The following is a 57,671-nucleotide window of genomic DNA, read 5'->3' on the forward strand; positions in this document are numbered from 1 at the left end:
TACGTGTTTATCTGATAGCTTTTGCAGGATTTTAAAATACCAGTTTGAAATACTGTCTGGTGGAGTAGTTTATTGAAAGTAAAAAATTAATAAACCAAATTTCTTTTTTCTAGAATAAGTCTCATTATTGCAGCATTTAAAGACTTGTTAAATAACAAAAAGGGCCTTTTGGTGGTTTGACAACTATTGATTTATAGGATTATAGTCGAGGCGTGATCACAGAGAAAAATGGAAATAAGACAAAAAAGAATGTCTTTTCAACTCGTACACTTTCGTTGAATGATACACGACATTCGAATCAAACAAGGAGGTACAACGATGGAAAAGCCACTATTTACACCAACTCAGATCTTTTCGCTTAAACGCAAAACAATTGAAAAGCGAATGGATCGCTACTTTAACGACACCCATGACGCAAAACAAACGATCCAAATTTTGGTAGCGCTTCAGGTACGAGATGAACTGGCAGAAGAAGATTTTTCTTTCTGCATGATGGAACTAGTTCGGAGAATCCTGATGAAAAGCAAAACCTCGCGTACGCTGCGCCGCTATTATATTTATTTCAAGAATTATTTTTCTTCGAAGGAATGGAAAGTTGTCAGCTTGCGTTTATTTGCGGCCAAATCATTTATCAAAGAAAAAATCGAAAAAGTCATCAGCCAGTTTATTACAGAACCGTTGCAAGGTTTGGTGGGTTCGTGAACAGAACCAAAAAATTTAATGGATAAGGAGGGGAGATCATGGCAGATTTAGTCGCAAAATTTGAGAATAGTTTAGGCAGAAAACATAAACTACGGGTCAAAAAAGCCAATACCAATATTGAACCGGAAAAAATTAGAGCCTCACTGGAAAAACTAACAACGGTCGATCTTTTTCGAAATAAGAAAGACGCCCGATTATTTGATAAAGTCATCACCGCCAGCTTTTTCGAAGATTTCGACCATATAATCTTTGATAATAGCAGTGATGAAGTGATTGAAGTGACCGTGGGAGAAGCTGCGCCTGTGAACACGCAGGTAATGGACGAGCACGTAGTCGTTAGTGAACAGCCAAAACCATCGTTTGAAGAGATCAAGTTAACTGTTGTTGAAGAGAAAATGGTTGAACCGACTGTATTGAAACAGGTGCTAGAATTACCATTGGGCTTTAGGATGAATCATTTATTCCAGGAACAAAAACGCGCATTAATCGTCTCTAAAGTGCCGGAGGGCGGCAAGCCGCTAGAGGCGAATATCCACAACGAGGAGAATCCTGTCCGTATCGAGCTGCTAGTGGAGCTCAAAGAGGAAATAGAGGAGAAAGCCAATGCCTCACCGCGACAGGATCAGCGAGAAAAACAGAGCCTCTGGGACCGTTTGAAAAGCGAAGGTGGCTAGAATAAATCTATGAAAACCCGAGGTCCAGAGCAGCCGATAACCGCGGATTGGCTGCAAGGACTACGGTGTATTAAAGCTGCCCTTTTGGTTGACTCAACAGACTCAACAGAGCGATCTAGGCGATAAGAACCTTTAATTCTTGTGAAGAACATCGAAGTGAATCCTCCAAAAAGAAATCAGAGGAGTGCGCGCTAATCTGGTTCCTGAGTAGAGGATCACGTTGATTAAACTCACAAAGAGTTTGCGGCGATCATTCAAAAAGCGAGTATTCGCCTTGAGGATGCTCTCTCTTACGATTGTTAAAGTCTCGCTGTACGAGCACTGAATAGGCAGCAGGTTTATTTGTTATGGGTTCAGCTTAGTCGGATTAAGTACATATAATTATTTCGTAGATATGCTGAAAGGCATATCTCTTTGTGCTGAGAAAATTTGAACATTTAAATAACGTAATGCAAAAAAACTGTGGAAACATCACTACTCTAGTAAGTAGGGGATTATTTTCATAGTTTTTCTATTTTTAAAATGAGAAAAATTCAAAGTTCCAGTAGTTGGTTTTCCGACATTCTTTACAAAGACTAAAATAAAAGATTCGAATAACTATAAGACCTTATTATTGATTGTAGAAATTAAATTGTATAGTTGATTAAAGGATGTGTGTAAGTGATGAGGGATGTTTTTAAATAATCAGCGTCGTTTTGAAAGTAAGAGGAGAATGGGAATAGTCAAGTCAATCTTTATTGAGTTAACTCTGTTTTTGATTAATCATTGCACCATATTTATGTTAAAATTTTAGTAATAAAACTTTTTCAAAACTGAAATGTGAAATTCCAAATTTAGTCAATTGGACTTAATCATATTTGTGAACAGTTATACAATAGAGGCGTTTAAAGTGACATCAACTAATATAGAATAATGCTTGATTTTCATTATCGAACTGAAAACAAAATCGAATAAGAAAAGGGGAAATTATGGAAAAGAAAAAAATTGGAATTACTGAGACGGTACTAAGGGACGCTCATCAGTGTTTAATGGCGACACGGATGAGACTTGAGGATATGCTGCCGATATTATCGACACTCGATGCAATCGGCTTTGATTCTGTTGAGTGTTGGGGCGGAGCGACGTTTGATGCTTGTGTTCGTTTTTTAGGTGAAGATCCTTGGGAAAGATTAAGAGCAATCAAAAAGAGTATGCCGAATACGCCGTTGCAGATGCTTCTACGTGGTCAAAATATATTAGGATATCGGCATTACGCAGATGATGTGGTCGAAAAATTTGTCGAATTATCTGCTGCAAATGGGATAGATATTTTTCGGATTTTTGACGCGTTAAATGATGTGCGGAATTTACAGACCTCTTTGAAAGCTGTAAAAAAAGCAGGAAAAGAAGCACAACTGGTATTGGCTTATACGATCAGCGATGTCCATACGATTGATTATTATGTCAGACTTGCCCAAACCATGGAGGGGATGGGCGCAGATTCGATTTGTATCAAGGACATGGCTGGGATATTGACGCCTGCTCATGGCTATGAGCTGGTGAGTCGCTTAAAGGAAGCGATCCATTTGCCAGTGATTGTGCATACACATTCGACTAGCGGCGTCTCCTATATGACTTATGAATCAGCGGTTAGAGCTGGGGCCGATCGAATCGATACGGCGATCTCTCCCTTTAGTGAGGGAACGAGTCAGCCGGCAACGGAGTCGATTGTGATCGCTTTGAAAGAAGAAGGTTATGAAATACCTTTGGATATGGATAGCCTACAAGAAGCTGCGAATCATTTTCGTAAAATTAAAGATAAATATCTGGATGATGGACTATTGAACCCTAAGATGCTGACACCAGATCCGAGAGCGTTAATCTATCAGGTGCCGGGTGGGATGTTGTCAAATATGACCTCGCAATTACAACAAGCAAATGCGCTGGACAGATATGAGGATGTGCTGACAGAAGTTCCAAAGGTTCGCGCAGAATTAGGGTTTCCGCCGTTAGTTACCCCATTGAGCCAAATGGTCGGGACTCAAGCAACTATGAATGTCATTACAGGTGAACGTTACAAAGTAGTTTCAAATGAGATCAAGAGTTATCTGGCTGGTGAGTATGGGAAATCTCCGGTAGAAATCGACGAAGATTTTCGTCGTTCGATCATTGGTGACACAAAAGTCATTTCTGATCGTCCAGCCGATCATTTATCGTCAGAATTTACTTCTTTACAAGAAGAGATTGGTTCACTGGCGAAAAATGAAGAAGACGTATTGATATATGCCTTATTCCCAGAAGTCGGTAAGGAATTTTTAGAGAATCGAGCAAAGAAAAATGACGAGTTAGTAAAAGTTTCTGGATATTTGTAAAGGTGGGAGGTAATTATGCAGTATTCGATAGTAGAAATATTACGCTTAACAATCTTTTCGATGGCGGTCGTTTTTCTGATTCTGACATGTATCATGTTGCTGATCATGGGGATCGCAAAGATTTTTGCGACAACAGAAGATACCTCAAAACCAATCCTTCAACCAGAAAAGGAATTAGACACGAAGGAATTATTTGAACAGGATCCATTAGCAAAAGTCGCTGCGATCACCGCTTTAGCGGAAGCCAGTGAAGATGAATCGGGAAAAAAATTCAAAATTTCGACGATTAAACGTGTGAAATAAGTGAGGGATGGATAATGAAAAAATATGAAGTGACAATTAATGGACAAGTTTATTTAGTTGAATTGAAAGAAATTACCGATGAAGAAATCGTCCAGCAGGAGGCAACAACAAAAAATGCTGAACCTACAAAACGTACCGTGACGAATAATGATGAAACACCGGTGCCTGCGCCAATGGCAGGTAAGGTGCTGTCTATCGCAGTCAAGGTTGGTGAAAAGATCAAAAAAGGGGATACTCTCTGTGTATTGGAAGCGATGAAGATGGAGACAGCAGTTGTCGCGCCAAAAGACAGCGTCGTTATCAGTATTGATGTTTCAAAAAATCAGAATGTGGAGTCCAATCAACTGCTTATGGTGATTTAGGAGGAGAATTATGAGTGAAATAATCAATCAAATGATCGAAACTTCCGGCATCGCTAATCTAACTTTTAACAATCTATTTATGATCGCTTTGGCTTGTTTGTTCTTATATCTAGGTATTAAAAAGCAGTATGAACCCTATTTAATGATCCCAATTTCCTTTGGAATTCTCTTGGTGAACCTGCCGCTTGCAGGATTGATGACCCAAGGTGGAGATGGTAGTCCAGGTGGCTTGTTATATTATCTGTATCAAGGAACCAATCTAGGCATCTATCCCCCATTGATATTCCTTTGTTTAGGTGCGGCGACTGATTTTGGACCACTTTTAGCAAATCCGAAAACGATTTTGCTGGGTGGAGCCGCTCAGTTTGGTATTTTCGCTGCTTTTTTCTTGGCTGTACTGTTGGGGATGACTCCGCAGGAAGCCGCGTCGATCGGCATTATCGGTGGAGCAGATGGTCCAACGGCGATTTTCTTAACGACCCGTTTAGCACCTGAGTTATTATCCGCGATTGCATTGGCTGCATATTCGTATATGGCACTTGTTCCGATTATTCAACCGCCAATCATTCGCCTATTGACGACTGAAAAAGAGCGTAAAGTAAAGATGCAGGAATCACGTAAGGTGAACCAAAAAGAAAAGATTATTTTTCCGATCATGGTCACGATTTTTGTCAGTTTACTGGTACCGAGCGCGACGACCTTGATTGGGATGCTGATGCTGGGAAACCTAATTCGGGAATGCAAGCTGGTACCGAACCTTTCAAACACGCTGCAAAATTCCTTGATGTACATCGTGACGATCTTGTTGGGAGTGACGGTCGGTGCTAAGGCGGATGGCGATTTATTCTTATCGGTAACAACACTGAAAATCATTTTCTTAGGATTACTCGCCTTTGCGATCGGCACAGCAGCCGGCGTTTTGTTAGGAAAACTGATGTACCGTATGAGTGGAGGGAAAGTGAATCCAATGATCGGTGCTGCTGGAGTTTCCGCTGTTCCGATGGCAGCCCGTGTCGTGCATAATGAAGGGCAAAAAGAAGATCCAAGCAACTATTTGCTGATGCACGCGATGGGACCGAATGTGGCAGGGGTAATAGGTTCTGCGGTGGCTGCAGGAGTACTCTTAGCATTTTTCAGTTAGCCAGAAAAAAATTTCTTAATTATCAGGATTTTTTGTGTTGCGGTATTAATAAGGATTATCAAACTATCTAAGAAAAAGCCTGTCAGATGATGGGCTTTTTACATTTTTCGGTGAATTCATCGAATCAAATGCTGATGTGTTTAGATCCCGTAGCAGTGGGCTATTGATTGATCAAAAGGGTCATTGTAGAACTGTGTTGTTTTACATCTCATTTTATTCTGATTGAATTATCAGTGACCCTTTTAAAGCAAGAAATCAGATAATATAAAATCAATAACTGGAAACCATCTCCAAATTACAAAAAGACTGAAGTCGCCATCCAAAATTGGATTTTGTCTTCAGTCTTTTGATCAATTATTTTAGATTATTCATATTTATTAGACTGTTTCAACCATTTTATCTAAGGGGAAATCCTTATCTTTAGTCAGCTCCAGTGTGTTTCGGCGAAAGCGTTCATAACGCATCTCGCAATAATCAGCAAAATTCTCGCCTGAATAATGACGAATGATCGCCCAGACTGTCCACAGCAAGTCTTGGATGAGGATGTAGGATTTAATTTTCTGGATTGCATCTTCAGGAATTGTTTCTCCATAGTAATTATGAAGCAGCTCATTGATCTCTGTTCGATTCAAGCGAGTTTCCACGATGAAGGCAGCCAAATCAAAGTTCAAGTCGTTCAACCCCGAATACTCCCAGTCGATCAAATAATAATCATCATTTTCCCCTAATAAGAAATTCTCAGGAACGGTATCATTATGGCAGGGTACAAGCTCCACATTCCGAATATTTTCTTCGCAAAATGCAAAAGCTTTCTTTTTCAAAGAAGCGTAGTCAAAGAAGAAAACACCGTTGACCATTTTTACCACTTCCTCGTATTTTTCCAATTCCGCCCTCCAGCAGAAAATATTACGAAATGAGCGAGGCATCGTATGCACTTTCTTCATTAAGTCTGAAACGGCTTTAAGATTATTGGAAGAAGTAGGATTGACCTGCGCTAGATTATGACTGTTTGGAATGAAACGGCTGATCTTGATTCCTGTTTCAGCGTTGATGTAGACACATTCAGAATTAATCGAAAAATCTGCCACGATTGCTGTATTGAACTCTTCAATTTTTCGATCAATCATTACCTCAGTCAAAGGACCAGGTTGACGCACGATATATTCTTCACCGTGAATCTCCATTACGTAATTGTAATTTGTTAGTCCACCGGCAAAGCGTGAACGATCAAATACTAATGTCTCATCATTAAAAAAAGAGCGTAAGGTTTCAGTAAGTACCTTTGAGGTCTCTAATTGATACTGCTCGTATACATTATCCGTCACTTTTGGCACATCCATTTCTTCAACCGTCTTTCTGCAGCACAAAACCCTATAGCTGCAATATTTATGGAATATTATACTTCATAGAATTTGAAAAAAAAAGAGAATGACAAGTATCTGCAAAAACTAGCCAAAATAATTCTATTTTTATTATCAGCTAATAATTGTACAAGAATCTATCAATTGTACAATCTGTCGAAAAGTAATCGGTTGCAAAAATGCAAAAATCATCTATTAAATCTGCGATTTTCTCTTTCGTCTGCGTGATAGCATTGACTCATCGAACAAGAAAAAAAACGCACGCACCAAAAAGTAAGCAAGTAAGGAGAGGATCAATCGATGGAATATCGTGGAGATGAAGCGTTGGGATTAGTAGAAACGATTGGAATGGTTCCGGCGATTCAAGCGGCTGATACGATGCTGAAGGCAGCGGATGTCGTCTTAGTTTCCTATGAAAATGTAGGTTCTACTTTGGTAACAGTCATGGTAAAGGGCGATGTTGCGGCAGTGAAATCTGCTGTTGAGGCCGGCGCTGAGGTGGCTTCGAAGATCGGAAAAGTTACCGCATTTAATACTATGCCGCGACCGATTCGACCTATAGGTCATATCGTAATGGCACATGATATTGATTCAAACTAAAGAGGAGGCATAGAACCGGATGAATAATGCTTTAGGATTTATTGAAACGTTTGGCCTAGTTTTTGTCATGGAAGCAGCAGATGCAATGTGCAAGGCAGCGGATGTTGAATTGATCGGATATGAGAATGTTGCCTCTGGCTATATCTCTGTTCTGGTAAAAGGCGATGTAGGTGCAGTGCAGGCTGCAGTAGAAACAGGAGTTGAAGCGGTAGAAAGTATGGGCGGAGAAGTCTATTCCAAAAATGTGATCGCTCATCCGCATAACGATATTGAAAAAATCATTACTCGCTATTCCTTTGATGTATAAGAAAAGATAGGAAGTGAGACGAGCATGAAGTATCGAGTGGATAATGATCTGCTATCTATTCAAGAAGCACGGATAAACATCGAGCTTGCACGGGATGCGGCAAAGGAACTAAAGAGCTTTTCACAAGATCAGCTGGATGTCGTTGTCGAGCAAATGAGTCAAGCACTGCGTCCACATATCGAAAAATTGGCGAAGATGGCCGTGGAAGAGACTGACTATGGCACGTTTCACGACAAGGTGATCAAGAATCGTTTTGTATCAGAATACCTGCCGCAGCGGCTAAAGAACCAGCGATTTGTCGGCATTCTTGAAGAGGACAATGAACAAAAGCTGTTGAAGATCGGGGTTCCAGTCGGTGTGATCGTCAGCATGATACCCGCAACCAGCCCTATCTCCACGACGATCCATAATGTGTTGATCGCTGTGAAGGCGGGAAATGCGATCGTTGTCTCACCACATCCACGATCGAAGGAAACGGTTCGCGGTGTGATCAAGTTATTAGCCAAGACAGCGGAAGAGGCGGGCTATCCACCAGGAGCAATCAGTTGTATGCAGCTGATCTCAAAAAAGGGAACGCAGGAATTGATGGAGCATCCAGATGTTTCCTTATTAATGGCAACGGGCATTCCTAAGATTATCGACAAGCTGAAGCATTCAACGAAGCCGTATATCTATGGAGGCAGCGGAAATGGCCCAGTCTTTATCGAAAGAACTTGTGATACTAGGCAAGCTGTTAAGGATATTATCGATAGTAGAACTTTCGATTTTGGCATGGTTTCTTCCGCAGAGCAGTCAATCGTGGTGGATCAGCCGATCAATCAGGAAATAAAAAATGAATTCAAACGTCAAGGAGCTTACTTCATGACGGAGGATGAAAAGCAGAAACTGTTAAATCTTTTATGTAAAAAGGATGGGTCACTGAATCCAGCTTATGTCGGCAAATCGGCTGCATATTTAGCTTCTCAAGCGCAATTGACCGTTCCGCCTGATACGAAGCTGTTGATTTACGAACAGCCATATGTCGATGAAAGCAATCCATTTGCACAGGAGTTTCTCAGCCCAGTCTTGGCCTATTATGTAGAAAATGATTGGCAGCACGCATGCGAACGGTGTATCGAGTTATTAATGGAAACATTGAAGAGCCATACATTAGTTATTCATTCGCGAGATGAAGATGTGATTCGGATGTTTGCCATGAAGAAGCCAGTCTCTCGCATGTTGGTGAATACCCCTTCGACTTTCGGCAGTATGGGGGCAACGACGAACCTGTTTCCTTCTATGACCCTTGGTAGTAACGCTTTTGGCATCATGGCTTCCAGTGATAATATCTCGCCGGAGCATTTAACAACGATCCGCAATATCGGGTATGGCGTCAGGGGGATTGAAGAATGTTTTGATAAAAAAAAGAATGACGAAGCAGAAGAAACACTTGAAGCTGTAATTAAGCAATTATTGGAAAAAATAATGAAGCGAGGTGATGAAAATTAATCAAACGTTTTCACTTAATACAAAAATCATTTTCAATCCAGGTTCGCTAAACGAGTTATCAAAGCTGCAGGGTGAAACAGCCTTGATCATCTCAGACAAAATTCTCGAGGAGATTGGATACGTCAAGACAATCAAGGGTTACCTAGCAGAAGCTGGACTGACGAGTCATGTCTTCACAGATGTGCGACCAGATCCAGACACCAAGATTTTAGCAGATGGTTTAAAGATTATTCAGGAGATCAAACCTGATGTTTTGGTAGCGATGGGTGGCGGCTCAGCGATTGATGCGGCAAAAGGGATTTTCTACAGCGCCCATCAAATGCTGGGAGATGCTTTTCAACGGCCGTATTTTGTGGCAATTCCGACAACCAGCGGAACGGGTTCAGAGGTAACGGACTTTTCTGTAATCACGGCAGAAGGGGACAAGATTGTACTCGTCAATGATTACATGGCACCTGATTTAGCCATTTTAGATTCAGATTGTGTTGCTAGCGCACCAAGAAAAGTCGTTATTGATACTGGGATGGATGTTCTAACGCATGCGACTGAAGCCTATGTTGCTAATGATGCGACAGATTTTACTGATGCTTTAGCAGAAAAAGCTATCCGTCTGTTATTCGAAAATCTGCTGTTAATCGCCGAGGACATCAATAACGAAGTTGCCAGAGACCATGTTCACAATGCATCTTGCATGGCAGGGATCGCCTTCAATCAAGCAGGCTTGGGGATCAATCACAGCTTAGCCCATGCGATTGGCGGAACGCTGCATCTAGCACATGGACGCTGCAATGCTCTGTTATTAGAAGAAGTGATTGCATTCAACGGGGAGTTAGAAAAATCTGCAAATAATCATGCAGCGAAGCGATATGCGAAGCTGGCTGAATTATTGGGACTGCCAGCGAGAACGGTTCGTGAAGGATTAGTCAGCTATATTGATGCGATAAAGAAATTGAAGAAACAATTAGGGATTGAGTCAGGATTTGCTGACTTGGGAATCGAGGCCGATACCTATCAAGCTGCGATTGAAAAAATGGCAGAGGCCGCTATGATGGATCGTTGTACACCAGTTAATCCCATCAAGCCGGCAAAAGAGGAGTTAATTAAGATCTATAAAAAAGTATATTAAGGAATGTGAGGTTTGTTCATGAATATTAATGAAATTTCCGAAAAATTTGCGGATGTTACAGCGAATATGTCACCAGAAGAACGCGCCGCAATGCTGAAGCTTTTCCAAGGAATCTCAAAAGAGCTGAACGCGCAAGAAGGTTCAGTATCTGCCTGCCGACCAGGAACAACTGAGTCGATCGCTGTCCAGGTGGCCGATGGAGCTGAAACCTATCCGGAAGGTATGACACAGCGCTTAAAGGATTTAAAAGACAATTACTTGAAGGCAGTACCGTCAATTACCACACATCGGGCTAGAGCTTTTACAAAAATGATGAAAGAAAATCCTGGTATGCCTAGGATCATGCTACGGGCAAAGGCCTTTCGCTTAGCCTGTGAACAAGCACCATTATTGATTCAAGACAATGAATTGATCGTCGGACATCCATGTGGGGCACCAAGAGCGGGAGGCTTTTCTCCAGATATTGCCTGGCGTTGGATGCGGGATGAGATTGATACGATCCATGAACGTCCGCAGGATCCTTTCTACATTTCTGATGAAGACAAACGGATCATGAAGGAAGAATTATTCCCATTCTGGGAAACTCGTTCATTGGATGAAATCTGTGAAGACCAATATCGCGAAGCGGGATTATGGGAGTTTTCTTCTGAAGCATTCGTAAGCGATTTGTCTTACCACCAAATTAACGGCGGTGGAGATTCCAATCCTGGCTACGATGTTATCTTGATGAAAAAGGGCATGAAGGATATCCAAAAAGAAGCGTTAGATCATTTAGAAGGTCTTTCAATGGAAAATCCAGAAGATATCGACAAAATCTACTATTACAAATCAGTCATCGATACAACAGAAGGCGTAATGGCATATGCGAAACGCTTATCTGATTATGCATATGAGTTAGCAGAAAAAGAGAATGATCCAAAACGTAAAGAAGAGCTGAAACGTATCGGAGAAGTCAATGCTCATGTGCCAGCGAATAAACCAAGAACATTCCATGAAGCTCTGCAAACGGTCTGGACTGTTGAATCATTATTCATGGTAGAAGAAAATCAAACCGGTCTATCGGTTGGCCGTGTCGATCAATATATGTATCCATTTTATGAAGCAGACAAAAAAGCCGGCCGTTTGAATGACTTGATGGCATTTGATTTAGCTGGCAGCTTCTTAATTAAATGTTCAGAAATGATGTGGATATCAAGCGAAGGTGGGTCGAAATTCTTTGCTGGCTACCAACCATTCGTCAATATGTGTGTTGGCGGGGTGAAACGAGAAGGTGGAGACGCGACCAATGATTTGACTTACTTATTGATGGATGCCGTTCGTCATGTTGGTGTGTATCAGCCATCATTAGCTTGCCGAATTCATAATCAATCACCGCAGAAATATCTAGAAAAAATCGTAGACGTTGTTCGTGCGGGACTAGGCTTCCCAGCTTGTCACTTTGACGATTCTCATATCAAGATGATGCTGGCAAAAGGCTTCAACATGGAAGATGCGAGAGATTACTGCTTGATGGGCTGTGTAGAACCACAAAAGGCTGGACGTCTGTATCAATGGACTTCGACTGGGTATACACAATGGCCAGTGGCGATCGAATTCGTATTGAATCGTGGAACGATGCTGTGGTGTGATTTGAAACCTGGATTGGATCTAGGCGGCTTGGAACAGTTTGATACTTATGAAAAATTTGAGGCAGCTGTGAAGGAACAAATCGCCTATATTACCAAACTTTCAGCGGTCGGCACAGTTATCAGTCAGCGTGTCCATCGCGATGTTGCGCCTAAGCCGCTGATGTCCTTGATGATGGAAGGCTGTATGGAAAGTGGCCGTGATGTTTCGGCAGGCGGCTGTGTTCATAACTGGGGACCAGGCTTGATTTGGTCTGGCTTAGGAACTTACGCAGATTCAATGGCAGCGATCAAGAAGCTCGTCTTTGATGAGAAGAAATATACTTTGGAGGAAATGCGTGATGCAACGAAAGCAGACTTTGTCGGCTATGAAAGACTTCATGCTGATTGCTTAAACGCGCCAAAATACGGGAATGATGATGACTACGCGGATTTGATTGCGGCAGATATCGTGAACTGGACAGAAAATATCCATAGCCAATACAAGACTCTCTATTCAACATTCAGTCATGGTACATTGTCGATCTCAAACAATACACCATTTGGTGAAATGACCGGTGCAACTGCCAATGGACGCCGTGCTTGGACACCATTATCCGATGGTATCAGCCCAACACAAGGTGCTGATAAAAAAGGACCGACTGCGATTATCAAATCCGTTTCTAAAATGGATGTGGCAGCGATGAATATCGGCATGGTTCACAACTTCAAATTATTACGAGGCTTGTTAGAAACACCAGAAGGTCGTCAAGGACTAATCACCTTATTAAGAACGGCATCTGTTTTAGGTAATGGTCAAATGCAGTTCAGCTACGTCGATAACGAAGTATTGAAAGCTGCACAAAAAGATCCAGACAACTATCGTGATTTGATCATCCGGGTAGCCGGCTACAGTGCGTATTTCACTGAGTTATGTAAAGAAGTTCAGGATGAAATCATGAGCCGCACGATGCTAGAGCACTTTTAAAAATGATTAAGGAGAACAAAGGGGATTATGACGATGGAAACAATTCAAATAGAAAGAAAAGCGCGAATATTTAATATTCAAAAATATTCGATCTATGATGGTCCAGGAATTCGTACTTTGTTCTTCTTCAAAGGGTGCCCACTTCGCTGCCGCTGGTGCTCCAATCCAGAAAGTATAGATCGCAAATACGAGGTTATGTTCCAGAAGAATATGTGTATCGATTGTGGAGAATGTGTCAAGGTCTGTCCAATGAAGATCCATAAAATGGACCCAGAAGCGGGTCATTACGTGGACCGCACAATCAATTGTGCCGGCTGCCGGGCTTGCGAAGCTGTTTGTCCGAAACGAGCGATTTCGATCGCTGGAGAAGATCGCTTATTGTCTGATCTTTTAGAGATCGCGATCGAGGATATTCCCTTTTACCAAACTTCAGGAGGCGGTGTGACTCTGGGCGGGGGTGAAGTGACGACTCAAACCGAGTTTGCGACCAATTTTCTGATGGAGTGCAAGGCACATGGGATTCATACCGCGATCGAGACCTGTGGGCATACCTCCTTGAAGAATTTGTTGAAGATTGGCGAGTTTTGCGATTTATTCTTATACGATTTGAAGCATATCGACTCAGAGCGTCATTTGGAATTAACCGGTGTACGCAATGAGCGTATTTTGGAAAACATAAAGGGCTTGATCGAAAATCGAAAAAATATCAAGGTTCGGATGCCGTTAATGAAGGGCTTGAACAATGATCCGGACACGATTCATCGAACAATCGAATTTCTTCAGCCCTATAAGAATCAACGGAATTTCCAAGGAATTGATCTTTTGCCGTATCACAAACTAGGCGTCAATAAATATGATCAGCTGGATCAGCTTTATCCAGTCACTGAAGACTTGTCCATGAGCGATGAAGATTTAGATTTGATCGAGGAGCAAATCTTGACCTACGATTTCCCTGTGAAGGTCATCCGACATTAAAGAGGTGAAAAGATGGAAAGAATCATTCAAGAATCCGTTCCTGGAAAACAGGTGACGTTGGCTCATGTACTTGCCTCGCCGATGCCAGCCATCTGTGAACGATTGGGTGTCGAAAATTCCGGTTCTGTTGGCGTCATGACCTTTACCCCATCAGAGACAGCCATTATTGCGGCGGATGTCGCCACAAAAGCCGCTGACGTGGAAATCGGATTTTTAGATCGTTTTACCGGTTCACTGGTCATCACTGGTGATGTGGCGAGTGTCGAGACTTCTGTCGGTTCTGTGAATCAGATGCTTAGTGAGATGTTAGGCTTCACTGTCGTCAAGGTTACACGAACATGAAGAAGCATCTCATGATTATCGGACCAGCCAACAGTGGAAAATCGACCGTCGCTAATTGGCTGAATGAAACAGACCGCCCTTTAAAGAAGACGCAAGATGCCATTTACGGCAGGTATACGATTGATGCTCCGGCTGCTTATCTGGAGAATGATTGGATGTATCGTTATCTTTTCTCCATCTCGCAAACCGCGGGACGGTTGCTGTGTCTGGTCGATGGAAAACGGCTGACGAATCTGTATCCGCCAAATTTTGTCAGAGCATTTAATTGTCCAGCGACTGGATTGATCAAGGCGCCTGAGACAGACGCGGAAAAACAGGTGGCGATCAATTATTTGAAAGCAGCTGGAATCGATGAATGGTATGTATTTGATACAGCAGACGAAAAACTAAGGACGATGAAAGAGCAATGGATCGCGGAATTGGGAGGAAAAGATGAGGTTTATCACTGAACAAGACATTCGAACAACGTTTATCCAAACTCCGTTTGAGGTCTATCCTCTGCCTGCTGATACGAGGCTGACACCGGAAGCACGACAGTTTCTAGTTGATCGGAAAATAACGATCATTAACGGAGATACCAAAAAGCTTCCAAAAACAGTAGTCGTAAAAAACCAGGAGAAACCGGACCTTGAATTAACCTCGTCACTCTTTCTCTTAGCTGTCAGTTTGATGGTAGAAGCAGATCCGGTGCTGGCGGAAAAACTCTCGCAGCTTTATCAGCGAATGCAAGAGGCATCCTCGCTAAAAGCAGAACCTGAAGTTGTTGAAGAGCTTGAGGATCTGGAAATTACGATGTTCCATGTTCTGCTGCCTCACGGTAAGGAGCTTGCGGTACTGAATTTGCTGCAAACGCAGTTGAATCAAATGCTTGCGAGTGAACCAAAAGATCCGACCCATAAACCGATGTACAGCGAATTTCGTCGTATAAGATGTGAGCTCATTTGCATAATGAAAAAAATACTAGGTGGTGACGTTTCATGATGGAAGTAAGAAATACTTTTTCCTATTGCAACCAATTGATTTCTGATTTTGAACAAACAATCAGTACTCCTAAAAAAAATCAAACAACGATTTACTACACTGGGGTCGATCTAGGAACATCCTGTATCGTTCTTTCTGTCTTGGATGCTGACCATCAGCCGGTTGCCGGCGCGTATCGTTATGCGAGTGTTGTCAAAGACGGCATGGTTGTCGATTATTTAGGAGCGATTCAAATTGTTCGGGAATTAAAGGAACAGCTGGAGGAACAACTCGATGCTGAGTTGACCTATTGCGCCGTAGCAATTCCTCCAGGAACCGAGTTCTTAGACGGCGGTGTGATTCGTCATGTCGTTGAGGCAGCAGGTTTTGAATTAACGGCTTTACTAGATGAACCAACTGCAGCCAATGCCGTTTTAAAAATAGAAAACGGTGCGATCGTGGATATCGGCGGAGGAACAACGGGTATCGCGATCATTGAAAATGGAAAAGTCATCAGTGTCGATGACCAAGCAACAGGCGGAACACATTTTACATTGGTCGTATCAGGTGCCTACAAGATTCCCTTTGAAGAGGCGGATCAATACAAACGAGATGGGGCTCATCATCAGGAGCTGTTACCAGTATTGACACCGGTGATCGAAAAGGTATCATCGATTGTTTCTGAATATATTGCGCAGCATAATGTTCATGAAATTTATTTAGTTGGCGGAACTTGTTGTCTCACCAATATTGAAACAATCATCGAAAAGAAGACCGGTATCACGACCTATAAACCGGATAATCCGATGTTTGTAACACCATTAGGAATTGCTTTGAACTGTACCGATCAGGTTCTTTAGGAGGAGAGTGAGCAAATGGATTATCGAATGATCAAATCACCATCCAGAGGGACCTTAGAGATCATCACGAAACGGATGGGACTAAACCAAACGACTAAAGAGATCGATTTCAAGCAATTCGATGCGATTGGTCTGATCCAAGGGAAGCTGATCGATATGGTCTGTGCCGCAGATATGGCGGAAAAAGCAGCGGGTATCGTTGCAGTGGATGTCCGGGGAAGCTGTCCGCAAAACATGATCTTGCTGGCGCTTTTCGGCGATACGGCCTCAGTAGAAACAGCGATCGAGGATATCAAACAGAAAATGAAAAAAAGAGGCTGATGAGATGATAGCTGCCAAATTAGTAGACAATGTTTGGGCAACACGAAAAATAGATTCGTTGAACGGTCTGAAATTCATGCTGGCTGAACCAATCGGAAGTGAACAAGAAGCTCAGCGCTTCATCGTAGTTGATACTGTCGGCGCTGGAATCGGAGACCGTGTGATCGTCTCAAAAGGCTCAGCGGCAAGAAAAATCTTTGAAGAGAAAGAAGTACCAATTGATGCTGTAGTTATCGGCATCATTGATGAAGACTGCCACTTTTAAGAAACGGTGGGTGAAAAATGAAACAATTAGTTAGTATCGCGACGATTGAGAAAGTGATCGAAGCCAAGCAAACAGAATGCCGTGTAGACGGGAATGCAATCATCACAGCTGCAGCCGTAGATTTAGCTGAAGAAAATGGAATCAACATTATCAAAGAAGCTCATACTGTTGAGTCAATTGATCAAACGCAATTGCTTGATTCTCTGAAAGCACTGATGGGTAATCGAGACTTTATCCAAAGCATGATCAAAAGTTTGGAAGAACCGTACCGCTATGAGCTGGACAGCTCTGGCGCCAAACTGATCTACGGAGACAGTATTCAACTATTCTCGCAAGGCAACTGGAAAAAACAAACACTGTTTTCTAACATTTTCAGCGGACTGACGTTTGATTTTTTAGAAACAGCGAAGAAGAGATACCAGCATCACTTTGAGGTGGAGGAATTCATTCTTCTGCTGGAAGGACAAGCGACCTTCACGATGAATGGCAAGAAAGTCATCGCCAAAAAAGGCGACTACCTGCATTTTCCAAAGAACACTTCAATGGAGATATCCTTCGATGAGGTCTGCAAGCTTCTTACCATTCATCCAGAATAGCAAAGAAAGGATGTCAGTTCTGCTTTTCGCAGTTGATCAATTTTGAATGGTAGCAGCAGATGTATCCTCTACCTGAAGGATCAGATGCTTTGCAGAATGATATAAGGCTCGACAATCAAATTGATTTTTTTCAAAAATTAATTCATTTATAGGAGAAAGGAGCATACAGTGGACGCAATTGGATTTATTGAAACACGCGGATTGATTCCAGCAATTGAAGCAGCCGACGTCATGTTGAAATCTGCTCAGGTGGAATTAGTAGAACGCTCGCTCGTCGGCGGCGGGATCGTAACGATCACCGTTACTGGAGATGTTGGTGCGGTGAAGTCAGCTGTTGATGCGGGTGCATCAGCGACTCAAAACTTTGGCAGTGAAGCACTGCTGAGTCAACACATCATTCCAAGACCGAGTGATCAAGTATCAGAAGTTTTATTTACAGAAAAAGAAACACCAACTGTTTCGAATGACCTAGAAGAAGCTGAAGACAAAGTTCAGCCGAACCTTGAGTTAGAAAAAGCAGCAGCTCCGACACAAGAAGTAAAAGCTGAACCTTCTGAAGTCGAGGCTCCACCAGTCAAGTCAGAACCGACGATCAAGGAAGACTACAAGGAATTGAACGTCAAGGAACTGAGAAAGCTGGCGAAAAAATACAACAATCTAGGAATGACAGATGAAGAGCTGCAAACAGCAACTAGAGCGGTTCTTCGTGAACATTTTGAGAAATATACCAAAGAATAGAAAGTGAGGGAATGCTTTGGAAGAATGCCAATATGATCGCGACCTTCAATCGATCCAAGAGGCACGTACGCTCGCTCGAAAAGGCAAGATAGCCCAAGAACAGCTAGCTACTTACGATGAAACTCAAATCGATAAAATCATCATCAACATGGTGAAAATCGCGAAAGAAAAAGCCGAAGAATTGGCGAAGATGGCAAACAGAGAAACCGGCTTCGGGAACGTTGCCGACAAGGTGTTCAAAAACCATCACGCATCAACAACGCTTTACGAGTCGATCAAAGATATGAAGACGGTCGGGATCATAAAGAATGACCAGCAAAATAAAATAATGGAGATAGCTGAACCGATGGGATTACTGATGGGGATTATCCCGTCAACCAATCCAACATCTACAGTGATTTACAAAGCGATTATTTCTATTAAATCACGAAATGGAATTGTTATTTCTCCTCACCCATCTGCATTGAAATGCACGATGGAGGCGACTCGCTTAATGAACGAAGCGGCCGTTGCTGCTGGGGCACCAGATAATATTATCACTTGTATCTCCAAACCTTCCATGAAGGCGACGGATGAATTGATGCGCAGCGAAGAGATTGCTTTAATTATTGCTACCGGCGGATCTGCGATGGTGAAATCAGCCTATAGTGTCGGAAAACCTGCACTGGGTGTTGGACCAGGAAATGTGCCGGCCTATATCGAAAGAACCGCAGACATCAAAAAAGCAGTCAAGAATATTCTGGCTAGTAAAACCTTTGATTATGGAACGATCTGCGCTTCTGAGCAGGCTATTATCGTTGAAAAATGTATCGAACCGCAAGTCGTTGCCGAATTCCAACGTCAGGGAGGCTACTTCATGACACCGGAGGAAACAGAGAGGGTAGCGAAAATATTGTTTGTCAAGGGCCATGCGATGAACGCGCGATTCGTAGGAAGAGAAGCGCGAATCATTGCTTCAGCGGCGAATGTTAAGGTCCCAGATGGCACAAAGGTACTGATCGGCAGACAAAGCGGGGTTGGCGAAGGTCATCCGTTATCTTACGAAAAGCTGACAACTGTTTTAGGATTTTACTCAGTTGAGGACTGGCAAGAGGCCTGCGAGTTAAGTATTAAACTGATCAATAATGGGGGGATCGGTCACAGCTTCTCGATGCATACCGAAAATCCAGAGATCGTCATGAAGTTTGCGGCAAAACCTGTCTTTCGAATCTTAGTGAATACCGGATCTACCCAAGGCGGGGTCGGAGTCACTACAGCGATCTCACCAGCCTTCACCCTCGGCTGCGGAACTTGGGGTGGAAGTGCTACTTCCGACAACGTGACACCTGAGCACTTAATTAATATCAAACGAGTTGCCTACGGTATTAAAGAAATCGACAGTATCGTAGCTGTACCAGAAAAAGGTTCAGAAACCACTCAGGATGATATGCAGCAGCTGCTGACTGGTTTAATGGATTTGTTAAAGCAAAACGGAGACCTTTGATATGAGTGATTACAAAGACTTAGTCAATATGTTTATAAATGTGTTGAACGAAGACAACGAGTACTCGTCTATTCCGCTTGGGATTTCCAATCGTCACATTCATTTGTCACAAAAAGATGTAGAAGTTTTGTTCGGAAAAGGCTATGAGCTGACTCGTTTGAAGGATTTATCTCAGCCTGGTCAATATGCTTGTAAAGAAACAGTTATGATCGCTGGACCCAAAGGTGTAATTGAAAAAGTTAGAGTTCTAGGACCAGTAAGAGCGGAGACCCAAGTTGAAATACTCAGCGGAGATTGCTTCAAGCTGGGGATCAAAGCACCGGTACGTCAATCAGGAGATATCGAAAACACACCAGGTTTGACCATCATCGGCAGTAAAGGAACTGTCGTTCTGGAAAAAGGGGCGATCATTGCGCAGCGCCATATTCATATGACTCCGCATGATGCACAACATTTCCAGGTATCGGACAATCAGATCGTCCAATTAGAATTGAAGGGTCCGCGAGGTGGAATTTACGGCAATGTCGTCGTACGCGTCAGCGAGAGCTTTCAGCTGGAATGTCATTTAGATACAGAAGAAGCAAATGCAATGGGATTAACTTCGAAATCCGAAGTATTAATAATCAGATAAAACTTAGGAGGAACTATTTATGAAATCAGAAGCATTAGGACTTATCGAAACAAAAGGATTAGTTGGATCAATTGAAGCAGCAGACGCAATGGTGAAAGCAGCAAATGTTGTCTTGATCGGAAAAGAATTTGTCGGCGGCGGACTAGTAACAGTAATGGTTCGTGGTGATGTCGGTGCAGTAAAAGCAGCAACGGATGCAGGTGCTGCAGCAGCACAACGAATCGGTGAGTTAGTCTCTGTTCACGTGATTCCACGTCCTCATACAGATGTAGAGAATATTTTACCTGCCCAAAAAGCATAATAATAATGATGATAAGGCTGAAACAATGATTACTATGAAAGTTGTTTCAGCCTTAAAAAAAAGAATTTTTTTTATATGTTTTTATGTATATAATTATGAATTAAGAACATGTATTATTCTTGCTCGAAATGGCATTCATGCATTTTTTAAAACAGTTGTTTTTTTGTTGAAGTATTCCCCAGTTTACGAAATAAAGTTGGTACGATTAAGGTGGTACTTGATATTATGAACAAAACAGAAAACCCTTTGAAAAAGCTGGTAGATCAAAGACTATATGGTCGTTATGGAAGTGTCATACCAATCTCCAATATTTCCCTTATCTTAGTTGATAATACGGGGAAGATTTTGATGGAATTCAATCCGGAACCTGAATTTTGCAAACTCGTTTGTAAGAAAGAAGAAGGAAATGTTTGCGACTATTGTTTAGGACGTTTGAAAAATGACTTGGAGCATCGATACATTTGCGAATATGGCTTAGAAAATATTTATATGCCTATCGTCGTGGGCAAAGAAACGCTAGGTTATGTGATTGGTGTACAGGCATTTTCTACAGAAACTGAATATAAAAAATATCTATTGGACGTTCCTAGTTTGAGCAAAGAGACAGGTGTCAGCAAAGAAAAAATCGCGAAGGCACTTTCAATGCTGGGAACGGTAGACGAGAAGGAGATTCGGATCTATGAGCAGATTTGCGGCCATGTTTCCAGCAATATAGCATTAGATGTCGAGGAAAGGATATTGAACAATCATACTGATGTTGAACGCCTTTCCATTGAGAAAGAAATCCTAGAGAAGAAAATTCTTGATTTGGAAACAAAGAATGATTCATTAGTAATCAATCCGCATTTTCTATTCAATACATTGAACTCAATTGCTCGAACCGCATATTTTGAGAATTCCCATACAACAGAGGAATTGATCTACTGTCTTTCAGATATTTTACGTTATACCCTAAAATCGGAGAACCAATTACACACGATCGAGGCTGAGCTGGATTACATTAATAAGTATCTGTATATTCAGAAGGTCCGCTTTAAGGATCGCTTGAATTTTGAAATAAATATCTCAGAAGAATTGCTGCCGCAGCATATTTTGAATATGACGTTGCAGCCAATCGTAGAGAATGCGCTTATACATGGTATCACCCCTAAGAGAGACGGGGGCATGGTCAAAATTTATTCAGATAACGAGTGTGAGGACACTATTATTTATGTAGAAGATGACGGGAATGGTTTCCCACAACGAGTATTGACAGCTATACGTGAAAATGGAACCATCAATCAAACGAACAGTTTAGGATTTAAAAGTACAGATCGTCGCCTGAAGCAGTATTTTGGCGGCGAATATGGTTTGTTTATTAAGAAATCAGATTACAGCGGAAGTATTGTTGGAATAAAGTTTCCTAGAAATTAGGTGAAAAATGATGAATCGAATTTTAATTGTTGAAGACGAAGAATTGGAAAGAAACTTTTTGCAATCGTTAATTGAGACAAAGATTACAGAGGATTGCCTTGTTTGGAGCTGTGCGACAGGTACTCAAGCGGTGGAATTGGCACAAAAGCATCGTCCGAATATCCTATTCCTAGATATCCTCATTCCAGAAAAAGATGGGTTAACTGTCCTAAAAGAGGTTCGCGCCTTCCTGCCAGAAGCCACGGTGGTTATCCTTTCGGCTTTTTCTGATTTTTCTTATGCTCAACAGGCGATTGATTATAAGGTATTCAAGTATCTGTTGAAGCCAGTAAAACCGAGAGAAATCGAAGAGGTAGTCCAGCAGGTTGTCGATCAACAGAAAAAGGTAGTAGAGGATGTAACAGAAACTCCAGTGGACGAAAAATGTGAAGAAACACTAGGTTTCGTTCGAGAAGCCGTTCGTTTTATTCAAAAGAATTATCGGGAAAAGCTGACACTTGAGATGGTTTCGGCTCATGTGTATATGAACCCGCAGTATTTTAGTCGCGTGTTTAAAAAGCGAATTGGTGTCTCATATACGGATTATGTCAATAACTTACGCATCCAGCATGCTTGCAAATTACTAGAAACATCGGATTTTCCATCCTATCGTATTTCTAATGAGTGCGGGTTCAATGATCCATCTTATTTCAACCGGGTTTTCTTTAAGCAAATGAAGACGACCCCAAATAAATATCGTAAGCTGTCCCATCAACAATATTCCTAATGAAAAAAAATGATTCTAGATCACAGTCAAGTCAGATATTATTCTCAAAACCGAGAATGATATCTGCTTTTTAGTTACTGCCTTTCAACATCCTATTAGTGAAGCGTTCTAAAAACTGGCATGACAGGAAGATATTTGCATATCTTTGTCATGCCAGTCTTTCATCTGTTTTACTTATTTAAGCGCCATTTTTGAGGTAAATATTTATTGATAGTATTGAGGCCTTCTTCATTGATGACGTAATCAATGACTAGTTGACCTTTTTCGTCAATCTCGTAGGTGTCCTCATCAATCAACCCGTTTTCTTTCAAAGACAGCAGGTGGTCAAGAAAGTTTGCATAAGTGAACTGTCTTTCAGAGCCGTATTCTGCTTTTAAGCCTTCCATCACAGTATTAATATTATTTTTTCTGTCCTGATTACTTCCAATATAGTGCAAAACTCGTGAACGAATTGGCAATAGCATCGATTAATCCTCCTTCTTTCTGATAAAGTCTAACGGATTCACCGATACGATGATCGCGCCTGTGGTAATAACGATCGCTCCAATGATCATCATAGGGCTCAATGAGCTGCGTAAGAAAATCACCGAGAAGATTACTCCCCATAGGACATAGGTACTGTTAATCGACATACCAGTCGCAACGCCGACTTTACTGTTAGCGACGTACCAAGCAAGAAAAGAACCGGCAGCGAACAATGCGCCTAAAGCAATAATCAAAACTAGATTTGGCGCAGCAAGTACATCTACAAATAGTCCTAAAGATTTGAAGATAGGTAAAACAACAATCATAAAGACCAGACCTGAAACGCCTTGGCGGATCGTGATTGCGATGTTTGAATCAATCATTGACATACCAAAAGCTGAAAATACGCCTTCCATACCCCAGCCGATTGCAGCTATAAAGGCACATATAATACCAAAGATAAAGTTATTGCCGGCTGATCCGCCGCCATCCATTGAGATCATGATCGCACCAGCGATACAAATTACCATGCCACCAGCGACGCGTTTAGAAATATCCTGTTTTAAAAATAATTTTGCAAAAATCGCGCCGAACATTGGGAACAATGCAGAAATTGGAATGGCTGCCGTACCAGCGGAAGCGATCCCGATTAGGTACGCACCATTGGCAATAGGACCACCGAACAAGGCACCTAAGATGACCATTAAACCAGGGAAAATCGCTAAACTGCGGCCGATTTCTTTGAATCTTCCTTTAATGATGTTGAACAAAACTAGCCAAATTGCTGCGATAGTATCGTTTAATGCGGATGCCACAAATGGTGCTGCAAAAAGTCCAGCAGCTCCCAATAGCGGTTCCTTCATCATTGCATAAGCTGATACTGTGCTGTATAAACCGAAAGCAATGGCAGAGATAAAGCCCGCTGCCAAGCCTTGTCTAGTAAAGGTGGCTGTCATTTTTTGTTTCATTGAAAATGCGGGTGATGCTTTCTTCTTCAATCTTTCTTCCATTCAATTCACCTCAAAATCAATAGTTAGTGTTTTACGATGTCGAACAAGTAAACGCATACAAGATTCATCGTGAAAACATCTACAAAATAATTATAAGGCAGAATAGATTTCACGTATTATACATTTGAAACTTTATTCTGGTAAAAAGAATAGGTATTTCATAGCGAATAGTAAAATTATTACTTTTCTGGATTATCATTTAAACTACTCGGCACCTATTGGACTATTATTTAGAAATGAGTTAATTGAATACATCTGATAAGTCAATCAGTAGCAAGATTAAGTAACTTTGTATAGAAGTGAATATCAAATGTTAAAATAGGTTCGACTTTTTCATTCTGATATTTTATAGATTATTGAAATATCTTGCTATCATTGAAGGCATATGATCGGAATTCTAAGAATAGAGCAGACGCATTTCATCCAGATTTTCTCTTCACCTTGCTACGTCATATTTAATTGAGTATACTGTTTAAATGATATTTACGTTTGAATTGATTTCTAGACAGATTAATTTGTCTCTATACATAAGTAGATTAAGCACAGATATACAGATTTTTGTTAAGAATCATCAAAAACTCATCAGATAGAGAAAGGGTATATACATGGAACGAATGAAAGAATTACTCGCAGAAAAATTTGGTTATACTCATTTTCGAAAAGGGCAAGAGGAGATTATTCAAAAAATTTTACATAAAGAAAATGTCTTGGGCATCATGCCAACGGGTGGAGGAAAATCCATCTGCTATCAATTACCGGCATTGGTTCTGGAAGGCTTGACTTTAGTAATTTCACCTTTGATCTCTTTAATGAAGGACCAAGTAGACAGCTTGAATGAAGTTGGTATTCCAGCAGCTTTTATAAATAGTACGTTGTCAACCCTGGAAATGAATGAACGGGTCAGAAAAGCCGCGCGCGGCGAAATCAAATTGTTATATGTTGCCCCAGAACGTTTGGAATCTGCGGACTTTCGGGAATTGTTACGCTATGTGCCGATTGAACTTTTGGCTGTTGATGAAGCCCATTGTATCTCTCAATGGGGACATGATTTTCGTCCCAGCTATTTAAGGCTAGCGGAAACGATTCAAAATTTTAACCAGCAGCCAACGATCATCGCCTTGACGGCCACTGCGACACCGCAGGTTGCGGATGATATTTCCCGTTTGCTGAATATTCCAAAAGGAAACGAGATCAAAACTGGTTTTGCTCGAGAAAACCTGGCGTTTCAAGTGATCAAGGATCAAAAGGATTTGTATTTACTGGAATATTTGAAGCTAAATAAGGGACAATCTGGGATTATTTACGCGTCCACTCGGAAAGAAGTGGAGCGTTTGTATCATCTACTGGATCATCATGAATTCTCCGTTGGGAAATACCATGGTGGACTGAATGATAGTGAACGTCAGAAGAATCAAGAGGATTTTCTTTTTGATCGAATCGAGGTAATGATTGCGACAAATGCTTTCGGTATGGGGATCAATAAGAGTAACGTTCGTTTCGTTATTCACGCTCAAATTCCAGGAAATCTAGAATCTTATTACCAAGAAGCTGGTCGTGCTGGTCGTGACGGGCTGCCAAGTGAAGCAGTGTTGCTTTATGCTCCGCAGGATCTTCAGGTGCAAAAGTTTTTTATTGAACAATCACAATCGGAGACGACTTATCAGCAAAATGAATATACGAAGCTGAGAGAAATGAACCAGTATGCCCATACACAAATGTGTTTGCAACGCTTCATTTTGAAGTATTTTGGAGAAGACCAGCCAGATTGTGGCAAATGCAGTAACTGCTTGGATGAGCGGGAGCAGGTCGATATCACCACCGATACGCAAAAGGTCTTATCATGCGTGAAGAGGATGGGAGAAAAATTTGGTAAAGCGTTGGTTGCAAAGGTTTTAACTGGATCAAATGATCAGAAAATTAAGCAATGGCGTTTTGAACAGCTACCGACCTATGGATTAATGAAGGAGTATTCGCAAAAAGAAGTATCTGGTTTGATTGATTACCTGACTGCCGAACACTATTTGGTCCCGTCAGAAGGACAATATCCTTTGTTATCTGTTTCTGAACAGGGCATTTCTGTTCTGTTAGGCAAGCAGGAGGTTTATCGTAAGCAAGCACCCGTTAAACAATTGGTCGCGGATGACGAGCTGTTTGAAAAGATGCGCAGTTTACGCTCGCAGCTGGCACAAGAAAAAAATCTGCCGCCATATGTCATTTTCTCGGATAAGACATTGACCGAGTTGGCTGAGAAGCAGCCACAAACATCGCTGGAGTTTTTACAGATCAAGGGTGTCGGAAAAAGTAAGCTAGATAATTACGGCGAACAATTTTTAGCTCTTTTAAAAAAAGAAAACTAATCAATCCAATTTTAAAAGCATTGACTGCTCACTTCAAAGTAAGCAGTCAATGCTTTTTTGATTATCAGTTTGTCTCAAAGATTTGAGGAACGATCGCATCAAGCCTCAACACCTCATCTTCAGAAAGAACCTTTCCATCCTTTCGCCAAATGTTGATCCGTCGATGTTCCTTTTCAAGGGCGTAATTCTCTGTCACATACTTAGCACGCGGATCATTCAAAAACTTTTTTATGAATTGTGCCCGCAGTTGACTAAGCGTTAGACCGTGTTCTCCTTGTTTAAAAAATGGTGATTCGTAATGGTAAACGCGTTGGTCATTTGAAACCGTTCCTCGCATAATAATCTCCTTCGATCCGTTTATTACCTCTATTTTAACAGTGAATCATAGGATAAAAAATAGCTTTTTGAAAGTTAATAAGAAAATTAGCTAATACCTTTTTTGGCTAAAATAAATTAATTAATTGAATCAAAATATTAAAGATAAGGCTGGATAAATGTTTGATAATCTGAAACTAAACAATTAGGATAAACAAAGTTCTTTTGAATATCCTTTGTTGATCAAAGCTTCCTTAATCCATCCTTCTATTTGATAGACAAGTATAAAAATAGATACAACCAATTTACAAAGAAAAACGGTCGGAAATATCTCTAATTCTAAAGGAAAATTAGGTGTGTGCGCATCCAGCAAGAAATAACTAGCTAAGAACAGTCAAAACACATATGCTGAGAAGCAGTTTCCATATGTCACCATTTCTCTTTAATTGAGTAACTAGTAAATTCAGAAAATGCCAAAATAATAAAACGACTAAAAAACTGGTTAGGCTCTTTTGGCATCCATTTTAAGTAAAAGCAATTCCTAATCTCGTAGAACAATACTTATGTTTCCCCTAACAGTAAAAATGACTATGTTAACTGGCTGATACTGATACTCTAAAATGGGCAATACAAAATGGAATCAACTAAGAGTTAAAAAATGGTCAAGAGTGTATTTCCTGCTAACCGTATCCCGACACCTCAAAATAACCTTCTTTATCTGGTTACTTCCCCGTATAATAATAGAAAAGGTTTAGGGGGCAGACAGGAGGTAGTAATGAAAAAGATTATAATTTTGGAAGATGATGCGGTTTTAAGCGATGGAATCAAGCTGGCGTTAGATCAAGGTAAGACACTTTTCTTTCAATGCAAAAAAATAATTGAAGCAAAGCATATACTGAATGACCGGCCGATTGATTTGATCTTGCTTGATTTAAATTTGCCAGACGGGCATGGAATGGATTTTTTAAAGGAAATTCGTCAAAAGAGCAAGGTTCCAATTATTATCATAACCGCGAATGATTTGGAATCCGATATCATTCTCGGATTAGAGGCTGGTGCCAATGATTATTTGGTCAAGCCCTTCAGTTTAATGATTCTTCGTGCTAGAGTGGCCGTTCAATTGAGACAAAATACTCCAGAACGCAGATTTATAATCGATGACATGCTCTTTGATTTTGATTCAATGGAGTTCCGGATTGCGGGAGCATTGATTGAGTTGAGTAAGACAGAACAACGATTGCTACATCTGCTTTTAAACAATCGTGGGGCCACTTTGAAACGTGGTTATTTAATTGACAAAGTCTGGTCTGGCGAGAGCGATTTTGTGGATGAGCACGCATTGACAGTCGTTATTCAGCGGCTGCGAAAAAAAATCGGTGATGATCCAAGTCAACCTAGGTATATAAAAACTGTTTATGGCATGGGCTATAGTTGGGGGTGAAATATTGGAATGGCAAGTCCTTATGGCATTCATATTGGGTGCTTTCTGTTGCGGCGGTATTTTTTTTATAATCTTTCAACAAAAACAAAAAAAGAGACTTAGGGAGCTCCAAGAAATGGTGGACTCCGCAGCAAAGGGTCAGTTAAAAATAACCAGCTATGAAGAAACTAAGATGTCCTCTTTGGAAAATGATTTATACAATTACTTAACAAGCACGTTAGTGACAGCTGAGAGTCTCACGGATCAAAAGCGAGTAATTCAAAGATTGATCTCCGATATTTCGCATCAATGTGTAACACCGATCGCCAATGTCATGCTTTATACGCAATTATTAGAGGAGAAAAATTTAGAAGATTCAGCTGAGATTCAGTTGATCTCCCAACAAACAAAAAAGTTAGATTTTTTAATAAAATCGTTAGTCAAAATGTCTCGACTGGAAACAGGAACGATCGTACCGGTTCCAAAGAAACAGCCACTAGCGCCTTTATTGCTGTCGATGCAGGAACAATTTCGACTTAATCTGTTGAGTAAAGAGTTGAAATTAACAATAGTTGTTTCAGAAGAGATGGCAGTTTATGATCGAAAATGGACCTTAGAGGCTCTGGCTAACATCGTAGACAATGCAATTAAGTATAGTCCAAAGGGCGGTACTATTCGCATCGCTGTCGATAGCTCTTATATGTTTAATAAGATTATCGTGCAGGATCAGGGCAGAGGAATTCCGGAGAATGAGCAAAGTAAAATCTTCCAGCGTTTTTATCGTTGTGAAGATTCAGCTGATCAACCTGGGATAGGCGTTGGCCTATCTCTCACCAGACAGATTATCGAAGCACAGGGTGGATATATAAAAGTCGCTTCGTCTGTTGGTAAGGGCAGCTCATTTTCGCTTTGCCTTCCAGCTGAATAGAATCTATCAAAACTGATACTTTTCTGAAACAACCTAGAGACATTTTATTGCTATAGTTTGGATTGTAGAGATACGATGCAAACTTTTTTCTAGGAGGTAGGAAAAATGAAAATAATCCAAACAGTTGGGGTTGAAAAAACATTCACTCAAGGCGGGGCGCAGGTACAAGCGTTAAAAGGAGTTGACCTGACTATTAATCGCGGCGAATTTTTGGCAATAGTTGGAACAAGCGGAAGCGGAAAATCTACACTGCTACATATCCTTGGAGGTTTGGATCAACCGACAAAAGGTCAGGTGATCGTTCACAATACGAATATTGAAAAGCTGAGTGATGAAGCTTTGACGATCTTTAGAAGGAGGAATATTGGTTTTGTTTTTCAAAAATACAACTTGGTTCCCATGTTATCCGTTTGGGAAAATATCGTTGTACCGATTTTATTAGACGGAAAAACAATTGACCAAGCATATATCAACCAACTGCTAGAGCTTTTAAGATTAAAGGAAAAAGTCAACAGTCATCCTAATGAGCTGTCAGGTGGACAACAACAGCGTGTCGCGATTGCAAGAGCTTTAGCCACTAAGCCAGTAATCATCTTCGCAGATGAGCCAACAGGTAACCTAGACTCTAAAACGAGTCAAGATGTGCTGGGGCTGCTGAAGATCACAAGTAAAAAGTTTAAACAAACGATGGTCGTTATTACTCATGATGATGAGGTCGCTCAAATGGCTGATCGGATTGTTCGTCTTGAAGACGGTGCTCTAGTGTAGGAGGTAGTCAGATGGATAAAATCGAGACAAAAAACACCTTGCTGGGACTGACTATACGATTTATTAAGGAATATCGCAAAAATACCTTCGCACTGGTTTTCAGCATTTCATTAGCAATTATGTTGATCTTTAGTATGCTGACATTGCTTCATACGAACCATCGAGTAACAGCTAAGCAGAATCTATTCATTTATACAGCGATTGATTACGAAATCAGAGATTTGAATTCTGCACAAGCGAATCAATTGAAGCAAAATACTGATATTCAACATCTAGGATTCGCGAAAAACTTAGGCAGTATCCAAACTAAAGAATCCCAAAGAGGCACACTGCGTGCTTCGAATGAGGATGATATGCTTGCAGTAGCTAAATTATTGAAAGGAAGGATGCCGAAAAATCAGCAAGAAATCGTCGCGGAAAAATGGGCTTTGTTAAATCTCGGAATCAATCCAGTCATTGGTCAGGAACTAACTATTCCCATTAGATATAATCATTCCCCAGATAAGGTGTCCACTAAAAACTTCAAGCTTGTTGGATTGATCAGCGATCAGGCGCTTAATAAACGAGCGGCAGCAATTACCTTATACACATGGCTGGACACAAATCAAATAAAAGGAAATGATTTAATTGCCGGAGTTACCTTTACTAAGAATAGCAAGCAAAAAATAGTAAAACTAAAAAAGCAATTACACCTTAGTGATAAGCAGGTTCGACAAAACGTTTGGCAAGAGGATTCAGACAAACTAATGTTGCTGGACTTTCAAATGAGTCTGCTGCTGATTATTATTTGTTCAGTTGTCATCTACGGGATTCATCGGATCGCTTTATTAGTCCGAAAAGATCAATTTGGGATTTTACGTGCCTTGGGTTTGACGAAAATTCAAATCAAAAAAATGCTTCTTTTAGAATTAAGCGGATTGACATTGTTATCTTTACCGATTGGAGCTGCTGGGGGATATTTTTGTTCCTATTTAATTACGCTGCTTTCCAAAGATCCCAATATCAACATTTATTTCTGGGGAAAGGCAGACCGCTTTGATCTGATCATTCCGATTCTGCCAATCGTTATCTGTCTCATTGTGTTCTTTCTAGCGATTTTGATCGTTGGAAATATTGGTGCTGATAGAGTTAATGCAGGGTCAATAACTGAAACGATTTTTGGAGAGAGAGGTGATAGCGGTTCAAGCATCAAACTTTTTCAGTTAAAAGAGCAGCCCGGCAAGTTGAAAATTTATCAGCAGCTTGGACTAAAGTATGTTTTTAGAGAGAGCAAAACTTCGCTCTTCATTATTTTGTCTTTAGCTCTAGCTTCAACACTGTTTATCGGTTTGCTATATCATGCGATCCTAGCCAAAGAAAATCAAGCGATCAAGCGAGCAACGAACTTTTACAATAGTGATTATTTGTTGACGACCTATGATGATTTAGATCCACGTGCGGGAATCAGTTCGAATACTTATGCAAAGATCAAAACAATCGCAGGAGTCAAGGAACTAGAAACACAAAGTGCTTTCCCAGTAAAAGTTGTTGATTCCGGTGTCGCCCGCAATGACCGCTATTTAGAAGAAAAAAATGAATCTGTTCTACAAAATTACGGCTTTTCATTGATAGGAAAACTAAACAATCAATCGGTGTATCACACGAAGTTGAAAGGTTATAATTTAAACGCCTTAAAAAAATTGAAAAATTATTTGAAAGCTGGTGATTTTGAACCAGAAAATCTCGCAGCGAATGAAGTGATTTTAGCGATGCCGACAACCAGTACCTACGGACAATCCAAAGGTTCTGTGGGCTATTTCAAAAATGGAAAATCATTGATGGATTATCAAATAGGTGAGGAACTTATTGTAAATTATGTCGCTGATTTTGAAATGACTAGTGAAAACTATTGGAAGATGGGTATAGATAGCCGTCATTATTCTAAAAAGAAACTAAAAATTGCTGCAATTGCCTATTACCCATATATGCCGTTGGTCTCACTCATAGAACAAGGCTATCCTATGTTAATCATGAGTGATTCAGCCTATCGGAAAATCGTTCCAGATTATTGTTATGAAACAGTTAATATGAATGCGACTATTGGGCTTTCAAGAAATCAACAAAACGTGATCGAAGAACAGCTCATTCGATTAGCTGTAAAAAATCAGCAAGTCACGGCTAGAAGTATGATTGACGAAAAAGAGCAGCTATCATCAATTTATCACAAAGAAATGGTGTACGTCATTGGAATCGCACTAGTCGTTTTAGTACTGGTAATGATTAACTTAATCAATAACTTGAAGTATCGTATTGAGACTCGAAGGCAAGAACTCTATCTACTTAAAGCTCTCGGTTTATCCTATCGAAACCTGAAGAAGATGATTATTCTTGAAAATTCTATTTTCGTAGCGACGTCTGTTGGAGTATCAGTATTAATGTCAATTATTGTCACTAAGCTTCAGTATCAATATTCTCAAATTTATTTGCTGGGAAAGGTGTTTAATTATCCGGTACGTCAGGTGATTGGATTGAATTTTTGTATCTTTTGTATATGCTATTTAATTAGTCTTTTTTTAGCAAAAGGTCTTCGAAATAGCAATATTATGGAAGAATTTAGCAAAGTAGATTAATCGCTAAGCTATTAGTGACCTGTTTTCGCATTAAATCGAAGGCAGGTCATATTCTTTATTAACGGCCAGTTCATTAAAAAAAGACTTTCAAAGTATAAAGTTTTAACGGGAAAAACTTTACATTTTGAAAGTCTGAGATTTTTTTGCGACTAATCATCTCTAATCGTCGTGATCTTAAAAATGAATGCCTGGGAGAAGGTTTGAAATTTCTCAACCAGTCGCTTTTCAACGCTTAAGATCCGAATGTGCCAAGCTTGAAAAAGTGTTTTGATTTTAACATGTTTATAAAATTGCACACGAATGAAATCCATCAGCAAAACAGTGATCCCACCCGCAAATCCGCAATTGTATAAATTTATTCCAGCAGTTAAATATTGCGTGTTTCTAGTGATTAAGCTAAAAATTCCACCAGCAAGTGTCCCAGTTAGCAATCCGTATTTACGTGTCATAGGTGAAAGTGTGCTAGAAAACAGGATGATCACGATATTATTCGTCGTGGCGACATCTTGGTAAAAAAACATAGCAGTCAGAAAAACACCTAAAGCCGGGAAAAAGAAGTAGCGAAACTTGAAATTATACATACTAAAGCCGGCGAAGGTTAAGATCGCCCCTACTAAAATACCGCTTAAAGGAACGTTTAACACTAAGGTAAATGCCATAGCAAGATAGCCATACAAAGAAAAGCGGGCGATTTTTTTTAAATCTAAAAGTAAATGTTTGGATTGATCCATGTTTCTTCGACAGATGGACTGGAAAATGAGAAATGGGACAGTAAACAATACAAGTAAAAAATAAAGCAACGCGTGGTGATGTTCAAAGGAAAGAGCATGAGGCACGATTTTTATCGCTAGGACATTTCTTGTAGTCAAATTTCCAATGACACCAATAAAACCTGCAGAAAAGCCCATGTTATAAAGATTCAATTCTTTCGTGTGGACTTTCAAAAATTCGAAGATCGGCAAAATCGCATAGCCGATAATTAAGCCTGCTAGGAAAGCAAGGATGATGTTTGAAATGAAAAAATGATCTGGCGCACTGTAGATTGTGCTGACGATTGGCGAAAGGCAGGTACTCAAAAGTCCCATCACCAATAAATCCTGTCTACCAGAATGATGGATTCGCAAATACAGCAGACAGCCCAGAATAATCGGTGCTGAATTGACAATGTTTTTGCCAAAAAACGAAAAGCCGGAAAGCATCATGATCATTGAAACAGTGAGGGAACAAAAATGATGCTTATGCTTTCGCAAGAGAAACAGGCTGCTTAAAGTCAACAGACCGCTATTAAGAAAGGCAGCACCAACTCCAGCGATATGAACGTAATCAGTGATGAGATTACTGGGTGAGCTGATAATCCGCTGCATCCCACTGATCAGCTCTTGCGGACTCGCTAAAAAAAAGGCAGCAAATGTAATTGCTAGTCCATAAGACAATAAAAAAATGAAAATGATATTTGTCGAATGTAATGCTTGTTTCGTTTTTTTCAAAGATTCACACTCCTCTAAGTGACTTGAACGACGGTTACCCCCATATTTTGTATCTCAGTTAAAATATCTTCTGAGCCAAATTGATCCGTGATCAAATAATCAAAGGCAGAAATATCGGACATCTTAAACTTTGAAGTGACTCCGACTTTGCGATGATCTGCAACCAAGATCTTGGATCTAGTCGCACGTTTGATCATTATTTCGTTGATCGTTGCTTCATTCATAGTTTTGGTCGTGACGCCATTTTCTAAATCAATCCCACTGCAGCCAACGATACAAACATCAGCATTGATCGAAGAAAGTGTATTGATCGCAACATCGCCAACTAACGCTTCTTTGGGATAGCGCATTTCGCCGCCTGTCAATATATAATTGTAGCTGGCATTTTGTGGTGAATAATTGATTTTCAAATTATTCGTTATGACCGTTAAATGATCAACATGCAGGAAATCAACGGTCTTCAATGCTGTCGAACTGGAATTGATAAAAATCGTGTCGCCATCATGAATGAACTTACTGGCTTCCTGCGCAAGTATTTGTTTGATGCGAACAGGACCTGAATGTTCATCTTCTAGCTTGTTTTCATAATTGAACATACAATAGCCGAACTTACGAATGATATCATTTTTTTCCTCAAGTAAATGCAAGTCGCGGCGAATCGTACTAAGAGATACGTCCAATGCTTCAGCCAATTCTAAAGTGGTCATGTGCTCCTTTTTCTCTAAAATATCTAAGATGTCGTGATGACGTTTATCAATGTTCATGATTGAATTCTTCATTAAAAAACCTCCTATATAAAACGTTTACTAAACTCTAAAATAAAAGAAAACGGTTTTATATGATTTTATTATACATTTTTATTCGACCAATTGATATAAAAATCCATAAAAAAATCAATCAATCATATAAAAATCCTCAGATTTGTATCCGAGTTAAAAATGGTCTTGCTCTCTAAAAAAGATACCCTTTCTAAAGATATGAATGATAAGATTGAAAGTGAACATTCTCAAAGTACTCGGAGGGATACAAATGAAAATAATGATTATTGAAGATGAAGTAAAAATACGATCCGAGCTGACAATTTTACTGCAAAATTCGCTTTATGACGTTTCAAAGGTAGAAAAATTTGAGCGTGTGGAGGAACAGGTGAAAAAAACAGAGCCGGACTTGATTTTATTGGATATCCATTTACCTGGGCAGAGCGGTCATGAGCTATGCGCCGCGATTCGTCAAATGATGGATGTGCCGATTATCTTTTTAACAAGCGACAGCGATGTCATAAGTGAAACCAACAGCATGTTAATGGGTGGCGATGACTTCATAACCAAGCCTTATCATCCTTCGGTATTATTAGCACGTATTTCAGCGGTTCTGAAGCGCAGTGGGCGAAATCTTCAACCGAACGAAGCGATCTTAAAACATAAAGGAATATGCTTGGACACTCGAGCGTATAAAGTCCGAGCAAACGATAAAGAAGTAGAGCTGTCGAAAAACGAGTACAAACTGCTGCACTATCTCTTTCTCCACAAAGAAGAAATGATTCCCCGTTTGGATTTGATTGAATATCTGTGGGACAACGATGTTTTCATTGATGATAATGCCTTGAGTGTGACGGTGACGCGAATCAGAAGCCGTTTAAATGACATTGGCGTAAAGGATTTTATTGAAACGAAACGCGGAGTTGGATATAAGATTTAGTAGAAAGAGAGACTTCTATGAATTTCAGCGATTATTTAAAAGATTAGTGTTTATTGATCATTCTCAATTTCAGCGGCATCCTATTTTTGGGCCTCTATTTATTCGCTATCGGCAATAACGGGATCACTGTCTGTGTTCTGAGCTTTTTATGGCTGAGTATTTTTTGCGGCTGGTTCATTTCTGACTATCATCGCAGAAAAAAATATTTCACTAAGCTGTTTGAATTGCTGGATAATTTAGAGAAACCTTACTTGATCCAAGAGTTTATGGGGAAGACATGGAAATTGGAGGACAAGCTCTATCAGCGAATTTTAAGACTGTCCAATAAATCGGTGATTGAAAAGATCCAAATGTTGGAAGACCAGCAGCAGGAGTATCGGGAATTTATTGAAGGCTGGATTCACGAGGTGAAATTGCCGATCACTGGCATGCGACTAGTTACCTATAACGAAGGCAATGACCTGAAGCGAAAAGCAGAAGTGTACTTAACCGAAATGGATCAATTAGTGGATAAAGCGCTTTTTTATGCACGTTCTGACCAAGTCTATAAGGATTATTCCATCAAAGAAACCGACTTGCAGGCGATCTTAAATGAAACGATCAATAAAGCCAAGTATATTTTGATTCAAGAACAAATTAGTGTCCGTTCGTTGCAGCATCCGGTTTTTGTTCAAACGGATGGAAAATGGATCGAATTTATTCTCAGCCAGATCATTACAAATGCCATCAAGTATAAGAAATCAACAGGTGGAGAAATCTCTTTTCAGACTAGTGAAGTAACTAGTGGGATAAAATTATCTGTTCGTGATAATGGCATTGGGATTCCAGCCGATGAATTGAATCGGATTTTTGAAAAAGGCTTTACTGGAACGAATGGCCGCGCGCGGGAGAGGACGACGGGGATCGGGTTGTACTTATGTAAGAAGCTATGCCAGAAATTAGACCTGACAATCGGGGCCGAATCGGTAGAAAATGAGTTTACAGAAATCTATTTAATTTTCCCCGTAAATAGTTATCTTTCAAAACTGTAACTTTTCGGACACCTAAGATAATACAACTACTAACCGTAAATCTATAAACTGTTCTTAACAGTTAAGCAGTTTTATAGATGGGAGAGAAAATTATGCATCCACTTATTCAAGTCGAAAAAGTAGAAAAATATTACGGCAGCAAAGGAAACATTACCAAAGCTTTGGATCAGGTTGATTTTGAGATTGAGGCAGGAGAATTTACGGGGATCATGGGAGCTTCAGGCTCAGGGAAAAGCACGCTATTAAATGTTCTTTCAACGATCGATCTGGTGACAGCCGGCCATGTGTATTTTGACGGTTCAGATATCAGCACCTTAAATGAAAATCAAGTCGCTGAGTTTCGTAAAAAAAATATCGGCTTCGTATTTCAAGATTTTAACTTATTGGATACATTGACGATTGAGGAAAACATTACCTTGGCGATGAGTTTGCAGGAGCACTCAAAGAAAAAGATCGTTGGGCGTGTCGATGAATTATTAATACAGCTTGGGATTGATGAGATCCGTGACAAATTTCCATACGAAGTATCAGGTGGACAAAAGCAGCGTTGTGCTTGTGCGCGGGCGATTGCTAACCAGCCAATGGTGATTATGGCCGATGAACCAACCGGGGCTTTGGATTCAAAGTCAGCCCAAACATTATTGGAAACGTTTGTTACGATGAATGAAAAATTAAATTCGACAATTTTAATGGTCACTCACGACGCCTTTTCAGCCAGCTATTGCAAACGGATCTTATTCCTCAAAGATGGACAGATATTCCACGAATTGATTCGCGGTGAAAAATCGCGCCGGGATTTTCTAAATAGTATTTTAGATGTCTTGTCAGTGTTTGGTGGAGGTGGAGGCAATGTTTAAAACCCTCATCCTTAGAAACGCCAAGCGCTCAGTAAAGGATTATCTGATTTACATCGTTACCATGACGATCATTGCCACTCTGATGTTTTCCTTTCACGGTATGATTTTTTCGAAAGATTTGCGCGCCTTGTTTTCAGAAATGACGGTTTTTGCGGTCTTGATTGGAACAGCTTCCTTCTTTATTATCGGGATCGTGATTTGGCTAGTAAAATACATCGTCAATTTTATGATGGAAAAGCGCAGCAAGGAATTCGGGACTTACTTACTGTTAGGAATGACTAAGAAACAAATCATTCGGCTTTTTCGCAGAGAGAATTATCTTCTAGGGCTGATTTCGACACTTTTAGGCATTCTTCCCGGGTTTTTGTTCCAATTACTCTTCGTGAATGTGTTCTATTCTGTTTTAGAAACAGACTATCAGATTTCACCAGACTTCAACTGGCAATCGATTGCAATAAGCTTCGGTGTGTTAGCGATTGCCTATTTCTTTGCATTAGGCAGCATCAAACGAAAAATGAAAAAAATGACGATCCGTGATTTTATTACGATGGATCAAAAAAATGAAAATATCATTCATGAGAAAAGTTCACGAAAAGGCATTTTTCTATTCCTCTCGATCGTCTACATTCTTTTCTTCAATTATATGATATTGTCTTCAAGCTTAACACTCTATCTTGGAATCGCTTGTTCCTTTATTTTGGTTGTCGCCATCTATCTTTTGTATTTTGGCTTGTCGGCATTTTTTGTTCGCTTCATTCAAAAGAAAAGACCGAGTATCTATAAGAATGAAACGATCTTTGTCTTGCGGCAATTATCCTCTAAAATCAAAACAATGCGCTTCACGATGGGAACCTTGACCATTCTTTTTACGGGTGCATTGCTGAGCTGGATGGTCGTAATGATGTTTGCTGATTTCCAACGAACCCAAGTAAAACAAGAAATGCCATTTGATATTGCGGTATTCAGTGCAAAGACCAAAGATTCGTTTGAAAAACAGCTTACTACGATTTCTGAGGATGCGAAGATAAAAGAGTCTTTTCAGTATTCCATCTATCAGAATCAGACTTCAGCTTTAAATGATTACCTTTACGATCATGTCGACAGTACTTACAAAGGAAAAGAAGTTGACGGAAGGTGGGGTGACAGCACTTATTTTCGCTATGACACATATATAAGCTTGAGTGACTACAATCATTTGCGAAAAATGCTTGGTTATCCTCAAGCATCCATAAAAGAAGGACACTATATTCTTCATGGAAAAAAACGACTGGACAAACAGTGGAATAATGTTGATAAAGAGGTCACTATTTCAGTTGCTGAAAAAAGGCTGAAGCTGCAAAAAATCAACACTGAGCCGTTTGCCCAAAATGGGATAAATGGAGCAGATTATTTGATCGTTGTTCCAGATAACCAAGCGAGCCAAATGAAAGCCTATTTTAGTTTGTTAGTGGTTGACTTAGCAACAGCCGCTCCAATGGATTTGCAAGAAAAACTTGATAAGCAAGATAAAAGTTTTACTGAAGATGATAAATATGGGGACTTGTATACGATGGCGTACGGAAATGGCAGTAATCAAATCGTTACTGCATCAGGAACTGTTTTGGTAAGGGACTATCTAATAAATCAAGCCAGTTTTGCGGTTGTTTCAATTTGTTTCATGATGGCCTATTTGGGAATTGTTTTCATATGTGCCGCATTGACTATTTTAGCGGTTCAACAATTAAGCGACTCCACGAAACATCGCAAAAGATATCAAATCCTGCAGCAGCTAGGCTTAAGTAAACGAGAAACAGAGCGAGTCGTGTTGAAACAACTCAGTCTCTTCTATCTTTGTCCATTAGTCATTTCAATTATTTTGAGTATTTCGATCGGATTATTCGCGGGTGAGCGTTTTGTTTATTATACGGGCGTTCCAGCAACTCCGGTGAAATTTTACGGAATCGCTTTGCTGGTATTTCTAATTATCTATTTAGGCTATTTCATAGCTACGTATATCGGCTTTACACGGAATTTAGAGGAAAGAAATTAAGCGAAAACATCATCGTGTTGATCCTAGGGTTAATTCAATGATGTTTTTTCAGTCGTGCTTTTCGCAGTTTATTATTGTGAAATTATCTTTAATAAATATGATGAGAAATTTTAGTTAAATAAGTTTAGCACGGTGATATGTGTTAACTATAAAAATAGGTCTCAAGGCCTATATTAACATTTTGACTTCATGATAGAATATAGGTAACAAGTTACCTATTGGGAATAGAATGTCGGAGTGATGCAAATGAATATCGAAAGTTTAACTGAAGCCTATAAAACAGGACGGGATAATCAGCAACGAGCCATTTTCGCTAGTTTGTTCATTTTGGGGAACAGGCTGCAAACCTCCTTTGATAAGGTAGATCCTTTTGTGACGGTAAAGCAATTCATGGTATTGATCATGATCAAGCAAGTTCCAGAAAAAGTTTTGGATTTAACTAGCTGTGGAGAGTTGTTAGGCTGTTCAAGACAAAATGTAAAAAAACTTGCTTCTGCATTAGAAAAAAAGGGGTTGATCACAATCAGCCGCAATCAAAAGGATAAGAGAAGAAGCGACTTATCAATGACTATGGAAGGTGAGCGCTATTTTCAATCAGTTGCTAAATTGCATAGCAAGGCACTCGGCTCAATTTTTGAAGGCTATTCAGATGATGAACTTGCGAGCTTTTTTACAATTTTAATGAAAATGTACGCAGGGGTAGAAAGGCTGGAAGCTATAGAGGTCGAAGAACAGGGAGGAAAACAGGATGAATAGTTTCGTACTATACGCAACCAAAAAAGGAAGTTCCGAGATTTACGCCAAAGAATTTGCACGAAAAAAGAACTATCGATTACTTAAACGGGAGCAGGCTTCTACAGAAGATATTGCTGGCAGCGACAAGATCTATTATTTTGGCAGTGTCTATGCTGGAAAAGTACTGGGTCTAGAGAAACTAAAAAGGGAGTTCCCCAATAATAATCTCACGGTTTTTCCGGTTGGTTTGTCATCGAACAATGATCAGGAAAAATTAGCTGAAATTCAGGATAATATCATGAGTGTGTTTCCTCAAGCAGAGATTATTCATTTGCGAGGACGTTTGATCAAGGAACAATTGAGTCTGCCAGAAAAGCTGATCATAAAAATGATCAGCAAAGCCAGTAAAAAGAAAGCCACAGAGGACAAATTAGATATTGAAAAAGCCATCGAACAGGCTGTCGATAATGGAAGCGTTGATTGTATTGATTTAGCTGTATTAGAAGATATTCATTAATATCAGAAAAAAGGAGCGAGGAATGGAATGGGAAAGAGAATAATTATTATTTTGATCGTCATAGTGCTACTTGTTGTGATCGTGAAAGTCGGAGCCGGTATATTGACAAAAAGTACTCTGAAGAAAGCAAAAGTCAATGAAGTGAATATAGCACAAGTGGCAGATGGTGAGTATGAGGGAAATGCGCAAATCAACCCGGTCTCGGCGAAGGTCAATGTTAGAGTCGAACTTGGGAAGATAACAGATATTGAAATCAAAGATCACATGACAGGTTTAGGAAAGAATGGCGAGAAAATCATCGATCAAATCATCAACAAGCAAAGTTTGGATGTTGATGCCATCAGCGGCGCGACTCAGAGCAGCGTGACGATTACGAAAGCCGTTGAGGATGCTTTGACAAAAGAAGATTAATATTCTGCTTCATTTTTTAATCGATTGAATTTAATTATTTTACTAGCTATAATAGACTTATCAAATGAGAAAGTAGTCGATTGATATGTTCTATATCATTTACAATAAAGTATGCATTGAAATTTGCTCCGCACAATCTAATACGATGAAACATTGTACGGAGCCTAATTTCATAAATCTTCATCAATCATAGAGTGTCGTCAGAAATAGGTTTATCTCTGGCTTATTCTCTATGTTTATAAGATTTTAAGGCCATTGACAGTGTTTTTGTCAATGGCCTTTTTATGTATTTTCAAATGCATAGAAGATCATTTCATCGGTGATCTTTTTTTGCAATAGATAACTTTTAAAGGAATGAATAGAACATGAAAAATTTTAATGATTTAACAACAGGTAGTGTTACGAAACAATTAATTCGTTTTGCAATCCCACTTTTTTTAGCAAATTTACTTCAATCCTTTTATAATATTGTGGATATGCTGGTTGTAGGAAGAATCGTCGGAAGTACTGGTGTAGCAGCGATAAGCAATGCTTCATCATTAGTTTTTATCATTAATGCTATTTGTATGGGAATTACGATGGGCGGTACTGTGATGATCGCGCAGTACCGGGGAGCGAAAGATGCACAGGGACAAAAAAGGACTGTGGGGACGATCTATTCAATGACAACAGTGATCGCAGTTATGATCACTATCGCCGGTCTCTTGCTAAATAAGCAAATTCTGACGTGGATGAATGTTCCGAAAGAAGCTTATCAAGATGCTTGTGAGTATATGTTGGTGATTTTTATCGGCACAATTTTCGTTTTTGGTTATAATGCCACTTGTTCAATTCTACGTGGATTTGGCGATTCCAAGAGTCCATTGTACTTTGTGATGGCGGCTGCAGCGATCAATGTTTTCCTAGATTATCTGCTAGTCGGACCATTCAAACTCGGTACTGTTGGGGCTGCTTATGCCACAATCATTGCCCAGGCTATTTCATTCGGCATTTCGGTCATCTATTTAAAAAAACAAAACTTTATTTTTGATTTTAAATTATCGAGTTTTAAAATCGAAAAAGATACGTTATTCAAGCTTTTGAAAGTAAGCTTGCCTACTGCGATCCAAATGACAGTCGTTAATATTTCCTATTTGATTATCGCCGTTATGATCAATGACTATGGAGTGATCACTGCTGCTGCCGCCGGTATTGGTCTAAAGATCAACACTTTTGCAGGCATGCCTTGTTGGGCGATCGGACAGGCAGTTACTACAATGGTTGGGCAAAGTATGGGGGCGAAGCTTCTTCATAGAACAAAAAGAATTGCTAAAACGGGCTTTACAGCGAGCTTATTGATTTCCTTGGCAGCAGTCGTGTGTATTCAATTATTTGCGGAACCGCTGATCGGGCTATTTGATTCTTCCAATAAAGAAGTGCTGGCGGCTGGTGTTATATACTTAAGAATCTGCTGCTGTTGGAATAGCTTGTTTTATGCGACGATGTACAATTTCGATTCATTCGCGGTGGGCGTCGGCTTTGCAAATTTAGGAATGGTGAATGCACTTTTAGATGCTCTACTGATTCGTTTGCCTTTGTGTTGGTTCTTAGGAACCTTACTAGAATTTGGTGTGAAAGGTATATATTGGGCTCAGGCTTTATCACCGATTATTCCAGCATGTATTGGTTTGATCTACTTTTTAAGCAAAAAGTGGTATGATCGACGACTAGTCTAAAAATAGAGTGCCTGTTTCTATTAATGAGAAACAGACACTCTATTTATTCATTAAGTCATTTTACAAATAATACTTAAACAGGTCAGGCAAATCCACTCGTACAAGCTCCTCGGATGCTAAAACAAGGTGATTTTTTGAATCATAAACTGTTCCTTGATGATGGATCACCGACAGACCGCTTTGAACATTGAATAACTGCGCTTCGGAATCCGTTAGCTGACTGATACCAACTTGATTCATTCCTTTAAATTTAGGTTCGATTTTATGGGCAACAAGGACCTTATACAACGATCCAGATAGCTCACTCTCAAATAAAAAAGTAAAATCTAGAGGTAAATAATTCTTCTCCAACATGATTGCAACGCCATCTATTTTTCGTAGACGCTCGACCCTGATGCCTTTTTCAGTACTAAACAAAGAGTTGAACTCAGCAGGTATCGCCACTTCTTCAACCGATAGAACTTGTGAAGTAAGATTTTTCCCTTGTTCTAAACAAACTTCAGTCAATGATAGGCTTTTCTGCATTTCTAGATTTCGGTTTTTTACAAAGGTCCCTTTGCCTTGTAGGCGTGTTAGATAGCCTTCCTCCACCAGCTCATCAATTGCCTTCCTAACTGTAATTCGACTGACATTGAAACTCTTCTGAAATTGAGCTTCTGAAAGGAGTTTATCTCCTGCAACCAACTTCCTATTTTCAATTTGTCGGAGGATCGCTTCCTTGATTTGTAAATAAAGAGGTTTGTTCTCATCTAATATTTTTTGAGACATTGTTACACCGCCTTTTCTTAATTATAAACAATTAAAAAAAATAGATCAAGTGTAGTACAAGTTAGCTAAATAGTTATAAACACGTATTGACATGTGTATCAACATGTATTAAACTCGTCATATAGATAAGTAGGAAATGGCAAGATGAAGGAAAGGAAGAGATAGTATGGGAATTAAAGAAATAGTGGAAGCGATTAACGAAGAAAGGCAGTCAGTTGGAGGAATCAAAAATGTGGTCTGGCTGGCAGCAGGAGGAAGCTACGGCGGTTTTTATCCTGCTCATTACTTCTTAGATCAAGAATCACGGGTAATTCGTTCAAAAAATATCACGAGTAATGAGTTTGTCAAAGCACCACCGGTTTTTGTTGGGGAAAATACATTAGCGGTGGTTTGCTCCATGCGGGGGACACCAGAAACGATCGAAGCAGCGAAAGTAGCAAAAAAACGAGGAGCAGCGACAATCGCCTTATATATTGATGAATCCGAATTGACAGAAGTATGTGACTATAAACTGAACTACGATTCAGTTGCTCTCGATGACAGTGACTTTTCAAAAACAAATGCTGCTTATGGTTTACTGATGGCGATGGTAGTGATGGATACAGTTGAAGGCTATGAACATATGGAAACAGCAATGCAGAGTTTTGAAAAAGTGGACACTCTATACAAACAAGCGGTCATAGATATTCGAACAAAAGCAATAAAATGGTCTCTTCAGAATCGGAAATCTAAATCAATTCATATCATGGGCAGCGGTGCAGCGTATGGCGCTGCATACATTTTTTCAATCTGTAATATCATGGAAATGCTGCAGATTGATTCACCAACCGTTAATAGTTGCGATTTCTTCCATGGACCTTTTGAAGTCATCGATGAAGAAACATCTGTTTTCCTTCTGATGGGAGAAGGCGGAAGTCGGCCAAATGATGAGCGAGCAGCTCGCTTTTTACAGGAATTCGGGGGAGAAAAAGTGTTTGTTCTCGATTCACGAGATCTTGGCTTAGACAAAATTGATCCCAAGGTCGCTGAACATTTCAACCACCTAATCTTTTCTCCAATTCTGAATAATGTCTTTATGAGAGAGTTGGCTTATCAAATCAAAAAGGATTATACGACTCGTACCTACATGTGGAAGGCAGCTTACAACTAAACAAGATGACCCAGTGATTTGAAAATTGCTGGGTTCTTTTTTTTAGAGTAAACAAGAATTTTCCCCATGCTATTATAGAAGAAAAGTCCCATTTTGATGATTTCATTTTTTTCCTTCTTATACCATTCGCTATCTATGGCAACTCATGTCCTATTTGTAGTTTATCGACAAAAAAATCCTTCAACACTCTCTCTACACATTATTTTAGAAAAAATGGAAGTGTTGGAGGGAAGTGATAATCCCTAATACAGCAAGCTTTTTGACCTGCAACAGAAGTTGGCACGATAGTTGCTACTAAAAAAGTGAGAATAGTTATGAAGAATATCAATTCAACTTTGCCAGTAATTCTTTACGTTTTGTCAGGTCTACTTCCTGCTTTAGCAGTTTAGTAGAATGATATGTCTTCGAAAGTCCAGATAAACTCTTTTAAGAATTTATCTCCATAATTTAGAGAAGACTAGCGTATTTAGAAGGATGGTATGCGTACGAGCTAGCTTGATGCTGGTAAGTACACGCTTTAATTGAATGATATATGGCATTCATAACGAATAAGGAGGATAGGGAATGAACAAGATTATTTTAGCGAGCCACGGAGAATTTTCGCAGGGACTAAAGCAAACGGCATCAATGATCATAGGTGATGAAGGAAACATTTTTGCTTTATCCGCTTTTCGTGATGAGGATGAACCGATCAAAAATCAGGTAGAACGTCTACTTGAAGAAATCGGCTATGATGACGTCTATCTTTTGACAGACATTTTCGGAGGCAGTGTGAATAATGATCTGCTAGCGATTCAACAAGAGCATTCGGAAGTACATTTATTCGCTGGTATGAATCTGCCGCTTGTGATCTCCATTGCAACACATGCCGGAAAGATCACCGCGGAGCAGTTGGACATGATCCTTGAGGAGAGTCGTCGAGGATTGATCGACTGCAAACAATTATTAACAACCAAAATAAATACTGGAGGTGACGACTTATGATTAAACTAGTACGAATTGATTACCGCTTATTGCACGGACAGGTTGTGTTTTCTTGGACCAAATCGCAAGGGATCAATCGCATCATCGTAATCAACAATGAAGCGGCTACTGATGAGTTTAAAAAAATGTCATTGAATTTAGCAAAACCGACTGGTGTAAAGCTCAACATCTTCACTGTCGATGAAGGTTTGTCGAAAATGGCTAAAGTAGAAACTCTAAAAGAAAATATCATGCTGATTTTTGGAAATACCAAAGAGACGCTTGCTTTTTGCGAAGCTTATCCGAAAATCAAGGAAATCAACTACGGCGGGATTCCTAAAACGAATAATGGGAAGCAGTTTGGCAGTGCGATTTTCTTAAATGAAGAGGAACAGACAGAAGCGCGAAAATTGAAGGAGATGGGGATTAAACAATTTATGCAGCAGATACCAACCTCTAAATCAGAGGATTTAAATAAATTACTTTAAAAGGAGGGCTTTAAATGTTGGTTCAATCAATAGTGTTAGGATTGATTGGTGTGTTCGTCATGTTGGATTCCCGCTTGTTAGGCCGATTGAATTTTGAAAGGCCATTGATCGTTGGAACACTCGTCGGGTTGGCACTGGGAGACCTAGAAAAGGGATTAATCGTTGGGGCGTCAATCGAACTAATCTCTCTGGGAGTTGTTCAAGTCGGAGCCGCGGTACCTGCGGATATGACTTTAGGTGCAGTAATCGCCACCGCTTTTGCTATTTTATCTGGTTCAAATGCAGAGACGGCTTTGACAATCGCTATTCCCATCGCCATTTTAGGACAGCTGTTAGGAATTTTAATGCGCACCGTTTTAGCAAGTTTGACACACCGAGCCGATTCATTGATTGAAGAAGGAAAATTTAAGCGAGTACAGCATATTCATATCGTGTGGGGGACGATCCTCTATTCATTGATGTACTTTGTACCGATCTTCTTAGCCATCTACTTCGGTACTGACCTGGTTAAGTCGATTGTTGACGCGATTCCAGAATGGATCACGGATGGTTTGAGCTTGGCAAGTAAGTTATTACCAGCGTACGGGTTTGCTTTGCTACTGCAAACCATGCTATCAGTCAAAATGATGCCATTCTTAGTTTTGGGCTTCTTGATAACTGCCTATTCAGGCTTAGGAATTACTGGAGTAGCATTATTTGCAGGTATCGTCGCATTCGTCATGTATCAAATCGAAGCGAATAAATCTGGTGGCAGCGGTGGCGGAGGTTCTGCTGAAGAGCCTGATGCATTGGATGATCTATAAAAGGAGGTTAATAAAATGGCAAAAGAAAAGGATCCAAATTTTCGTAAGTATTGGCAATTCTTCTGGCGTTCTTGGGCGATTCAAGATTCTTGGAACTATGAGCGGGCTATGAATATGGGTTTTCTGTATGGAATCGCTCCAACGTTAGACCGTATATACAAAGATCCGAAGGACGAAAAGTTGAAAAAAGAAGCTTATCAGCGTCACATGCTTTATTACAATTGCACTCCGCAAACTAGTGCTTTTGTATTAGGCTTATCAGCTTCGATGGAAGAGCAGTATTATGCTGATCAAGAGGGCTTCAATCCTGATACGATCAACTCAGTCAAAACATCATTAATGGGACCGTTATCTGGTATTGGCGATTCCTTCTTCCAAGGAACGGTTCGGGTATTGGCATTTGGCTTAGGAATCAATTTAGCACAGCAGGGGAGTATTTTAGGTCCGATTTTAGCAATGATCATTTCCTTTGTCCCATCATTTTTAGTGACCTACTACGGTGGGAAATTCGGTTATAACATGGGGAATAAGTATTTAACAAAACTATATGAAGGCGGTTTGATGGACCGTGTAATGTATGTTTGTTCGATTATTGGTTTAATGGTGATTGGTGCGATGATCGCCAGCATGATCGGCATCACTACTCCTATCAAATTTGGCAAAACATTTGTCCTGCAAGATGTTCTAGATAATATTATGCCGCAGATGCTGCCGTTTGCTTTAACAATGCTGATGTATTGGTTATTACAAAAGAAAGTAAACACAAGCATCATGTTATTGATTTGTATCGTGGGCGGATTGATTTTAAGTGCTCTGGGAATTTTTGTTTAACTATGGTAGTTGGAACAGAGTTTTGACTAAAAAAGTCAAAGTGATGTTTCTCTAAATAAAAGAAAACTGAGGAGGAATTCAGAAAATGAATTCAACGATGGAAGCAAAAGATATTATCAAAGAGATCGTGGGGAAAACGGAAGTAAAACATGTTGTTTTCGTTGGCTGCGGCGCATCAAAAGCAGATTTGTATCCAGCAAAATACTTTTTAGATCAAAATGCGAAACAATTACGCATTAGTCACTACACAGCCAACGAATTCAACTTTGCGACACCAACTTCGGTTGATGAGAACACAGTCGTGATCTCGGCTTCACTTGGAGGGGCAACTCCAGAAACAGTAGAAGCCAATGCGATTGCCAAAGATAAAGGTGCTACAGTTATTAGTTTAACACGAATTATTGACGCACCGTTAACAAAAGATGCAGATTATGTTATCTACCACGGATTTGCTGAAAACTATGCAGCGAAGCTTGAAAAAACAGGTTATTGCTTACTATTAGCAGTAGAGCTGTTGAATCAAGTGGAAGGCTACGAACACTATGATAAGATGATGGATGGATTTAGTAAGATTTATGATTTAGCCCAAGAAAGCGCAGAATCAGCGCGCAAAGCGGCAAAACAATTTGCTCAACGCTTCAAAGACGAAAAAGTTATTTATATCATGAGCAGCGGAGCTACCCATGAAGTAGCCTACTCATCATCCGTTTGCTTAATGATGGAGATGCAATGGATTAACTCAGGAACGTTCCATGCAGGTGAATTCTTCCACGGACCTTTTGAAATTGTTGACAAGGATGTTCCATTCATCCTACTGATGAATGATGGGAAAACACGTGCAATCGACTCTCGTGCTTTAGCATTCTTGGATCGTTTCGATGCGAAAACGGAAGTAGTAGACGCACTGGATTATGGATTGTCAGCATTTGTCGAAAAAGAAGTGTTGGATTACTTTAACCCATTTGTGATCACTGCCGTATTCAGAGTCTACGCTGAAGAACTATCATATGCGAGAGAACATCCATTAACTAAACGTCGTTATATGTGGAAACTATCTTATTAATCAGATAGTTTATGGAGAAAATCAAACAAATTTTACTTGACTAGTCGCAGAAAGCCTTGCGGAAAAACTGAGATACTTATTCTCAGTTTTTTCGCATTCTAAAAAATTGAAACCTCACGACAATGAAAATGCTATACAATAGAAGCGAAGGTACAACAAATCGATTAAAGCAGGTGATATAGAATGAAAAAGGAATTAGATGAGTATTTATATGACTTAACGACAAATATGAAGGAATGTCCTGAAGAAAAATTCTCAGCGAATAAGATCGCCGAGTCTCTGCAGCTAAATCGAAGTACCATCAGCAGCTATTTAAATCAAGCCTTTCGTGATGGGGAGTTAGTAAAAATCAAGAGCTATCCAGTTTTATTTCTACATAGAAAAGCTTTAGAAGACAACGCTATACAAGTAGCAAAAGTCGAGTATGAATCAATGGAAGAGCTATTCATGCAAGATAAGGGTAATGCGATTGAGGAAATCATTGGCGCCAATGGAAGCTTAAAAGAAGCAATTGATCAAATCAAAACAGCGGTATTGTATCCTCATAATGGTCTGCCTATCTTATTAATGGGTGTAAGCGGATCGGGGAAGACTTTTCTAGCGGAAAAAATTCACGAGTATGCCAAAGAACAACAGGTGATCGATAAGAAAGCTCCATTCATCGCTTATAATTGTGCGCAGTATTTCAACAATCCGGAATTATTATCCTCCGCTTTATTCGGTCATACGAAAGGTGCCTTTACTGGCGCAGACCATGAACATAACGGCTTAATTGAAAAAGCAGATGGCGGAATATTGTTTTTAGATGAAGTTCATCGATTGTCAGAAGAGGGCCAAGAGAAGCTGTTTACATTTATGGATACTGGCGAATTTTCTCCGATGGGAGATACTAGCATTCGTCGGAAAGCCAAAGTTCGTTTGATTTTTGCAACGACTGAAAATGTCTACTCTGCCTTCTTACCGACCTTTTTGCGGCGCTTACCAGTAATCGTAACATTGCCAAAATTCCAGAATCGGCCACAATCTGAGCGGTTACGACTGATTGATTCCTTCTTCATCACGGAAAGCAGTATTTTAGAGAAAGAACTTCAAGTTTCTTATCAAATGATTGATTTTTTGTTAAACAGTGACTTAGAAGGTAACGTCGGAAAAATCAAGAATATTATCAAATATGCCTGTGGAAATGCATACGTTCATCATAAGAATGACCAGACAATCATTGTCCGCTTAAAAGATCTGCCCTTAGAGTACAATCTGAAATTCAAGGAACAATTCAGCAAGCCCAAGAAGCGAATGTCTGATCGTACTTATCTGCCAAATACTAAGCAGCAAGTCCACCTAGAAAGTAAAGAGACCCAGCTGTTGCGAAACTTTTTCGGAGAAGTGATTACCGATTTTAAAAGGGTTCAGCAAAAAGAGAGTCTAGCGCAGGAATTTATTGAAGAGAATGTTAGTCGTGTCACACAGATGATGGATGAGTTTATCTTTCAAGGTACCTATGAAAAAGAAGAATCACTATACTCTGTTCTGACTTATCATATTCGCCAAACGTTGGATATGATGTATGAAAATTATGGGTTTGAGCAGGATGGAAATCGAGTGGTTTCTTTAGCAAGTTATCTCTATCTGAAAGATAATACGGATATTTTGGGCAGTCATTATGAGTGGCAGCAGCAAAAAAATGAGCTGCTGGAATTTTTGGATTCCTTTTTAGAAACCCCGTTTTGGTATGCAAAAAAACTGTTGACCTATTTATCCCAACAACTGGATCAGCAATTATTAGAAGAAGATATCGTTTTTGTGACCTTCTATTTTTATAGTTTGCAGATCAGTGACTTGCCGAATGATGTGAAATGTATCGTACTGGCTCATGGCTATTCTACCGCCAGCAGTTTAGCGAACGTGGTGAATCGAATGCTAGGTAAAAATGTTTTTCAGGCTTATGATATGCCAATCAACATCACTCTTGACAAGGTGGAGACACAGATCATTCGCTACATCAACGATTATCGAACGGATTCGGGATTGATATTATTGGTGGACATGGGGTCCTTCAATCAACTGGGAGAACGTCTATCTAACCACATCAAAAGTCCTCTAGTCATTATTGATAACGTTAGTACACCTTTAGTACTTGAGGTTGGTGAGCATATCATCAATGGTGATAGCGTGACGGAAGTATATGAAGCGATCACTGTAGAAAATCGCATCCAAAAGCAGCTGATCATTCCCGAACTCAACAAAAAGAAAGCAATTATCACTTGCTGCTACACTGGAATAGGCAGCGCCACACAGATTCAAGAGATTCTGCAAAAGTGCTTAGGCGATTCGGCTAAAGAATTGACGATCCTGCCTTACGATTACAAGAAATTATCAGAGAATAAAATGTATGAAACCCCATTCCAATTGTATGATGTCCTGATGATCGTTGGCACGGAAAATCCTAAGATCAATCAAGTTCCTTATATTGGTTTGGATCAACTAATCAATGGTGAAGCTGTTGAAGAATTCGCGGATATATTACACGATCAAGTAGATATTGATAGTGACGCCTTCAAGAGTCAGTTAATTTTTAACTTTTCAATCAACAAGATCGTAGAGAACTTAACAATTCTAGATGCGACAAAAGTACTGCGTTTGGTTCAAAAAGCTGTTAAAGAACTCGAAAAACTAATGAATATCGAATTTTCTAACAATCAACTATTTTTACTCTATATGCATTGCTGCTCGATGATCGAACGTATCTTGCGCAAAGAGAGCGTTGATGAACAAGAGGACATTGAAAAATATGTACAAGCGGAAGGTCACAATATGGAATTGATTCATCAAGCCTTCAAGGAAGTTGAGAAGGAGTATACCATCGAACTTCCATTACTAGAGCTTCGATTATTGAATGATATTGTAAAGGAATAGGTGAAAGAATGAAAAAGGCAGTAATTTTTGATATGGATGGGGTATTGATCGATAGTGAGCCCTTTTACTTTAAGCGTCGGATGAATTTCTTCAAGGAAAAGGGAATTCATCCTGGCTCCAATAAATTTGAGGATTATGTTGGGAATTCTGAAAAACAAACGTGGGAGATGCTGGTGCCAGAAAACGAAGAAAAACAAAAAGAATTACATCAAGAATATCTGAAGTATAAGCAGCATCACGGAATTGATTTTACCAAAGCGCTGCGAAGCTCAGTTCCATATGTATTGAATATATTAAGTGAAAAAGGTGTGTCACTTGGCTTAGCCTCCTCTTCGCCACGAAATGAGATTAACAAAATGCTGACAGATTGCCAGCTTGAAAAGTATTTTTCATTCACCATCAGCGGAGAAGAGGTGACAGAAAGCAAACCAAATCCGGAAATATATTTAATCAGTCGTGAGCAGTTAAATTGTGAAAGCTATTTAGCGGTAGAGGACTCGACGCTGGGTATCGCCTCAGCAAAGTCTGCTGGTATCTTCACAGTCGCTTTAAAGCAAGCTTTTTCGATGGATCAGCAAGCAGCGGATATCATTATTGATGAGTTAGAGGAACTGCTTAAATTACCCCGATTAATAAAATAGTCATAAAGAAATTCTTCAATAAATCGGTTGGAGAATTTCTTTATGTGTTTTTAGTTGCAAAGAAAAATCATTTATTATAGAATAACGTCAATCAATAATTACGCATTGAAGAGAAGAGTAATTGACCGCGAAACGATTAAAGAGACCCTTGTCAGGTGAAAAAAGGGATCGTGGAAAATCAATGAAGATGAGCTCTGAGCATTCCGCTTGTTCACGCAAGCCGAACGGAAAGCGACCGTTATATCGCCTGGTATATTTGTACCGTAGAGGTATTGTCTGCGAAGAGAATACGAACAAGGGTGGTAACACGAAAATATTCGTCCCTTTATTTATCAGTGATCTGGTAAGTAAAGGGATGGATATTTTTTTATTTGTCAAAAAGTATTAAGGAGAGTGTTTGTATGAAAAAGTTTAGTTTCGCTATAATGGTTTTAGGGTGTTTACTATTTTTAACAGCCTGCGGTACTGGTTCGGCAACAACGCAACATAAAATTAAGATCGGAGCTTCACCAACCCCTCATGCTGAGATTTTAGAGCATATCAAACCAGAGTTGAAAAAAGAAGGTATAGACCTAGAAATAGTGAAATTTGATGATTACGTACTTCCCAATAAAGCGTTAGAAAACGGCGATATCGATGCCAACTATTTTTCAACGGTCCCATATTTTAATTTGCAAAAGAAGGAAAATGGCTACAAATTCTCGAACGTAGGCGCCATTCATTTAGAGCCGATGGGTATCTACTCACACGAAATAAAAAAAGTTAGTGATATTCCAAACGGTGCCAAGGTGATTGTCTCTAATGTCCCGTCTGAATGGGGACGAGTTCTCAATATCTTTGTGAAAAATAATCTGATTAAGCTTAAATCTGGAGTAGCGATCGATAAAGCAACCTTCGAGGACATTATCGAAAATCCAAAAAAACTAGTTTTCAACCACAGTGTTGATCCGACACTTTTGACCTCAGCTTATGAAAATAAGGAGGGCGATCTAGTAGCGATCAATTCAAACTTCGCCTATGAAAAAGGCTTGAATCCAGTGAAAGATTCACTGATGATCGAACAAAGTGACTCTCCTTATGTCAATATCGTAGCTACGAGAACCGATGATAAAGAAAATAAAGATATTAAAAAAATAGTTGAAGCATTACATGAGCCGAAATTTCAAAAATGGATCGAGAAAAAATGGGGCGGCTCTGTCGTACCTGTTACTGATTAAGAAAGAGAATAGGTGATGAATATGGAACGAGCGATTTTTGCAGGTGGATGTTTTTGGTGTATGGTCAAACCTTTTGACAGTCTTCCGGGCATTGAATCAGTTATTTCCGGCTATACTGGCGGAGAAAAGGAAAACCCAACTTATTTAGAAGTGAAGAGTGGAACGACTGGTCATACAGAGGCAGTCGAAATCATTTTTGATCCTGAGCTGATTAGTTATCAAGAATTAGTTGAAATTTATTGGCAGCAAACGGATCCTACTGATGCCTTTGGACAATTTGAAGATCGCGGAAGCAGCTATCGTCCAGTAATATATTATTTTGACGAAGTACAAAAGAAGATTGCGGAGAAAAGTCGAGTATCACTGCAAAACAGCGGTAGATTTGACAAACCGATTGTGACTAAGATTGAAAAAGCTTCTGAGTTTTATCCAGCTGAAGCGGAACACCAAGACTATTATCAGCGCAATCCAGAAAACTACCAAAAAAATGCTGAACGAAGAAAGCAATTTATTAAGGAATTCTGGTGAAATTATTATTTCCAGCTTTATCCCTCAAAAGCTCGTAATATTTGTACGCTCGTGAAGAGGTTTTTACTTTATGAACTTGTACAATGAAAGAAAAGGGGATGAGCGGTCATGGCGATCTCAAAAATTGAAGCGGTGTTCAATGAAAAGGTAGAAACGATCTGGGATATTGTTACTTCTTTAAAGGATGTGACCTGGCGTAAGGATGTCAGTAAAATCGAAGTACTGGAAGAGCAGAAAAAATTTGTCGAATACACCAATGAAGGTTACCCAACGAACTTTGTCATAACTACATTTGAACCATGGACACTGTATGCCTTTACGATGGATAATGACCATATGAGCGGGAGATGGACAGGTGAATTTTTCTCTGTGTCTGATGGGAAAACAAAAATCATTTTTACTGAAGACGTTACTCCCAAAAAGTTTTATATGAAGCCATTCGTAAAAGGATATTTGAAGAGGCAGCAGCAAAAATACATTGATGACTTAACAACTTATTTGATTAGCAAATAAAACATAAGCTACTTAGAGACCTAGAAAAGAAATAATTCTAGGTCTTATTTGCTGTCAGTTTTTTTGCAGATTTTATCATTTATTTAAAGGGGCTTATATTGGGTCAATATATTTTCAAAATGGGTTTGCTATATGAGTCTCTCATATATGAGACATATGTCCTAATGCTTTTGTTCTAGATCGACTAGAATAAAGTTGAAGGAGATGTTTAGAATGATAATTCTACTGTTAATCATACTTTTTGTTGCAGGGTTAATTACTATACGACAATGGAAAAAACACCAATCACGTTTAAATTATTGGGAGCAAATTAATGAACTTGAACAACAACGAAAAGAACAGATACTACGCCGAGCTCTTGAAAACCAACGAGTGAACCAAAACAAACAGCCATCCGCTTCTTAAGACCGAAGGAATCGGGTGGTTTCTTTTTTATTGGTTCTTCTTGAAGTATTCTGCTTCAGAAGAGCGTTTGATCAGTTCTGGCATATCGAGGATTTGAAACTTCCTAGTTTCACGTTTCAAGATTTGGTCGTCACATAGTTTATTTAACAAGCGCAATAAATGACGGTAACTGATCCAGATAGTCGCTGCTACATCAGTCAGATTATCAAAGAAGTAATTTTTATAAGACCCCTGAATGATATACGTACAAAGCCGCTGTTCCCCAGAGTAAAGTGCGTTTGAGGTGTAATTGTGAGAGCTGTTAATCAAATTTTCGGATAAGCTTTTAGCTAGTGCTACCATGAACGTCAGATTCTTGAATATTGAATCTTGATCGTCTTGAAAGGGTACAACGATACATTCAAACGGTGAAAGAGTGATCACAGAAGCAGTTGCGTATTTTGTGTTGGACATCAATTCGACATCGCCGATCAATCCGCTTGAAAGGTAATATGCCAAAACCAAGTCTTTCCCACTGGGGGCACTAGTACAGACTTTTGCTTTACCAGAAACAACAATCATAATAAATTTGTATTCGACTCCTTGAGAAAAGATCGTCTCACCAGATTTGAATCGACGAACTTCACAGACGTTTTGATGATCGAGAATCCCATATTTATCAAGCAATTCAAGGTGGTGCTTTTCTAGATTTTCTCTCATAGTTTCTCCCTTATTCTTCTTATGCGGTGTTAAAGCCAATCTGTCATCACTATTTTACTATTGTTTTCTTTTTATTGCAGAGATTTGAAATAATTTATCGATTTGTATGCTCTAATTAAAGATTTAAAGCTACTTATAATTATTTGATTTACAGAAGGTGACTTAACTTCAATTCAGGGAATTTAACATTTTGCGTTAGTTCTTGCTCTCTTCATCTCAATTATCGACCATCAATTGAGTTTATTAACACGAATATTCAGTACGTAAAATTGGATATCTTTTATGAGATTGTTTTTTATTGGCAAATAAAGGCTTTCTTATTTTTGTTTATGCTTTTTTAACAGTTATTTTAAATGATTTAAATTTTTCTAAAACTCATTTGTGCAGTATGTTACAATAATTATTGTAATGAAAATGTTTTCAATAACTAGGAGGTATAATGAATGACAAAAACAGTAATTGTAGGTACGAACCATGCAGGGATCGCAGCAGCTAACACTCTTTTGGATAACTTCCCAGATCAGGAAGTTGTGATGATCGATCGGAATAACAATCTTAGCTATTTAGGCTGTGGAACTGCGCTGTGGGTAGGACGGCAGATCGATTCTTATGAAAATCTATTCTATACAAAACGTGAGGATTTTGAAAACAAAGGCGCAAGGATTTCGATGGAAACGACGGTTGATCGAATCGATTATGAAAAAAAAGAAGTCTACTGTCTATCTAAAGATGGTAAAGCATTTGTTGAAAGCTATGATAAGTTGATTTTAGCTACAGGTTCAGTGCCGATTTCTCCTAAGATTCCAGGCCGTGATTTACAAAATATTCACTTTTTGAAACGCTTCCAAGACGGAAAAGCAGTCGATGAATTATTAAGTACAGACGGCATCGAAAACGTTGCGGTAATCGGTGCAGGATATATTGGAGTAGAAATTGCCGAAGCAGCAAAACGTCGCGGGAAAAATGTTCTTTTATTTGATGCGATGGAACGCTCCTTGCCAAGTTATTATGACAAATGGTTCACGGATGACATGGATGAAATCTTAAAAGAACATGATATCGAATTACATTTTGGTGAACTGGCGAAGGAGTATAAAGGGAATGAGAAAGTTGAATCAATCGTAACAGATAAAGGTGAATACAACGTTGATCTTGTTATCAATGCGATCGGTTTCTTGCCGAATAATGAACTAGGAAAAGATCATTTAGAATTGTTCAAAAACGGGGCTTACCTAGTCGATCTTCATCAGCAAACTAGCGATCCGGATGTTTATGCGGTAGGGGATTGTGCAACGATTTATTCTAACGCGTTGAATGATACGACTTATATTGCTTTGGCAACAAATGCGGTACGCTCAGGAATCGTGGCGGGATACAATGTCGGTGGTGTGGCATTAGAGTCAATTGGTGTGCAAGGGTCAAACGGAATCTCAATATTCGGATTGCATATGGTTTCGACCGGCCTATCCGAAGAGGCAGCAGCTAAGAATGGAATCGCTGTGAAATATACCGACTTTGAAGATCTGCAACGTCCAGGATTCATGAAGCAAAATGCCAAGGTGAAGATTCGGATCGTATATGAAGAAAGTTCTCGTCGGGTGGTCGGTGCTCAATTATCCTCAAAAGAAGATATATCTGGTGTGATTCACATGTTCTCACTCGCTATAGAAGAGCAAGTA

Annotated in this window: 58 protein-coding genes and 1 other annotated feature (1 of these 59 running past the window's edge); of the genes, 50 read left to right on the forward strand and 8 right to left on the reverse strand. The window is 39.7% G+C overall.

Annotated features, from left to right (window positions below):
• The first annotated feature begins 318 nt into the window (after positions 1-318).
• The 6 genes from E6139_RS12520 (at position 319) to E6139_RS12545 (ending at position 5,533) form a co-directional block, all read left to right on the forward strand.
• A complete protein-coding gene (locus E6139_RS12520) occupies positions 319-702 on the forward strand; it encodes a hypothetical protein (RefSeq protein ID WP_316403406.1) in 384 nt (127 codons plus the stop codon).
• A gap of 38 nt (positions 703-740) precedes the next feature.
• The gene (locus E6139_RS12525; RefSeq protein WP_316403407.1) at positions 741-1,376 is read left to right on the forward strand and encodes a hypothetical protein; all 636 of its coding nucleotides are present in this window, start codon (positions 741-743) and stop codon (positions 1,374-1,376) included.
• A gap of 968 nt (positions 1,377-2,344) precedes the next feature.
• Entirely contained in the window at positions 2,345-3,727 is a 1,383-nt protein-coding gene (locus E6139_RS12530) for an oxaloacetate decarboxylase subunit alpha (RefSeq protein WP_316403408.1), read from the forward strand.
• A 15-nt stretch (positions 3,728-3,742) separates the two neighbouring features.
• Positions 3,743-4,030, forward strand: a complete 288-nt coding sequence (locus E6139_RS12535) for an OadG family protein (protein ID WP_316403409.1) — start codon at positions 3,743-3,745, stop codon at positions 4,028-4,030.
• Between the two features lie 14 nt (positions 4,031-4,044).
• The gene (locus E6139_RS12540) at positions 4,045-4,392 is read left to right on the forward strand and encodes a DUF2118 domain-containing protein (RefSeq protein ID WP_316403410.1); all 348 of its coding nucleotides are present in this window, start codon (positions 4,045-4,047) and stop codon (positions 4,390-4,392) included.
• A 10-nt stretch (positions 4,393-4,402) separates the two neighbouring features.
• Entirely contained in the window at positions 4,403-5,533 is a 1,131-nt protein-coding gene (locus E6139_RS12545; RefSeq protein WP_316403411.1) for a sodium ion-translocating decarboxylase subunit beta, read from the forward strand.
• A 377-nt stretch (positions 5,534-5,910) separates the two neighbouring features.
• Here the strand turns inward: E6139_RS12545 and E6139_RS12550 are convergent, their stop codons facing one another.
• Positions 5,911-6,873, reverse strand: a complete 963-nt coding sequence (locus E6139_RS12550; RefSeq protein ID WP_316403412.1) for a phosphotransferase — start codon at positions 6,871-6,873, stop codon at positions 5,911-5,913.
• Between the two features lie 321 nt (positions 6,874-7,194).
• Here E6139_RS12550 and E6139_RS12555 point away from each other — a divergent pair, with 321 nt between their 5' ends.
• The 19 genes from E6139_RS12555 (at position 7,195) to E6139_RS12645 (ending at position 22,658) form a co-directional block, all read left to right on the forward strand.
• Complete coding sequence (locus E6139_RS12555; protein WP_316403413.1) at positions 7,195-7,494, forward strand: BMC domain-containing protein; 300 nt, start codon at positions 7,195-7,197, stop codon at positions 7,492-7,494.
• Positions 7,495-7,513: 19 nt separating this feature from the next.
• Positions 7,514-7,801 (forward strand): BMC domain-containing protein, encoded by a 288-nt coding sequence (locus tag E6139_RS12560; protein WP_316403414.1) that lies wholly within the window; start codon positions 7,514-7,516, stop codon positions 7,799-7,801.
• A 24-nt stretch (positions 7,802-7,825) separates the two neighbouring features.
• On the forward strand, positions 7,826-9,289 hold the full coding sequence (locus tag E6139_RS12565) for an aldehyde dehydrogenase family protein (RefSeq protein WP_316403415.1): 1,464 nt from the start codon (positions 7,826-7,828) through the stop codon (positions 9,287-9,289).
• Entirely contained in the window at positions 9,279-10,415 is a 1,137-nt protein-coding gene (locus E6139_RS12570) for a 1-propanol dehydrogenase PduQ (RefSeq protein ID WP_316403416.1), read from the forward strand. The genes E6139_RS12565 and E6139_RS12570 overlap by 11 nt, the downstream gene beginning before the upstream one ends.
• 18 nt (positions 10,416-10,433) lie before the next feature.
• Positions 10,434-13,007 carry a choline trimethylamine-lyase gene (gene cutC, locus E6139_RS12575; protein ID WP_316403417.1) on the forward strand — a complete coding sequence of 858 codons (2,574 nt, stop codon included), beginning with the start codon at positions 10,434-10,436 and terminating at the stop codon, positions 13,005-13,007.
• A gap of 33 nt (positions 13,008-13,040) precedes the next feature.
• Positions 13,041-13,982 (forward strand): choline TMA-lyase-activating enzyme, encoded by a 942-nt coding sequence (gene cutD / locus E6139_RS12580; RefSeq protein ID WP_316403418.1) that lies wholly within the window; start codon positions 13,041-13,043, stop codon positions 13,980-13,982.
• 12 nt (positions 13,983-13,994) lie between these two features.
• A complete protein-coding gene (locus E6139_RS12585) occupies positions 13,995-14,324 on the forward strand; it encodes a BMC domain-containing protein (protein WP_316403419.1) in 330 nt (109 codons plus the stop codon).
• Positions 14,321-14,773 carry a EutP/PduV family microcompartment system protein gene (locus E6139_RS12590; protein WP_316403420.1) on the forward strand — a complete coding sequence of 151 codons (453 nt, stop codon included), beginning with the start codon at positions 14,321-14,323 and terminating at the stop codon, positions 14,771-14,773. The genes E6139_RS12585 and E6139_RS12590 overlap by 4 nt, the downstream gene beginning before the upstream one ends.
• On the forward strand, positions 14,757-15,305 hold the full coding sequence (locus tag E6139_RS12595) for a hypothetical protein (protein WP_316403421.1): 549 nt from the start codon (positions 14,757-14,759) through the stop codon (positions 15,303-15,305). Before E6139_RS12590 ends, E6139_RS12595 begins: the two co-directional genes overlap by 17 nt.
• Positions 15,305-16,144, forward strand: coding sequence for an ethanolamine utilization protein EutJ (gene eutJ, locus E6139_RS12600; RefSeq protein ID WP_410470535.1), 840 nt, complete (start codon positions 15,305-15,307; stop codon positions 16,142-16,144). Before E6139_RS12595 ends, eutJ begins: the two co-directional genes overlap by 1 nt.
• A gap of 15 nt (positions 16,145-16,159) precedes the next feature.
• Positions 16,160-16,465 carry a BMC domain-containing protein gene (locus tag E6139_RS12605; RefSeq protein ID WP_316403423.1) on the forward strand — a complete coding sequence of 102 codons (306 nt, stop codon included), beginning with the start codon at positions 16,160-16,162 and terminating at the stop codon, positions 16,463-16,465.
• 4 nt (positions 16,466-16,469) lie between these two features.
• Positions 16,470-16,730 carry a EutN/CcmL family microcompartment protein gene (locus E6139_RS12610; protein WP_316403424.1) on the forward strand — a complete coding sequence of 87 codons (261 nt, stop codon included), beginning with the start codon at positions 16,470-16,472 and terminating at the stop codon, positions 16,728-16,730.
• A gap of 17 nt (positions 16,731-16,747) precedes the next feature.
• A complete protein-coding gene (locus E6139_RS12615; RefSeq protein WP_316403425.1) occupies positions 16,748-17,326 on the forward strand; it encodes a cupin domain-containing protein in 579 nt (192 codons plus the stop codon).
• A gap of 168 nt (positions 17,327-17,494) precedes the next feature.
• Positions 17,495-18,064 carry a BMC domain-containing protein gene (locus E6139_RS12620; protein WP_316403426.1) on the forward strand — a complete coding sequence of 190 codons (570 nt, stop codon included), beginning with the start codon at positions 17,495-17,497 and terminating at the stop codon, positions 18,062-18,064.
• A gap of 16 nt (positions 18,065-18,080) precedes the next feature.
• Complete coding sequence (locus E6139_RS12625; protein WP_316403427.1) at positions 18,081-19,547, forward strand: acetaldehyde dehydrogenase (acetylating); 1,467 nt, start codon at positions 18,081-18,083, stop codon at positions 19,545-19,547.
• Position 19,548: 1 nt separating this feature from the next.
• The gene (gene pduL, locus E6139_RS12630) at positions 19,549-20,178 is read left to right on the forward strand and encodes a phosphate propanoyltransferase (protein WP_316403428.1); all 630 of its coding nucleotides are present in this window, start codon (positions 19,549-19,551) and stop codon (positions 20,176-20,178) included.
• A gap of 19 nt (positions 20,179-20,197) precedes the next feature.
• Positions 20,198-20,479: an ethanolamine utilization microcompartment protein EutM gene (eutM, locus tag E6139_RS12635; RefSeq protein WP_088932243.1), complete on the forward strand. Its 282-nt coding sequence runs from the start codon at positions 20,198-20,200 to the stop codon at positions 20,477-20,479.
• A gap of 225 nt (positions 20,480-20,704) precedes the next feature.
• The gene (locus E6139_RS12640) at positions 20,705-21,892 is read left to right on the forward strand and encodes a histidine kinase (protein WP_316403429.1); all 1,188 of its coding nucleotides are present in this window, start codon (positions 20,705-20,707) and stop codon (positions 21,890-21,892) included.
• Positions 21,893-21,902: 10 nt separating this feature from the next.
• On the forward strand, positions 21,903-22,658 hold the full coding sequence (locus E6139_RS12645) for a response regulator (RefSeq protein WP_316403430.1): 756 nt from the start codon (positions 21,903-21,905) through the stop codon (positions 22,656-22,658).
• 170 nt (positions 22,659-22,828) lie between these two features.
• Here E6139_RS12645 and E6139_RS12650 read toward each other — a convergent pair whose 3' ends face one another.
• Complete coding sequence (locus tag E6139_RS12650; RefSeq protein WP_316403431.1) at positions 22,829-23,122, reverse strand: hypothetical protein; 294 nt, start codon at positions 23,120-23,122, stop codon at positions 22,829-22,831.
• Positions 23,123-23,125: 3 nt separating this feature from the next.
• Entirely contained in the window at positions 23,126-24,133 is a 1,008-nt protein-coding gene (locus E6139_RS12655; RefSeq protein ID WP_316403432.1) for a DMT family transporter, read from the reverse strand.
• Positions 24,134-24,738: 605 nt separating this feature from the next.
• Here E6139_RS12655 and recQ point away from each other — a divergent pair.
• Positions 24,739-26,490, forward strand: coding sequence for a DNA helicase RecQ (gene recQ, locus E6139_RS12660; RefSeq protein ID WP_316403433.1), 1,752 nt, complete (start codon positions 24,739-24,741; stop codon positions 26,488-26,490).
• Between the two features lie 64 nt (positions 26,491-26,554).
• Here recQ and E6139_RS12665 read toward each other — a convergent pair whose 3' ends face one another.
• On the reverse strand, positions 26,555-26,827 hold the full coding sequence (locus tag E6139_RS12665) for a hypothetical protein (protein ID WP_316403434.1): 273 nt from the start codon (positions 26,825-26,827) through the stop codon (positions 26,555-26,557).
• A 753-nt stretch (positions 26,828-27,580) separates the two neighbouring features.
• On the opposite strand from E6139_RS12665, the gene E6139_RS12670 reads away from it, so the two are divergent.
• The 4 genes from E6139_RS12670 to E6139_RS12685 all read left to right on the forward strand — a co-directional run bounded on the left by E6139_RS12670 (position 27,581) and on the right by E6139_RS12685 (position 32,530).
• Positions 27,581-28,246 carry a response regulator transcription factor gene (locus E6139_RS12670; protein ID WP_316403435.1) on the forward strand — a complete coding sequence of 222 codons (666 nt, stop codon included), beginning with the start codon at positions 27,581-27,583 and terminating at the stop codon, positions 28,244-28,246.
• Positions 28,247-28,361: 115 nt separating this feature from the next.
• Positions 28,362-29,153 (forward strand): HAMP domain-containing sensor histidine kinase, encoded by a 792-nt coding sequence (locus tag E6139_RS12675; RefSeq protein ID WP_316403436.1) that lies wholly within the window; start codon positions 28,362-28,364, stop codon positions 29,151-29,153.
• 105 nt (positions 29,154-29,258) lie between these two features.
• Positions 29,259-29,921 carry an ABC transporter ATP-binding protein gene (locus E6139_RS12680; RefSeq protein WP_316403437.1) on the forward strand — a complete coding sequence of 221 codons (663 nt, stop codon included), beginning with the start codon at positions 29,259-29,261 and terminating at the stop codon, positions 29,919-29,921.
• An 11-nt stretch (positions 29,922-29,932) separates the two neighbouring features.
• On the forward strand, positions 29,933-32,530 hold the full coding sequence (locus E6139_RS12685; protein ID WP_316403438.1) for an ABC transporter permease: 2,598 nt from the start codon (positions 29,933-29,935) through the stop codon (positions 32,528-32,530).
• 149 nt (positions 32,531-32,679) lie between these two features.
• Here the strand turns inward: E6139_RS12685 and E6139_RS12690 are convergent, their stop codons facing one another.
• Both E6139_RS12690 and E6139_RS12695 read right to left on the reverse strand, forming a co-directional pair.
• Positions 32,680-34,017: a DUF1576 domain-containing protein gene (locus E6139_RS12690; RefSeq protein ID WP_316403439.1), complete on the reverse strand. Its 1,338-nt coding sequence runs from the start codon at positions 34,015-34,017 to the stop codon at positions 32,680-32,682.
• 14 nt (positions 34,018-34,031) lie between these two features.
• Positions 34,032-34,796, reverse strand: a complete 765-nt coding sequence (locus E6139_RS12695) for a DeoR/GlpR family DNA-binding transcription regulator (protein ID WP_316403440.1) — start codon at positions 34,794-34,796, stop codon at positions 34,032-34,034.
• A 250-nt stretch (positions 34,797-35,046) separates the two neighbouring features.
• On the opposite strand from E6139_RS12695, the gene E6139_RS12700 reads away from it, so the two are divergent.
• The 8 genes from E6139_RS12700 (at position 35,047) to E6139_RS12735 (ending at position 43,010) form a co-directional block, all read left to right on the forward strand.
• Positions 35,047-35,715: a response regulator transcription factor gene (locus tag E6139_RS12700; RefSeq protein WP_316403441.1), complete on the forward strand. Its 669-nt coding sequence runs from the start codon at positions 35,047-35,049 to the stop codon at positions 35,713-35,715.
• A gap of 53 nt (positions 35,716-35,768) precedes the next feature.
• The gene (locus E6139_RS12705; protein ID WP_316403442.1) at positions 35,769-36,746 is read left to right on the forward strand and encodes a sensor histidine kinase; all 978 of its coding nucleotides are present in this window, start codon (positions 35,769-35,771) and stop codon (positions 36,744-36,746) included.
• Between the two features lie 92 nt (positions 36,747-36,838).
• Positions 36,839-37,603, forward strand: a complete 765-nt coding sequence (locus E6139_RS12710; RefSeq protein WP_316403443.1) for an ABC transporter ATP-binding protein — start codon at positions 36,839-36,841, stop codon at positions 37,601-37,603.
• Complete coding sequence (locus E6139_RS12715; RefSeq protein ID WP_316403444.1) at positions 37,596-39,632, forward strand: ABC transporter permease; 2,037 nt, start codon at positions 37,596-37,598, stop codon at positions 39,630-39,632. The genes E6139_RS12710 and E6139_RS12715 overlap by 8 nt, the downstream gene beginning before the upstream one ends.
• Positions 39,633-39,878: 246 nt before the next feature.
• Positions 39,879-40,388, forward strand: coding sequence for a MarR family winged helix-turn-helix transcriptional regulator (locus E6139_RS12720; RefSeq protein ID WP_316403445.1), 510 nt, complete (start codon positions 39,879-39,881; stop codon positions 40,386-40,388).
• On the forward strand, positions 40,381-40,884 hold the full coding sequence (locus E6139_RS12725; protein WP_316403446.1) for a flavodoxin domain-containing protein: 504 nt from the start codon (positions 40,381-40,383) through the stop codon (positions 40,882-40,884). The genes E6139_RS12720 and E6139_RS12725 overlap by 8 nt, the downstream gene beginning before the upstream one ends.
• Before the next feature lie 27 nt (positions 40,885-40,911).
• On the forward strand, positions 40,912-41,295 hold the full coding sequence (locus E6139_RS12730; RefSeq protein ID WP_316403447.1) for an FMN-binding protein: 384 nt from the start codon (positions 40,912-40,914) through the stop codon (positions 41,293-41,295).
• Between the two features lie 365 nt (positions 41,296-41,660).
• Positions 41,661-43,010 (forward strand): MATE family efflux transporter, encoded by a 1,350-nt coding sequence (locus tag E6139_RS12735; RefSeq protein ID WP_316403448.1) that lies wholly within the window; start codon positions 41,661-41,663, stop codon positions 43,008-43,010.
• A gap of 60 nt (positions 43,011-43,070) precedes the next feature.
• Here E6139_RS12735 and E6139_RS12740 read toward each other — a convergent pair whose 3' ends face one another.
• The gene (locus E6139_RS12740; protein ID WP_316403449.1) at positions 43,071-43,778 is read right to left on the reverse strand and encodes a GntR family transcriptional regulator; all 708 of its coding nucleotides are present in this window, start codon (positions 43,776-43,778) and stop codon (positions 43,071-43,073) included.
• Positions 43,779-43,944: 166 nt separating this feature from the next.
• Between E6139_RS12740 and E6139_RS12745 the strand changes: the two genes are divergently transcribed.
• The 11 genes from E6139_RS12745 to E6139_RS12795 all read left to right on the forward strand — a co-directional run bounded on the left by E6139_RS12745 (position 43,945) and on the right by E6139_RS12795 (position 54,888).
• Positions 43,945-44,928, forward strand: coding sequence for a sugar isomerase (locus tag E6139_RS12745; RefSeq protein ID WP_316403450.1), 984 nt, complete (start codon positions 43,945-43,947; stop codon positions 44,926-44,928).
• A 564-nt stretch (positions 44,929-45,492) separates the two neighbouring features.
• Complete coding sequence (locus E6139_RS12750) at positions 45,493-45,912, forward strand: PTS fructose transporter subunit IIA (protein WP_316403451.1); 420 nt, start codon at positions 45,493-45,495, stop codon at positions 45,910-45,912.
• Positions 45,909-46,379, forward strand: coding sequence for a PTS sugar transporter subunit IIB (locus E6139_RS12755; protein WP_316403452.1), 471 nt, complete (start codon positions 45,909-45,911; stop codon positions 46,377-46,379). The genes E6139_RS12750 and E6139_RS12755 overlap by 4 nt, the downstream gene beginning before the upstream one ends.
• Before the next feature lie 14 nt (positions 46,380-46,393).
• Positions 46,394-47,182 carry a PTS sugar transporter subunit IIC gene (locus tag E6139_RS12760; protein WP_316403453.1) on the forward strand — a complete coding sequence of 263 codons (789 nt, stop codon included), beginning with the start codon at positions 46,394-46,396 and terminating at the stop codon, positions 47,180-47,182.
• Between the two features lie 15 nt (positions 47,183-47,197).
• Positions 47,198-48,013: a PTS system mannose/fructose/sorbose family transporter subunit IID gene (locus E6139_RS12765; RefSeq protein ID WP_316403454.1), complete on the forward strand. Its 816-nt coding sequence runs from the start codon at positions 47,198-47,200 to the stop codon at positions 48,011-48,013.
• An 85-nt stretch (positions 48,014-48,098) separates the two neighbouring features.
• Positions 48,099-49,076, forward strand: a complete 978-nt coding sequence (locus tag E6139_RS12770; RefSeq protein WP_316403455.1) for an SIS domain-containing protein — start codon at positions 48,099-48,101, stop codon at positions 49,074-49,076.
• Positions 49,077-49,259: 183 nt separating this feature from the next.
• Positions 49,260-51,989 carry a sigma 54-interacting transcriptional regulator gene (locus E6139_RS12775; RefSeq protein WP_316403456.1) on the forward strand — a complete coding sequence of 910 codons (2,730 nt, stop codon included), beginning with the start codon at positions 49,260-49,262 and terminating at the stop codon, positions 51,987-51,989.
• Positions 51,990-51,997: 8 nt separating this feature from the next.
• Positions 51,998-52,630 (forward strand): HAD family phosphatase, encoded by a 633-nt coding sequence (locus tag E6139_RS12780; RefSeq protein WP_316403457.1) that lies wholly within the window; start codon positions 51,998-52,000, stop codon positions 52,628-52,630.
• 96 nt (positions 52,631-52,726) lie between these two features.
• Positions 52,727-52,958, forward strand: a binding site (T-box leader).
• Positions 52,959-53,031: 73 nt separating this feature from the next.
• Positions 53,032-53,847, forward strand: a complete 816-nt coding sequence (locus tag E6139_RS12785; RefSeq protein WP_316403458.1) for a MetQ/NlpA family ABC transporter substrate-binding protein — start codon at positions 53,032-53,034, stop codon at positions 53,845-53,847.
• Between the two features lie 21 nt (positions 53,848-53,868).
• Positions 53,869-54,375: a peptide-methionine (S)-S-oxide reductase MsrA gene (msrA, locus tag E6139_RS12790; protein ID WP_316403506.1), complete on the forward strand. Its 507-nt coding sequence runs from the start codon at positions 53,869-53,871 to the stop codon at positions 54,373-54,375.
• A gap of 108 nt (positions 54,376-54,483) precedes the next feature.
• Entirely contained in the window at positions 54,484-54,888 is a 405-nt protein-coding gene (locus E6139_RS12795) for an SRPBCC family protein (protein WP_316403459.1), read from the forward strand.
• Positions 54,889-55,320: 432 nt separating this feature from the next.
• Here the strand turns inward: E6139_RS12795 and E6139_RS12800 are convergent, their stop codons facing one another.
• On the reverse strand, positions 55,321-55,992 hold the full coding sequence (locus E6139_RS12800) for a Crp/Fnr family transcriptional regulator (RefSeq protein ID WP_316403460.1): 672 nt from the start codon (positions 55,990-55,992) through the stop codon (positions 55,321-55,323).
• A gap of 443 nt (positions 55,993-56,435) precedes the next feature.
• On the opposite strand from E6139_RS12800, the gene nox reads away from it, so the two are divergent.
• A protein-coding gene (nox, locus tag E6139_RS12805) for a H2O-forming NADH oxidase (RefSeq protein ID WP_316403461.1) crosses the window boundary here: on the forward strand, positions 56,436-57,671 show its 5' portion. Its footprint extends 96 nt past the window's final position; 1,236 of the gene's 1,332 nt are visible here — the first part of the coding sequence; the start codon lies at positions 56,436-56,438; its stop codon lies off the right edge, out of view.

It is taken from the genome of Enterococcus sp., from assembly GCF_032555305.1.
Lineage (GTDB): Bacteria > Bacillota > Bacilli > Lactobacillales > Enterococcaceae > Enterococcus_A.

Bases quoted from the DNA above. Each gene is read 5' to 3' on its own strand.
- E6139_RS12715 (WP_316403444.1), top strand. From the start codon at position 37,596: ATGTTTAAAACCCTCATCCTTAGAAACGCCAAGCGCTCAGTAAAGGAT.
- E6139_RS12610 (WP_316403424.1), top strand. From the start codon at position 16,470: ATGATAGCTGCCAAATTAGTAGACAATGTTTGGGCAACACGAAAAATA.
- E6139_RS12520 (WP_316403406.1), top strand. From the start codon at position 319: ATGGAAAAGCCACTATTTACACCAACTCAGATCTTTTCGCTTAAACGC.
- E6139_RS12670 (WP_316403435.1), top strand. From the start codon at position 27,581: ATGAAAAAGATTATAATTTTGGAAGATGATGCGGTTTTAAGCGATGGA.
- eutJ (WP_410470535.1), top strand. From the start codon at position 15,305: ATGGAAGTAAGAAATACTTTTTCCTATTGCAACCAATTGATTTCTGAT.
- E6139_RS12595 (WP_316403421.1), top strand. From the start codon at position 14,757: ATGAGGTTTATCACTGAACAAGACATTCGAACAACGTTTATCCAAACT.
- E6139_RS12605 (WP_316403423.1), top strand. From the start codon at position 16,160: ATGGATTATCGAATGATCAAATCACCATCCAGAGGGACCTTAGAGATC.
- E6139_RS12555 (WP_316403413.1), top strand. From the start codon at position 7,195: ATGGAATATCGTGGAGATGAAGCGTTGGGATTAGTAGAAACGATTGGA.
- E6139_RS12540 (WP_316403410.1), top strand. From the start codon at position 4,045: ATGAAAAAATATGAAGTGACAATTAATGGACAAGTTTATTTAGTTGAA.
- E6139_RS12545 (WP_316403411.1), top strand. From the start codon at position 4,403: ATGAGTGAAATAATCAATCAAATGATCGAAACTTCCGGCATCGCTAAT.
- cutD (WP_316403418.1), top strand. From the start codon at position 13,041: ATGGAAACAATTCAAATAGAAAGAAAAGCGCGAATATTTAATATTCAA.
- E6139_RS12770 (WP_316403455.1), top strand. From the start codon at position 48,099: ATGAATTCAACGATGGAAGCAAAAGATATTATCAAAGAGATCGTGGGG.
- E6139_RS12740 (WP_316403449.1), bottom strand. From the start codon at position 43,778: ATGTCTCAAAAAATATTAGATGAGAACAAACCTCTTTATTTACAAATC.
- E6139_RS12615 (WP_316403425.1), top strand. From the start codon at position 16,748: ATGAAACAATTAGTTAGTATCGCGACGATTGAGAAAGTGATCGAAGCC.
- E6139_RS12700 (WP_316403441.1), top strand. From the start codon at position 35,047: ATGAAAATAATGATTATTGAAGATGAAGTAAAAATACGATCCGAGCTG.
- E6139_RS12750 (WP_316403451.1), top strand. From the start codon at position 45,493: ATGAACAAGATTATTTTAGCGAGCCACGGAGAATTTTCGCAGGGACTA.
- E6139_RS12650 (WP_316403431.1), bottom strand. From the start codon at position 23,122: ATGCTATTGCCAATTCGTTCACGAGTTTTGCACTATATTGGAAGTAAT.
- E6139_RS12795 (WP_316403459.1), top strand. From the start codon at position 54,484: ATGGCGATCTCAAAAATTGAAGCGGTGTTCAATGAAAAGGTAGAAACG.
- E6139_RS12735 (WP_316403448.1), top strand. From the start codon at position 41,661: ATGAAAAATTTTAATGATTTAACAACAGGTAGTGTTACGAAACAATTA.
- E6139_RS12765 (WP_316403454.1), top strand. From the start codon at position 47,198: ATGGCAAAAGAAAAGGATCCAAATTTTCGTAAGTATTGGCAATTCTTC.
- E6139_RS12560 (WP_316403414.1), top strand. From the start codon at position 7,514: ATGAATAATGCTTTAGGATTTATTGAAACGTTTGGCCTAGTTTTTGTC.
- E6139_RS12535 (WP_316403409.1), top strand. From the start codon at position 3,743: ATGCAGTATTCGATAGTAGAAATATTACGCTTAACAATCTTTTCGATG.
- E6139_RS12565 (WP_316403415.1), top strand. From the start codon at position 7,826: ATGAAGTATCGAGTGGATAATGATCTGCTATCTATTCAAGAAGCACGG.
- cutC (WP_316403417.1), top strand. From the start codon at position 10,434: ATGAATATTAATGAAATTTCCGAAAAATTTGCGGATGTTACAGCGAAT.
- E6139_RS12665 (WP_316403434.1), bottom strand. From the start codon at position 26,827: ATGCGAGGAACGGTTTCAAATGACCAACGCGTTTACCATTACGAATCA.
- pduL (WP_316403428.1), top strand. From the start codon at position 19,549: ATGAGTGATTACAAAGACTTAGTCAATATGTTTATAAATGTGTTGAAC.
- recQ (WP_316403433.1), top strand. From the start codon at position 24,739: ATGGAACGAATGAAAGAATTACTCGCAGAAAAATTTGGTTATACTCAT.
- E6139_RS12800 (WP_316403460.1), bottom strand. From the start codon at position 55,992: ATGAGAGAAAATCTAGAAAAGCACCACCTTGAATTGCTTGATAAATAT.
- msrA (WP_316403506.1), top strand. From the start codon at position 53,869: ATGGAACGAGCGATTTTTGCAGGTGGATGTTTTTGGTGTATGGTCAAA.
- E6139_RS12585 (WP_316403419.1), top strand. From the start codon at position 13,995: ATGGAAAGAATCATTCAAGAATCCGTTCCTGGAAAACAGGTGACGTTG.
- E6139_RS12755 (WP_316403452.1), top strand. From the start codon at position 45,909: ATGATTAAACTAGTACGAATTGATTACCGCTTATTGCACGGACAGGTT.
- E6139_RS12780 (WP_316403457.1), top strand. From the start codon at position 51,998: ATGAAAAAGGCAGTAATTTTTGATATGGATGGGGTATTGATCGATAGT.
- E6139_RS12590 (WP_316403420.1), top strand. From the start codon at position 14,321: ATGAAGAAGCATCTCATGATTATCGGACCAGCCAACAGTGGAAAATCG.
- E6139_RS12570 (WP_316403416.1), top strand. From the start codon at position 9,279: ATGAAAATTAATCAAACGTTTTCACTTAATACAAAAATCATTTTCAAT.
- E6139_RS12785 (WP_316403458.1), top strand. From the start codon at position 53,032: ATGAAAAAGTTTAGTTTCGCTATAATGGTTTTAGGGTGTTTACTATTT.
- E6139_RS12725 (WP_316403446.1), top strand. From the start codon at position 40,381: ATGAATAGTTTCGTACTATACGCAACCAAAAAAGGAAGTTCCGAGATT.
- eutM (WP_088932243.1), top strand. From the start codon at position 20,198: ATGAAATCAGAAGCATTAGGACTTATCGAAACAAAAGGATTAGTTGGA.
- E6139_RS12550 (WP_316403412.1), bottom strand. From the start codon at position 6,873: ATGGATGTGCCAAAAGTGACGGATAATGTATACGAGCAGTATCAATTA.
- E6139_RS12655 (WP_316403432.1), bottom strand. From the start codon at position 24,133: ATGGAAGAAAGATTGAAGAAGAAAGCATCACCCGCATTTTCAATGAAA.
- E6139_RS12730 (WP_316403447.1), top strand. From the start codon at position 40,912: ATGGGAAAGAGAATAATTATTATTTTGATCGTCATAGTGCTACTTGTT.
- E6139_RS12530 (WP_316403408.1), top strand. From the start codon at position 2,345: ATGGAAAAGAAAAAAATTGGAATTACTGAGACGGTACTAAGGGACGCT.
- E6139_RS12745 (WP_316403450.1), top strand. From the start codon at position 43,945: ATGGGAATTAAAGAAATAGTGGAAGCGATTAACGAAGAAAGGCAGTCA.
- E6139_RS12695 (WP_316403440.1), bottom strand. From the start codon at position 34,796: ATGAAGAATTCAATCATGAACATTGATAAACGTCATCACGACATCTTA.
- E6139_RS12525 (WP_316403407.1), top strand. From the start codon at position 741: ATGGCAGATTTAGTCGCAAAATTTGAGAATAGTTTAGGCAGAAAACAT.
- E6139_RS12675 (WP_316403436.1), top strand. From the start codon at position 28,362: ATGGTGGACTCCGCAGCAAAGGGTCAGTTAAAAATAACCAGCTATGAA.
- E6139_RS12710 (WP_316403443.1), top strand. From the start codon at position 36,839: ATGCATCCACTTATTCAAGTCGAAAAAGTAGAAAAATATTACGGCAGC.
- E6139_RS12720 (WP_316403445.1), top strand. From the start codon at position 39,879: ATGAATATCGAAAGTTTAACTGAAGCCTATAAAACAGGACGGGATAAT.
- E6139_RS12685 (WP_316403438.1), top strand. From the start codon at position 29,933: ATGGATAAAATCGAGACAAAAAACACCTTGCTGGGACTGACTATACGA.
- E6139_RS12640 (WP_316403429.1), top strand. From the start codon at position 20,705: ATGAACAAAACAGAAAACCCTTTGAAAAAGCTGGTAGATCAAAGACTA.
- E6139_RS12680 (WP_316403437.1), top strand. From the start codon at position 29,259: ATGAAAATAATCCAAACAGTTGGGGTTGAAAAAACATTCACTCAAGGC.
- E6139_RS12775 (WP_316403456.1), top strand. From the start codon at position 49,260: ATGAAAAAGGAATTAGATGAGTATTTATATGACTTAACGACAAATATG.
- E6139_RS12760 (WP_316403453.1), top strand. From the start codon at position 46,394: ATGTTGGTTCAATCAATAGTGTTAGGATTGATTGGTGTGTTCGTCATG.
- E6139_RS12645 (WP_316403430.1), top strand. From the start codon at position 21,903: ATGAATCGAATTTTAATTGTTGAAGACGAAGAATTGGAAAGAAACTTT.